The organism is Kribbella sp. NPDC054772, from assembly GCF_053611945.1.
In genome coordinates this window covers 72,343-115,845 of the sequence record NZ_JBSHBJ010000013.1, presented here as the reverse complement: position 1 = coordinate 115,845, position 43,503 = coordinate 72,343, and the positions used below count along the sequence as shown (strand labels likewise).

41 protein-coding genes and 1 riboswitch are annotated in these 43,503 nt (G+C 69.4%); of the genes, 24 read left to right on the top strand and 17 right to left on the bottom strand.

Annotation, left to right across the window (positions count from 1 at the left end):
- Positions 1 to 120: 120 nt before the first annotated feature.
- Positions 121 to 1,899: an ABC transporter ATP-binding protein gene (locus ACWGID_RS21600; protein WP_452199121.1), complete on the bottom strand. Its 1,779-nt coding sequence runs from the start codon at positions 1,897 to 1,899 to the stop codon at positions 121 to 123.
- Entirely contained in the window at positions 1,896 to 3,656 is a 1,761-nt protein-coding gene (locus ACWGID_RS21595) for an ABC transporter transmembrane domain-containing protein (protein WP_452199119.1), read from the bottom strand. Before ACWGID_RS21595 ends, ACWGID_RS21600 begins: the two co-directional genes overlap by 4 nt.
- A gap of 179 nt (positions 3,657 to 3,835) precedes the next feature.
- On the opposite strand from ACWGID_RS21595, the gene ACWGID_RS21590 reads away from it, so the two are divergent.
- Positions 3,836 to 5,266, top strand: coding sequence for an MFS transporter (locus tag ACWGID_RS21590; protein ID WP_452199117.1), 1,431 nt, complete (start codon positions 3,836 to 3,838; stop codon positions 5,264 to 5,266).
- Here the strand turns inward: ACWGID_RS21590 and ACWGID_RS21585 are convergent.
- Positions 5,250 to 6,266: a GTP pyrophosphokinase gene (locus tag ACWGID_RS21585; RefSeq protein WP_452199115.1), complete on the bottom strand. Its 1,017-nt coding sequence runs from the start codon at positions 6,264 to 6,266 to the stop codon at positions 5,250 to 5,252. The two genes, ACWGID_RS21590 and ACWGID_RS21585, sit on opposite strands and share 17 nt — an antisense overlap.
- 162 nt (positions 6,267 to 6,428) lie before the next feature.
- Between ACWGID_RS21585 and ACWGID_RS21580 the strand changes: the two genes are divergently transcribed.
- The 5 genes from ACWGID_RS21580 to ACWGID_RS21560 all read left to right on the top strand — a co-directional run bounded on the left by ACWGID_RS21580 (position 6,429) and on the right by ACWGID_RS21560 (position 11,616).
- Positions 6,429 to 7,622 carry an ATP-binding protein gene (locus tag ACWGID_RS21580; protein ID WP_452199113.1) on the top strand — a complete coding sequence of 398 codons (1,194 nt, stop codon included), beginning with the start codon at positions 6,429 to 6,431 and terminating at the stop codon, positions 7,620 to 7,622.
- Positions 7,623 to 7,737: 115 nt separating this feature from the next.
- Positions 7,738 to 8,610, top strand: a complete 873-nt coding sequence (locus ACWGID_RS21575; RefSeq protein WP_452199111.1) for a DUF3152 domain-containing protein — start codon at positions 7,738 to 7,740, stop codon at positions 8,608 to 8,610.
- A gap of 29 nt (positions 8,611 to 8,639) precedes the next feature.
- Positions 8,640 to 9,503 carry a hypothetical protein gene (locus ACWGID_RS21570; protein ID WP_452199110.1) on the top strand — a complete coding sequence of 288 codons (864 nt, stop codon included), beginning with the start codon at positions 8,640 to 8,642 and terminating at the stop codon, positions 9,501 to 9,503.
- Entirely contained in the window at positions 9,500 to 10,159 is a 660-nt protein-coding gene (locus ACWGID_RS21565) for an alpha/beta fold hydrolase (protein WP_452199108.1), read from the top strand. Before ACWGID_RS21570 ends, ACWGID_RS21565 begins: the two co-directional genes overlap by 4 nt.
- 19 nt (positions 10,160 to 10,178) lie before the next feature.
- Positions 10,179 to 10,295: riboswitch (TPP riboswitch) on the top strand.
- On the top strand, positions 10,291 to 11,616 hold the full coding sequence (locus ACWGID_RS21560) for a purine-cytosine permease family protein (RefSeq protein ID WP_452199106.1): 1,326 nt from the start codon (positions 10,291 to 10,293) through the stop codon (positions 11,614 to 11,616). It overlaps the preceding riboswitch by 5 nt.
- Here the strand turns inward: ACWGID_RS21560 and ACWGID_RS21555 are convergent.
- The 5 genes from ACWGID_RS21555 to ACWGID_RS21535 form a co-directional block, all read right to left on the bottom strand.
- Positions 11,555 to 12,736, bottom strand: coding sequence for a cation:proton antiporter (locus ACWGID_RS21555; protein WP_452199104.1), 1,182 nt, complete (start codon positions 12,734 to 12,736; stop codon positions 11,555 to 11,557). The genes ACWGID_RS21560 and ACWGID_RS21555 overlap by 62 nt on opposite strands.
- A 78-nt stretch (positions 12,737 to 12,814) precedes the next feature.
- A complete protein-coding gene (locus ACWGID_RS21550; protein ID WP_452199102.1) occupies positions 12,815 to 13,045 on the bottom strand; it encodes an anti-sigma factor family protein in 231 nt (76 codons plus the stop codon).
- A complete protein-coding gene (locus ACWGID_RS21545; RefSeq protein ID WP_452199100.1) occupies positions 13,042 to 13,674 on the bottom strand; it encodes an RNA polymerase sigma factor in 633 nt (210 codons plus the stop codon). Before ACWGID_RS21545 ends, ACWGID_RS21550 begins: the two co-directional genes overlap by 4 nt.
- Positions 13,675 to 13,697: 23 nt before the next feature.
- Positions 13,698 to 14,402, bottom strand: coding sequence for a flavodoxin family protein (locus ACWGID_RS21540; RefSeq protein ID WP_452199098.1), 705 nt, complete (start codon positions 14,400 to 14,402; stop codon positions 13,698 to 13,700).
- 9 nt (positions 14,403 to 14,411) lie between these two features.
- Positions 14,412 to 16,340 carry a thiamine pyrophosphate-binding protein gene (locus tag ACWGID_RS21535; protein WP_452199096.1) on the bottom strand — a complete coding sequence of 643 codons (1,929 nt, stop codon included), beginning with the start codon at positions 16,338 to 16,340 and terminating at the stop codon, positions 14,412 to 14,414.
- Positions 16,341 to 16,425: 85 nt separating this feature from the next.
- Here ACWGID_RS21535 and ACWGID_RS21530 point away from each other — a divergent pair, with 85 nt between their 5' ends.
- Positions 16,426 to 17,043 (top strand): hypothetical protein, encoded by a 618-nt coding sequence (locus ACWGID_RS21530; RefSeq protein ID WP_452199094.1) that lies wholly within the window; start codon positions 16,426 to 16,428, stop codon positions 17,041 to 17,043.
- A 26-nt stretch (positions 17,044 to 17,069) separates the two neighbouring features.
- The gene (locus ACWGID_RS21525) at positions 17,070 to 17,753 is read left to right on the top strand and encodes a class I SAM-dependent methyltransferase (protein ID WP_452199092.1); all 684 of its coding nucleotides are present in this window, start codon (positions 17,070 to 17,072) and stop codon (positions 17,751 to 17,753) included.
- 124 nt (positions 17,754 to 17,877) lie between these two features.
- Here ACWGID_RS21525 and ACWGID_RS21520 read toward each other — a convergent pair whose 3' ends face one another.
- Positions 17,878 to 18,444 carry a methylated-DNA--[protein]-cysteine S-methyltransferase gene (locus ACWGID_RS21520; protein ID WP_452199090.1) on the bottom strand — a complete coding sequence of 189 codons (567 nt, stop codon included), beginning with the start codon at positions 18,442 to 18,444 and terminating at the stop codon, positions 17,878 to 17,880.
- Entirely contained in the window at positions 18,437 to 18,949 is a 513-nt protein-coding gene (locus ACWGID_RS21515) for an RNA polymerase sigma factor (protein WP_452199252.1), read from the bottom strand. The genes ACWGID_RS21520 and ACWGID_RS21515 overlap by 8 nt, the downstream gene beginning before the upstream one ends.
- Positions 18,950 to 19,024: 75 nt before the next feature.
- Between ACWGID_RS21515 and ACWGID_RS21510 the strand changes: the two genes are divergently transcribed.
- From ACWGID_RS21510 to ACWGID_RS21485, 6 genes are all read left to right on the top strand, one after another.
- Positions 19,025 to 19,096 (top strand): putative leader peptide, encoded by a 72-nt coding sequence (locus tag ACWGID_RS21510; RefSeq protein WP_387771715.1) that lies wholly within the window; start codon positions 19,025 to 19,027, stop codon positions 19,094 to 19,096.
- Between the two features lie 116 nt (positions 19,097 to 19,212).
- Positions 19,213 to 19,767 (top strand): flavin reductase family protein, encoded by a 555-nt coding sequence (locus tag ACWGID_RS21505; protein WP_452199088.1) that lies wholly within the window; start codon positions 19,213 to 19,215, stop codon positions 19,765 to 19,767.
- Positions 19,760 to 20,830 carry an ABC transporter substrate-binding protein gene (locus tag ACWGID_RS21500; protein ID WP_452199086.1) on the top strand — a complete coding sequence of 357 codons (1,071 nt, stop codon included), beginning with the start codon at positions 19,760 to 19,762 and terminating at the stop codon, positions 20,828 to 20,830. The genes ACWGID_RS21505 and ACWGID_RS21500 overlap by 8 nt, the downstream gene beginning before the upstream one ends.
- Positions 20,827 to 21,663: an ABC transporter permease gene (locus tag ACWGID_RS21495; protein ID WP_452199084.1), complete on the top strand. Its 837-nt coding sequence runs from the start codon at positions 20,827 to 20,829 to the stop codon at positions 21,661 to 21,663. Before ACWGID_RS21500 ends, ACWGID_RS21495 begins: the two co-directional genes overlap by 4 nt.
- Positions 21,660 to 22,352 carry an ABC transporter ATP-binding protein gene (locus tag ACWGID_RS21490; protein ID WP_452199083.1) on the top strand — a complete coding sequence of 231 codons (693 nt, stop codon included), beginning with the start codon at positions 21,660 to 21,662 and terminating at the stop codon, positions 22,350 to 22,352. Before ACWGID_RS21495 ends, ACWGID_RS21490 begins: the two co-directional genes overlap by 4 nt.
- Entirely contained in the window at positions 22,349 to 23,686 is a 1,338-nt protein-coding gene (locus ACWGID_RS21485) for an LLM class flavin-dependent oxidoreductase (protein WP_452199081.1), read from the top strand. The genes ACWGID_RS21490 and ACWGID_RS21485 overlap by 4 nt, the downstream gene beginning before the upstream one ends.
- 17 nt (positions 23,687 to 23,703) lie before the next feature.
- Here ACWGID_RS21485 and ACWGID_RS21480 read toward each other — a convergent pair whose 3' ends face one another.
- Positions 23,704 to 24,693, bottom strand: a complete 990-nt coding sequence (locus ACWGID_RS21480; RefSeq protein ID WP_452199080.1) for a zinc-binding dehydrogenase — start codon at positions 24,691 to 24,693, stop codon at positions 23,704 to 23,706.
- 58 nt (positions 24,694 to 24,751) lie between these two features.
- Between ACWGID_RS21480 and ACWGID_RS21475 the strand changes: the two genes are divergently transcribed.
- The 3 genes from ACWGID_RS21475 to ACWGID_RS21465 all read left to right on the top strand — a co-directional run bounded on the left by ACWGID_RS21475 (position 24,752) and on the right by ACWGID_RS21465 (position 27,269).
- Positions 24,752 to 25,576, top strand: coding sequence for a glycerophosphodiester phosphodiesterase (locus ACWGID_RS21475; RefSeq protein ID WP_452199078.1), 825 nt, complete (start codon positions 24,752 to 24,754; stop codon positions 25,574 to 25,576).
- A gap of 241 nt (positions 25,577 to 25,817) precedes the next feature.
- Complete coding sequence (locus tag ACWGID_RS21470; protein WP_452199076.1) at positions 25,818 to 26,234, top strand: ATP-binding protein; 417 nt, start codon at positions 25,818 to 25,820, stop codon at positions 26,232 to 26,234.
- Between the two features lie 63 nt (positions 26,235 to 26,297).
- Positions 26,298 to 27,269, top strand: a complete 972-nt coding sequence (locus ACWGID_RS21465; protein WP_452199074.1) for a DUF5926 family protein — start codon at positions 26,298 to 26,300, stop codon at positions 27,267 to 27,269.
- Positions 27,270 to 27,484: 215 nt separating this feature from the next.
- Here ACWGID_RS21465 and ACWGID_RS21460 read toward each other — a convergent pair whose 3' ends face one another.
- Both ACWGID_RS21460 and ACWGID_RS21455 read right to left on the bottom strand, forming a co-directional pair.
- Complete coding sequence (locus ACWGID_RS21460; RefSeq protein WP_452199072.1) at positions 27,485 to 28,696, bottom strand: arginine deiminase; 1,212 nt, start codon at positions 28,694 to 28,696, stop codon at positions 27,485 to 27,487.
- A 95-nt stretch (positions 28,697 to 28,791) separates the two neighbouring features.
- Complete coding sequence (locus tag ACWGID_RS21455) at positions 28,792 to 29,382, bottom strand: dihydrofolate reductase family protein (protein ID WP_452199070.1); 591 nt, start codon at positions 29,380 to 29,382, stop codon at positions 28,792 to 28,794.
- 204 nt (positions 29,383 to 29,586) lie between these two features.
- Here ACWGID_RS21455 and ACWGID_RS21450 point away from each other — a divergent pair, with 204 nt between their 5' ends.
- Both ACWGID_RS21450 and ACWGID_RS21445 read left to right on the top strand, forming a co-directional pair.
- The gene (locus ACWGID_RS21450; RefSeq protein ID WP_452199068.1) at positions 29,587 to 30,378 is read left to right on the top strand and encodes a glycosyltransferase family 2 protein; all 792 of its coding nucleotides are present in this window, start codon (positions 29,587 to 29,589) and stop codon (positions 30,376 to 30,378) included.
- A complete protein-coding gene (locus ACWGID_RS21445) occupies positions 30,375 to 31,934 on the top strand; it encodes a DUF2029 domain-containing protein (RefSeq protein ID WP_452199066.1) in 1,560 nt (519 codons plus the stop codon). The genes ACWGID_RS21450 and ACWGID_RS21445 overlap by 4 nt, the downstream gene beginning before the upstream one ends.
- Here the strand turns inward: ACWGID_RS21445 and larC are convergent.
- Together larC and larB are read right to left on the bottom strand one after the other, a co-directional pair.
- On the bottom strand, positions 31,931 to 33,292 hold the full coding sequence (larC, locus tag ACWGID_RS21440; protein ID WP_452199064.1) for a nickel pincer cofactor biosynthesis protein LarC: 1,362 nt from the start codon (positions 33,290 to 33,292) through the stop codon (positions 31,931 to 31,933). The two genes, ACWGID_RS21445 and larC, sit on opposite strands and share 4 nt — an antisense overlap.
- The gene (gene larB, locus ACWGID_RS21435) at positions 33,292 to 34,008 is read right to left on the bottom strand and encodes a nickel pincer cofactor biosynthesis protein LarB (protein ID WP_452199062.1); all 717 of its coding nucleotides are present in this window, start codon (positions 34,006 to 34,008) and stop codon (positions 33,292 to 33,294) included. Before larB ends, larC begins: the two co-directional genes overlap by 1 nt.
- Before the next feature lie 112 nt (positions 34,009 to 34,120).
- Between larB and ACWGID_RS21430 the strand changes: the two genes are divergently transcribed.
- The gene (locus ACWGID_RS21430) at positions 34,121 to 34,606 is read left to right on the top strand and encodes a DUF4446 family protein (RefSeq protein WP_452199060.1); all 486 of its coding nucleotides are present in this window, start codon (positions 34,121 to 34,123) and stop codon (positions 34,604 to 34,606) included.
- Between the two features lie 137 nt (positions 34,607 to 34,743).
- Here ACWGID_RS21430 and ACWGID_RS21425 read toward each other — a convergent pair whose 3' ends face one another.
- The gene (locus ACWGID_RS21425) at positions 34,744 to 36,336 is read right to left on the bottom strand and encodes a diacylglycerol kinase family protein (protein WP_452199058.1); all 1,593 of its coding nucleotides are present in this window, start codon (positions 36,334 to 36,336) and stop codon (positions 34,744 to 34,746) included.
- A 94-nt stretch (positions 36,337 to 36,430) separates the two neighbouring features.
- On the opposite strand from ACWGID_RS21425, the gene serS reads away from it, so the two are divergent.
- Together serS and ACWGID_RS21415 are read left to right on the top strand one after the other, a co-directional pair.
- On the top strand, positions 36,431 to 37,705 hold the full coding sequence (serS, locus tag ACWGID_RS21420) for a serine--tRNA ligase (RefSeq protein WP_452199056.1): 1,275 nt from the start codon (positions 36,431 to 36,433) through the stop codon (positions 37,703 to 37,705).
- A gap of 278 nt (positions 37,706 to 37,983) precedes the next feature.
- Complete coding sequence (locus tag ACWGID_RS21415; RefSeq protein WP_452199054.1) at positions 37,984 to 38,982, top strand: LacI family DNA-binding transcriptional regulator; 999 nt, start codon at positions 37,984 to 37,986, stop codon at positions 38,980 to 38,982.
- 95 nt (positions 38,983 to 39,077) lie between these two features.
- Here ACWGID_RS21415 and ACWGID_RS21410 read toward each other — a convergent pair whose 3' ends face one another.
- Positions 39,078 to 39,713: a hypothetical protein gene (locus tag ACWGID_RS21410; protein WP_452199052.1), complete on the bottom strand. Its 636-nt coding sequence runs from the start codon at positions 39,711 to 39,713 to the stop codon at positions 39,078 to 39,080.
- Between the two features lie 100 nt (positions 39,714 to 39,813).
- Here ACWGID_RS21410 and ACWGID_RS21405 point away from each other — a divergent pair, with 100 nt between their 5' ends.
- Both ACWGID_RS21405 and ACWGID_RS21400 read left to right on the top strand, forming a co-directional pair.
- Complete coding sequence (locus tag ACWGID_RS21405; RefSeq protein ID WP_452199050.1) at positions 39,814 to 42,351, top strand: ATP-binding protein; 2,538 nt, start codon at positions 39,814 to 39,816, stop codon at positions 42,349 to 42,351.
- A gap of 164 nt (positions 42,352 to 42,515) precedes the next feature.
- Entirely contained in the window at positions 42,516 to 43,343 is an 828-nt protein-coding gene (locus ACWGID_RS21400; protein ID WP_452199048.1) for an ML domain-containing protein, read from the top strand.
- The last annotated feature ends 160 nt before the right edge of the window (positions 43,344 to 43,503 follow it).

Below are 43,503 nucleotides of genomic sequence, written 5' to 3'. Positions count from 1 at the left end.
CGCCCCCGGGGGCGCTGGGGGGGCCCCCCCCACCCCGGCGCCCCCCCCCCCCACTCTACCCCCCCCCGGGGGGGGGGGCGCCCGCCCCGCGCACCCCCCCCCCCGACGAGAGGCGGTGCGTCAGCGGTCGCCGTGCCAGGAGTGCCAGAGTGCGGCGTACGCACCCTCGGCACCGACCAGCTCGTCATGGCCGCCGAGCTCGACGATCTTGCCGTCCTCGACGACCGCGATCACGTCCGCGTCGTGTGCGGTGTGCAGCCGGTGGGCGATGGCCACCACGGTCCGGCCTTCCAGCACGGTCGCCAGCGACCGCTCCAGGTGCCGGGCCGCGCGCGGGTCCATCAACGAGGTCGCCTCGTCCAGGACCAGCGTGTGCGGGTCGGCGAGCACCAGCCGGGCCAGCGCGACCTGCTGCGCCTGGGCCGGCGTCAGCGAGACCCCACCGGAGCCCACCTCGGTGTCCAGACCGCCGTCGAAGCCGGCCACCCAACCGTCGGCGTCCACCGAGCGCAGCGCCGCCCAGAGGTCGGCGTCGGTCGCGTCTTGCCGGGCCAGCCGCAGGTTGTCGCGCACACTGCCCACGAACACGTGGTGCTCCTGGTTGACCAGGGCAACATGACTGCGCACCTGCTCGGCAGACATCCGGTCCAGCGCCGCGCCACCCAAGGTGATGTCGCCGACGCGTGGTGAGTAGATGCCGGCCAGCAGCCGGCCCAGCGTGGACTTCCCGGCACCGGACGGCCCGACCAGTGCCACCCGGGCACCCGGCTCGACCGTCAGCGTCACACCGTGCAGTACGTCGCGACCCTCCAAGTACCCGAACCGTACGTCGTCCGCGAGCACCGTCCGGCCGTCCGGCTCGGCGTCACTCGTCGTCTCCTCGGTCTCCACCTCACGGACGCCGACCAGGCGGGCCAGCGACACCTGCGCCACCTGAAGCTCGTCGTACCAGCGGATCATCATGTTGACCGGCTCGACGAGCATCTGGATGTACAGCGCACCCGTGGTTAGCGCACCGACCGTGAGCCAGCCCTGGATCGCGAAACCGCCACCGATGACCAGTACGGCGGCCAGCGCCACCGTGTGGGTCATGTTGATCACCGGGAACAGGATCATCCGCAGGTACAGCGTGTACCGCTCCCAGGCGACCCATTGACCGATGCGGGTGTCACCGAGACCGATCCGGCGGCCACCGAGCCGGTGCGACTCGACGGTCCGGCCGGCGTCGACCGTCTCGGCCAGCGCCGAGGCGACCGCGGCGTACCCGGCGGCTTCGGAGCGGTACCCCGATGGTGCGCGGCGGAAGTACCAGCGGCCACCGATGATCAGGATCGGTGCCGCGATCACCACGGCCACGGCCAGCGGCGGTGCGGTGACGACCAGGGCGCCGATCAGGAGTGACGCCCAGATGATCGCGATCGTCAGCTGCGGTACGGCGTCCCGCATGGCGTGCGAGAGCCGGTCGATGTCGGTGGTGATCCGGGACAGCAGGTCACCCGTCCCGGCGCGCTCCAGCACACCCGGCGGCAGTCCGACCGCGCGGACCAGGAAGTCCTCGCGGAGGTCGGCCAGCATCTCCTCACCGAGCACCGCACCGCGCAACCGCGTCATCCGCACGAACACGGTCTGCACCGCGAGCGCGATCACGAAACCGATGACGACGTACGGGAGCTTCACGTCGGTCTTGCCCTCGGACAGCTTCTGCACCACGTTGCCGAGCAGCCAGGGACCGACCATGCCGCTCAGCGCCGCCACCGCGTTCACCAGCGTCAGCCAGAGGAACGCACGGCGATGCCGGCGGAACAGCGTCTTCAGATAGGCACGAACGGTCGCGCCACTTGCCACCGGGAGCCGCACTACTTCCTGTGGGGCCGCCGGGTCGTACTCCGGGCGCTTCACACGGACTCCTCGAGAGTCGATTCGTCTTCACGGGTCACGACGGCGCGGTACCGCGGGTTGGTGTGCAGCAGCTCGTGGTGCGTGCCGACCGCTTCGACGCGGCCGTCCGGCACGAACACCACCCGCTCCGCGCGGTCCAGCATCAGTGGGCTGGACGTGAACACCACCGTGGTCCGGCCGGACCGCAGCAGCCGCAGACCGTCGGCGATCCGCGCTTCGGTGTGCGCGTCCACCGCACTGGTCGGCTCGTCCAGCACGAGCACCTGCGGGTCGACGTACAGCGAACGGGCCAGAGCGACCCGCTGCCGCTGACCGCCGGACAGGGATCGCCCGCGCTCGGTCAGCACCGCCTTCATCGCGTCGGACTCACCAGCGGGCAGCGTCTGCCGCAGTACGTCGAGAATGTCCTCGCACTGCGCCGCGTCCAGAGCCGTCTCCGGCGTGACCGCACCACTGGCCGGTACGTCGAACAGGTCGCGGACCGTCCCTGACAACAGCACGGGGTCCTTGTCCTGCACGAGCACGACCGTCCGCGCGGAGTCCAGCGGGAGGTCGTCCAGCGCGACGCCGTCGAGCAGCACCGACGCCTCGCCATCGGCGCTCGGGCTGTGACCACCGAGGCGGTCTGCCAGCAGACCACCGGCGTCCGGGTTGCCGGAGACCACCGCGGTGAAGCTCCCGGCCGGGACGTGCAGACCGGTGACCGGGTCGAGCAGGTCGCCTTCCGGCGCCTGCGCCTCCCCGGTGCCCTTGGTCTCGTCGGTCCGCTGCAGCGACAGCACGCGCGCGGCCCGGCGGGCCGACACCTTCGAGAAGATGAACGCGCTCGCCGTCTCCTCGAACGTGTGCAGCGGCACCAGCATGAACGTGATGAACCCGTACGTCGTGACGAGCTCGCCGACCGAGATCTTGCCGGACGTCACCAGGTGCACGCCGAGCCAGACCACGACCACCAGGAACACACCGAACAGCAGCACCTGCAGCGCCGCGATCAGCGCCCACATCCGGGCACTGCGGACCGCGCTGCTCCGGTACTGCTGGGAGGCCTCGCGGTAGCGGTCCAGGAACAGCTGCTCACCGCCGATGCCGCGCAGCACGCGCAGACCGGCGACGGTGTCGGCGGCCAGCTCGGTGGCCCGGCCGCCCTTGGCCCGCTGCTCGTCCGCGCGGCGCTCCGCGGGACCCATCAGCGGGACGATCGAGAACGCCAGCACCGGCACGGCGACCAGGACCACCAGGCCGAGCTCCGGTTCATAGAACATCAGGCCGACGACGACCGCGAAACAGGTCAGCAGGGCGGCGGCGAACCGGCCCAGGACCTCGACGAACCAGCCGATCTTCTCGACGTCGCCGCTGCTCACGGCGACCACCTCGCCGGCGGCGATCCGGCGGGTCAGCAGCGAGCCCAGCTCCGCTGCTTTGCGCATCAGCAGCTGCTGCAGGCGGGACGCCGTACTGATCCAGTTCGTCACCACGGCGCGGTGGAAGAACGAGTCGGCGCCGGCCTTGGCCGCACCGAAGACCAGCAGTAGCGCACCGGCCAGCATCAGCTTGGGCCAGGAAAGGTCGATCGCCGCCTGCACGGCGAGACCGACGGCGACCGGAGCGGCGGCGATGCCACCGAAGAAGACGAGCCCCCAGAAGACTGCGAGGACCTGCCCGCGCAGCTGCTGGTGCTCCAGCCAGAGGATGAGTCGGAGACCGGACCGGGTGTCGGGCACACCCGGATCGGCGAACGGAATGAGGCGCAACGACATGACGTCTCACAAAGAGGCATAGAGGGATGAGAAAGGGTGCCTGACCAGGCGAATGCATCAAGCGTAGGCGCCGCCGCCGACAGTCCGTCAAACCGTTTTCAGGTCCTGTGGCGAACCTCTCGGGAATCGTTTCCGGAACCGGGTAGTACAGTCTTCAACGGGCGATCGGAAGGAGCCGGGTGGAGGAGCTGACGCGCGGGCGGCGGCTGCTGGTTCTCGGCATCTGTTGCTCCAGCTTGTTCATCGTCGGGCTGGACTCGACGATCGTGAACCTGGCGCTGCCGGCCATCCGTTCGGAGCTCGGAGCGTCGGTCGAGAAGCTGCAGTGGACGATCGATGCCTACACCCTGGTGCTGGCGAGCCTGTTGATGGTGTCCGGGTCGACAGCCGACCGGATCGGGCGGCGACGGACCTTCCAGGCCGGGCTGGTGCTTTTCGGGATCGGGTCGCTGCTGTGCGGCGTCGCGCCGACCATCGACCTGCTGATCCTGTTCCGGGTGCTGCAGGCCGTCGGCGGGTCGATGCTGAACCCGGTGGCGATGTCGATCATCACCAACACGTTCACCAACCCGCGCGAGCGTGCGCAGGCGATCGGGGTCTGGGGCGGGGTGGTCGGGCTCAGCATGGCGGTCGGGCCGGTCGTCGGCGGCACGCTGGTCGACGGGCCGGGGTGGCGGTTCATCTTCTGGATCAACGTGCCGGTGGCGGTGCTCGCCGTCCTGATGACCAGGCTGTTCGTGCCGGAGTCGCGGGCCGCCGTACCGCGGCGGATCGACCCGGTCGGGCAGGTGCTCGTCGTACTACTACTCGGTGGGCTGACCTACGGAGTCATCGAGGGCCGGTCTGCAGGGTGGGGGTCGCCACTGATCCTCGGGTGCTTCGCGGTGGCCGCGGCGGCGCTGGTGACGCTCGTGTACTACGAGGGGCGTCGGAAGGAACCGCTGCTCGATCCACGGTTCTTTCGGAGCGCGCCGTTCTCGGGTGCCACTCTGATCGCGGTGTGCGGTTTCTCGGCGCTGTCCGGGTTCCTGTTCCTCAACTCGCTCTATCTGCAGTCGGTGCGTGGGTTCACCGCGCTGCATGCCGGCCTGCTGACGTTGCCGATGGCTGCCATGACTGTGGTGTTCGCGCCGGTGTCCGGCTGGCTGGTCGGTCACCGCGGTCCGCGGATACCGCTGGTGGTGGCCGGGACCATGCTGACTGCGGCAGGTCTGATCCTGTCCCGCTTGACGACCAGTACGCCGACTGTGCTGTTGCTGATCGGCTATCTGGTCTTCGGACTCGGTTTCGGCATGCTGAACGCGCCGATCACGAACGCGGCGGTCTCTGGGATGCCGCGGGCCCAGGCCGGTGTCGCTGCCGCGATCGCGTCAACCAGTCGTCAGGTCGGGGCCTCACTGGGTGTCGCCGTCGTCGGTACGGTGCTGACTGCGCGGTTGGTCGGCTCTTTCGAGACGGGGTTCGTCGACGCGGCTCAGCTCTGCTGGTTCATCATCGCGGGCTGCGGACTGCTGGTACTCGTGCTGGGGCTCATCACGACCACGCAGTGGGCCCGCCGTACCGCATCCGCTGTTGCCGACGAGCTGGCGGAGTCTAGGGCTGCTGGATGAGGCCGGCGCGGGTCAGGGCCTTCAGGCGGCCCTTGAGGATCTTCTGGCGGCGCTCCTCGCCGGGGAACAGTTCCAAGTAGTCCGGTCCCTTCGCGGCGAGCAGGTCGTCGTCGAGGCGGCGTACCGTGCCGGCCGGGGCGCGATGGGTCATGGCTGCCTGCACGGCTTGGCTGTCGATGCCGGTGAGCAGTTCGGTGAGCTGCTCCTCGGTGGTGACGCCGAGGCGGTGCAGGACACCGAGGATCCAGGTGTAGTGCGTCGTCTTCGCGTGCGGCGCGTCCGGGTACCGACGGGTCAGGTACGTCGTCAACGTGGCCGAGGTGAGATCCAGCGGGGCCTTGTCCGACGCGGTCGCGGCGAGCTCGCGGTACAGCCGGTCGATCTCGGTGAACTCGTTGTCGGCCAGCTCCATCAGCGCAGCGGCCAGCAGGAACCGCCGGTCGAACTCCGGCTTGCGGTCCGGCGGGATGTCGAGCTTGTACCGGATGTCGTGCTCGAACTCGGCCCACGCGTGCTGGACCGCCGTCCGGACCTGGATCTCCATCACCAGGTTCTTCAGTACGGCGTACTCCGGGAGCTCGCGACGGTGCTCGTTGAGCCGGACCAAGTAGTGCTTGCTCGCGTACCCGAAGACACCCTGCGCCCGGGTGTGCGCACCCATGTCGGTGTGCTCGACGATCTCGAACTCGGCCTCGATCACCTCACACACCCGGTCTACCGCCTCGACCAGGAACGTGATCACCCGGGCCGCGACCAGGTCCGTGATCTGGTTCAGCGGATCGTCGTACTTCGGCCGGTCGGGATCGTCCGGGTGCGGTTTCGAGGCCTTGGTGAGGAACGACTCCGGGTCCTTCGCGCGGGCCGTCGCGGTCAGGTAGTTGATGCCTTCCTCTTCACCGATCAGCTCGTTGATCAGCGCCTCGAGCTTGCGCGCGCCACCGACGTACTGCTGATGCACCCGTTCGTACAACGCCCCCGCTTGCGGAACCCACTCCACCATGGGCGGAACCCTAGTGGTCCCTGAAGTGGTCTTGGCGTCGCTCGCGGTGTCTATCGGTATCTAGTGAATTCGGTAGAAAGTCGTAGACAGTCCTCGCGACACGCTCTGGTCGTTGATTGGTCAATCTACGGAAAACGCTAGACGGCCTCATACAGTGAAAGCATGGATCCGATCCGGAATCCCTATGCGCCCGGCGCCGGTCAGCGGCCGCCTGAGCTGGCCGGACGTGACACCGAGGTGCGGCAGTTCGAGGTGGTGCTCGAGCGGGTCGCGGCGGGCCGGCCGGAACGGAGCCTGGTACTCAGCGGGCTCCGGGGCGTCGGTAAGACGGTGCTGCTCAACACGCTGCGATCGCAGGCGATCAAGCGCGCGTGGGGCACCGGGAAGATCGAGGCACGGCCGGACCAGAGTGTCCGGCTGCCGATCGCTCAGGCGCTGCACACCGCGATGCGGGAGCTGGGACACCGGCACCGCGACGACGAGCGGGTCGACCAGTTCAGCGCCGTACTGAAGGCCTTCGCGTTGCGGACCGCGGCGAACGACCGCAAAGGCATCCGCTGGCACCCGCCGGTCGACGTGGCGGCCGCCAAGGGGCGTGCGGACTCCGGTGACCTGGAGATGGATCTGATCGAGCTGTTCACCGATGCGGCGGACCTGGCCGGTGACCTGTCGGTCGGAGTCGGGCTGTTCATCGACGAGATGCAGGACATCAGCGCGGACGACCTGTCCGCGCTGTGCGCTGCCTGCCACGAGATCTCACAGCAGAGCGCGCCGCTGGTCGTCGTCGGCGCCGGTCTGCCGCATCTGCCCGCTGTGCTCTCCGCCAGCAAGTCGTACTCCGAGCGACTGTTCCGCTACATCCGCGTCGACCGGTTGGCCCGCGACGCGTGCGACCGGGCGCTGATGATCCCGGCGGAGAGCGAAGGCGTGCAGTACGACGAGGAGGCGCTGGACGAGCTGTACGCGCAGACCGACGGCTACCCGTACTTCGTGCAGGCCTTCGCGCACTCCACCTGGGACCACGCGCCCACCACGCCCATCACCATCAAGGACGTGGCTGTCGCGGCACCCGAGGCGTCGGCCGAGCTGACGGTCGGCTTCTTCGGTTCGCGGTACGAGCGAGCCACTCCCGCGGAACGCGAGTACATGCGCGCCATGGCCGAACTGGGCATCGGCGTCGACGACGGCGCCGTTCCGACGTCCGAGGTCGCCGGCACCCTCAAGCGCAAACCCCAGTCCCTCTCCCCCGCCCGCGACGGCCTGATCAAGAAAGGCCTCGTCTTCTCCGCCGAACGCGGCACCGTAGCCTTCACCGTCCCCCACTTCGGCAAATTCCTCCGCACCCGCACCGCCTGACCTCCTCGGGCGCTACCTCGCGGATGGTGTTGAGGCTGGGCTTGGATTTGTTGGTTGGGCTTGGTTTGAAACGGGGGTTTCGGGGTTCTGTGATGACTCTGTAGGGTGAAATGCCATGACCACCCGGCGGAGCGGCCAGCGGCCCGTGACGGCTGGGCGGAAGCGGGTGGGCGGGCGGCACAGCCGGCGGAAGTCCTACAAGGGGCAGTGGTTCACGGTGACCGCCCTGGCCGTGCTGGGGACCGTTGTGGTCGCGCATCCGGATGTGGCGCATCGGGCGAGTCTCGCGGCGGAAGTGGTTGCTGGGGCCAACAGCGCCGAGCAGCGGGAAGTGCCGGACAACATCGCGGTGCCCTCGCCCAGTGCGACGCCGATGGCGACGCCGACGCAGAAGTTCACGACACCGTTGCGGCCGGCACCGACTCTGACCCGCAAGCCCAAGAGTGCGAAGCCGAACGTGCTGGTGTCGACCGGCAAGCTGGCCGTGGTGCCGGGGTTCAACAAGGCGACCGGTGTGCGCGACAAGCTGACGTACCGCGTGGAGATCGAGCAGGGCGTAACGGTGAACGGCGCCGCCGTGGCCGCCGCGATCCACCAGACGCTGACCGACCCGCGGGGCTGGCAGGCGATCCATCCGGTGAACTTCGAGCGGACGGACAGCGTCGACGCCGATCTCCGGATCATCCTGGCGACGCCGACCCTGACCGACAAGCTGTGTCTGCCCCTCGACACCGGCGGTGAGGTGTCCTGCCGCGTCGAGGACCGGGTGGTACTCAACGCGAAGCGCTGGATCTACGCGATCCCGGCGTACAACGGGAACGTGGAGATGTACCGCAGCTACCTGGTGAACCACGAGGTCGGGCACGCGCTCGGCCACGGCCACTCGACCTGCACGAAGGTGAAGACCCCCGCACCGGTGATGATGCAGCAGACGAAGGGCCTGGCCGGCTGCCTGCCGAACGCCTGGCCCACCATCAAAGCCACCTGAGAGACTGGGTACGACGGGAGGGAGCAGGCATGTCGTCACAGGACTTCCCGACGTACGGCCGGGACGATGAGCCCGAGCAGCAGCCCAGTGCGGACCAGCACCACTACGCCCCGCCGACGCCGTACGGCGGTGGCACCTACGGGTCCGGTCAACAGCCACCGGAAGCACCGGAGTACTACGCCGAGCCGCAGCTCTACGGCACGCCCCCCGGCCAGTACGGCGTCCCTCCTCAACCACAGCCACAGCAACAGCCGCACGGCCAGGGACAGATCACCGCGCCACACGCGCAGCCGCCGACCTACCGGCCCGGCACCCCGTACGGCGCCTCCGCGAGCCCCGAGCCGCACGAGCTCCCGACGTACGGCCGTGACGAACCTGCCGCACCGCGTGACCCGCGCGCCGCTCGGGTCGTCGGCCTCGCGACGGCGATCGCCGCGATCTACGGCCTGCTCGTCATCTCCGTCCAGCGGGTCTCGCTCCGCGACATCTCGCAGGCGCCCGGCTCGCCGCTCAACCATCCGCTGCGCACCGACGTGATCGACGCGGTCGGTCAGCTGCTGCTGCTCGTGGTCGGCGTGGTCGCGCTGGCGATGTGGATCCGCGACCTGCGGGCCCGGAGCCGGGCCGGTCAGCAGCCCGAGCCGGGCGAGGTGGTCGGACTGATCCTGGTCGCGGTCTCCGCGGTGCTCATCCTGGTCTGGCTGTTCATGGTGCTGTCCACGGGCCTGGGCGCCAATGACGAGTCGGTGCACCGGCTGCCGACGGCGTACGGCTGGGGCGGTTTCGGGCTGCTGGTCCTCGCGGCCGGCCTGTTCCTCGGGCACCGCGAGCTGAAGCCCGAGGTGCCGAACCCGGTCGTGCAGGGTCCGCCGGCCAAGGCTCCCTGGGAGTGAGCGCTCCTGTCGTCCTGGTGCCCGGCCTGGGTCTCGGCCCGGAGTCGTACACCAGGACGGTCGAACACCTGATCACGCCGTACCACGTGGTCACGCTGCCCGGGTACGGCGAACCCGCCGGCGCCCGTGAGGACCTGCACCCCCGTGCGCTCGCGGTGGGGCTGGCCGAGAAGATCCGCGAGCGGTCGGTGCTCGTCGGCCACTCGGCGAGCTGCCAGATCGTCGTCGAGACCGCGATCCGGTACCCCGAGTTGGCGCACGCCGTCGTCCTCGTCGCGCCGTCCGGTGACGCCCGAATGTCGAGCGTGGACCGAGCGGTGCGCTGGCTCGGGTCCGCCGTGCCCGACTCACCGAAGCTCCTCCGGGTCGTCACCCCGCAGTACGCCCGGACGACGCTGCCGACCATCGCCCGCGCCGGCGAGGCCTCCCGGCAGCACGACCTGGCGGCGGTGATCGCGCAGGTCAAAGCGCCGGTCCAGATCGTCCGCGGCCGGCACGACCTGCTGTCGACCGCCGAGTGGGTCGAGCGGCTCGCGACGCTCAGCAACGGCGAGTCCCGCACGCTCGACACCGGGGCCCACATGCCGATCGTCACCAACGGCCCGGAAGTCGCCGCTCTCATAGAACGAGCAGCCACTCTTCCCGAAGGTAGCTGACGCGTTAGAGTTGTCCCCGTCAAACCTATGCGGGAGCTCGCACCGACGTGCGCGGGCTGAGAGGGCGACAGCTGGGTCGCCGACCGCCTGAACCTGACCGGGTAATGCCGGCGTAGGGAGTGGGGTCACTCATGACCAGTACTGCTGTCCGTTCTGCGAGCACCACCGAGGCGCCGCTCGTCCTCACCACCGACGCGCCGCGGACGCTCGGGTTCTTCGACCAGTTCACGCTGTGGGGGAACTTCGGCATCTCGCTGTTCGGGCCGGTCACCGGTGCGCTGGTCGCGGCGTACACGGGCTCGCTCTGGCAGGGCCTGCTCGCGGTCGTGGTCGGCTGCGGGATCGGTGCGCTCGTCCTCGGCGGCGCGGCCGTGTTCGGCTCCCAGACCGGGGCGCCGGCGATGGCTTGTCTGCGCGGGCTGTTCGGCCGCCGCGGCTCGATCGCGCCGACCGTGCTGAACATCGCGCAGAACGTCGGCTGGGCGACGATGGAGATCATCGTGATCTCGCAGGCCGCGGTCGCGGTGACGAGTGAGCGCTGGCGCTGGGTGTTCGTCGTCCTCGCGGGAATCATCGCGACGACGATGGCGGTCCGGCCGCTCGGCAGCGTGAAGATCCTGCGGAAGTTCATGGTCTGGATGGTCCTGGTCGCGTCGATCTACCTGTTCGTGCAGGTCCTCAGCAAGCCGGCGCATGCCTTGCCTCAGGACAACGTGTTCGGCTTCTGGCCGGCGGTCGACCTCGCTGCGGCCGGTGTCGTCTCGTTCGCCCCGCTAGCTGCCGACTACACGCGCCACTCGCGCACTAATAAGGCTGCGTTCGGCGGGTCCGCACTCGGCTACGGCCTGGCCGCGATCGGGTACTACGCCCTCGGTGTCGTCGCCGTCGCGACGCTGCAGACCAACAGCGAGGACGTGATCACCGCACTGGTCACCCTGCCGGCCGGCGCGATCGCACTGTTCGTCCTGCTGGTGGACGAGGTCGATGAGGCCTACGCGAACGTCTACTCGACCACGATGGCCGCCCACAACCTGATCGGCCACATCGACCGGCGGTGGATCTCGGTCGCGATCGGCATCATCGCCACCGGCATCGCACTGTTCATTGACCTGGGCAACTACACGCAGTTCCTTTACCTGATCGGCTCGGTCTTCATCCCGTTGTTCGCGGTCGCGATCGCGGACTTCTTCATCGTGAGCAAGATGAACTGGGACGTCTCCGATACGGCGAAGTTCCGCTGGCAACCGACCCTCGCGTGGCTGATCGGTTTCACGGCGTACCAGCTCGTCAACCCGGGCACCGTCGGCGGCTGGTCACCGTTCTGGACCGACCTTCAGCAAAGACTGTTCAACCACCAGCCGGTACCGACCTGGCTCGGCGCGACCTATACGTCGATCATCGTCTCGATGCTGGCCGCTGTACTTCTGGGCCGGATCGGTCGCCGACAGGCTGCCTGAGCAACACCAGCGCGACCGTTGGGAACACCAACACAGACAGCAACCCGGCGCAGACCAGGGCTGCGGCGGTGACCGGAGTCATCAGACCGGTGAGTACGCCGATCTGCGTCGCGGTGACGATGAACGGCAGCGATGTCGCCTGCAGCAAGGCCGTTGCGGCTGTCGCCCGGGATCCCAGCCTCCGGACCGCAAGGTACGCCGGTACTCCCCGGACCACGAGCAACGCGACCAGGAAGAGCGGGACGCGAACCAGCGCGGCCGGGTCGTCGAGCAGACCGCGAAGATCGAGACGCAGTCCGCTGGTCACGAAGAACACCGGAATCAGGAAGCCGTAGCCCAACGCCTCCAACTTGATCCGGAAACGTGGATGCGACTCGGCGTCGCGATCCACCAGACCGATCACCGCACCGGCCAGGAACGCGCCGAGGATCGTCTCCAGTCCGAACTGCTCGGCCAGCACCACGAAGGCGACCAGCAGCGCCACCGCGGCCCGGACCCGGATCTCCGCCGTCGTGTCCTGTAGTCGCAGCAACACTCCGCCGAGTCGCTGCGACCGTCCGGCGGTGGCGACGACCAGTCCGGTGACGACAACGAGCAATGCGAACAGTCCGACCATCACCAGCCGTTCGCCCGCGCTGCCGCCTTCGGTCGAGAACACCAGCGACAGCACCAGTACGGCGGCGAAGTCAGCAACTGACGCGGCGGCGATCGCGAACTGCCCGACGCTGCTCTCCGACTGGCCGGCATCCTTGAGCACCGGAACCACCAGCCCGAGCGAGGTCGCGGACAACGTCACTGCGAGCAGCAACGGGCTGTGCACCCACCCGGCCGCAGACAGGCCGACTCCGGCGAGTGAACCGAGCAGCAGAGTCACGACGTACCCGAGGACCGCCAGTCGCAGCACCTGGCCGCGGAGCCGGTGTACGTCGATCTCCAGGCCGGCCAGGAACAGCAGGAAGCCGAGGCCCAGCACGGCGACGATCTGAACGGGCAGGTCGACCGCGACCAGTCCCAGTCCGTACGGCCCGACGATGATCCCGGCCACGATCTCCAGCACAACGGCAGGCACGCGGAGTCGCGGTGCGAGCCCGAGCAGCAGCGGTGCGAGCAACGCGATCACCGTGACCGCGAACAGATTGGTGAACTCAACCGTGCGGCATACCGGATCAGTGCCGCCGCCGCGGCCGGGCGTTACGCCTCAGCGGCGAGGAAAGCCGCGGAACGCGTCCATCAGGCCGTCGCGGGTCTCCGCGGATAGGTGCTGTGGCTCGACCTGGCCGATCTCGGCGACGGTACGGCGGATCTGCTCGACGTAGATCTCGCAGCCGTCGCAGAGCTCGAGATGGTCGACGAATCGCTGCTCGGTCTCCGGGTCCAATGCATGGTCGAGATACGCGGTGACCAGTTCGACCAGTTCGGCGCACGTCATGAGCCGGCTCCTCCGAAATAGCGCTCGAGCCGGCCGCGGACGTTCGCCCGGGCGCGGTGCAGCAGGACCCGCTGATTGGCCATCGAGATCTCCAGCAGGGCACACACGTCCTCGGCATCGTGGCCGTCGATGTCCCGGAGCGTCAGGACGACCTGCTGCCGGACCGGCAGGCCGTCGATCGCCGCCGCCACCGCCGCCCGGACCTCGTGTGCAAGGACCTCGGTCTCGGTGGTCGGCCAGCGCTCCGGGAACGTGCGCCACCCGCCCGGGTACTGGTCGCCGGCGCCCCGGAACCGCTTCGGGTCCATCGTCGGCCCGTGATCCGGGGCCAGGCTGGTCCACGGTACGGTGCGCTGCTCGCGGACAGCCCGCTTCCGCGCGATGTTGACCAGGATCCGGTACACCCAGGTACGCAGCGTCGACCGGCCCTCGAAGCGCTCGATCCCTTCGAACACCGCCAGCCAGGTGTCCTGGACAACCTCTTCGGCGCTGGCCGTGGTCGACACGAACGACCGGGCCAGCCGCAGCATCGAGCCCGACCAGCCGTTCAGCAGGCACGCGAACGTGTCCTCGTCCCCGGTACGCAGACCGGCGACGAGTACGTCGTCCGTCGGCACCACCACCCCCACAGGCAGACGGTACAACAGCCGGGTCAGCGGTACTCCGGGTTCTCGAAGTCGAATCGGCAGCCGGCATCCCACTCCGACCGCTGGTTGCCGTACGCCGGGATGCCGCCGGAATCCTTCATCATCCGGGCGAGATGCAGCAGGTTCCAGGTCATGAAGGTGGTGTTCCGGTTGGTGAAGTCGTTCTCCGGCCCACCCGATCCGGCATCCAGGTACGACGGCCCGGGTCCGGCCGCGCCGATCCAGCCGGCATCGGCCTGGGGCGGGATCGCGTAGCCGAGGTGCTGCAGCGAGTAGAGGACGTTCATCGCGCAGTGCTTCACCCCGTCCTCGTTCCCGGTGATCAGGCAGCCGCCGACGCGTCCGTAGTACGCGTACTGGCCGTGCTCGTTGAGAACCGACGAGTTGCCGTACAAGCGCTCGATCACCCGCTTGGTCACCGAGCTGTTGTCGCCCAGCCAGATCGGCCCGGCGATCACCAGGATGTCGGCCGCGTGCACCTGCTCCTGGATCGCGGGCCACGCGTCGACCGCCCAGCCGTGCTCGGTCATGTCCGGCCAGACCCCGGTCGCGATGTCGTGATCGACGGCCCGGATCACGTCGACCTGGACACCCTGTTTCTCCAGGATCTTCCGGCTGATGTCGACCAGGCCCTCGGTGTTGCTGACGGCGGGCGAGCGTTTCAGCGTGCAGTTGACGAACAGTGCGCGAAGGTCGGCGTACTCGGTCATCGGTGGCTCCTAAAGCAGTTCCGCGTCCTGCTCGATGCAGAGCAGGGCTGGTCCGGTGGCGGCGAACAGTTCGGTCATCGCGGCGTCCAGGTCCGCGCGTCGGGTGACCCGCAGGCCGGTCGCGCCGCAGAGTTCGGCGTACGACGCCCAGTCCGGGTTGTGCAGGGTCGTGTGCCAGACCGGGTAGTCGGCGGCGAGTTGTTCCTTGCTGATCTTGCCGAGCGAGTGGTTGTCGAGCAGGACGTGCTTGATCCCGATGCCGTACTTGACCGCGGTGGTGAGTTCGGCGGCGTACTGCCCGAAGCCGCCGTCGCCGGTGACCGCGACGATCGGCCGGCCGGGTGCGGCGGCCCAGGCGCCGAGTGCCGCCGGGTACCCGAAGCCGATCGACCCGAGGTAGCCGGACATCAGCACCGGTTGGCCCTTCGACTCCAGGTACCGGCCGAGCGAGTACGCATGGTTGCCGACGTCAACGGTCACGACGGCGTCCGCGGGCAGGTGCCTGGACAGCGCGTCGAAGACCGCGGCCGCCGACACGCCCTTGCCGCGATCGTCGTCGACCCGGCGCTTCTTCTCCGCCCGCCAGATCGCCCAGCGTTCGGCGAGGTCCGGCCGCTGGTCCTCGGCCTTGGTGTCGGCGAGCATCCTGGTGAGCGTGGCCAGCGCCAGTTGGGAGTCGCCCAGCACGTCCACGGCGACCGGGTCGAAGCGGCCGATGGCGGCGTGGTCGTCGTCGATCTGGACGATCGGCTTGTACGCCGCGATGCCGGTGTGGTTCGAGAACGAAGCGCCGACCACGATCAGCAGATCCGACTCGTTCATCAGCCAGCTCGCCACCGGCGTACCGCTGCGGCCGAGTACTCCGGCGCCGAGCGGATGAGTGTCCGGCACCAGCCCTTTGGCCTTGAACGTGGTCAGCACGGGTGCGTTGAGACGCTCGGCCAGCTCGCGGACCTCGGTCTCGGCGCGGCGAGCACCGTGGCCGACGATCAGGACCGGTCGGCGGGCGTCGTGGATCATCGCGGCGGCCCGCGCCAGGGTGCCTTTGTCCGGCCGGATGAGACGCGGTGACAGCCGTCCACCCGGGCGCGTGGCCGGTGCGTCGGACGGCTGGACCTGGACCTCGTCGGGCAGCACCAGGTGCGCGACGCCACGGCCGTCGATCGCGTGCTTGACCGCGAGCGCGGCCAGCTCGGCATGATCACTGCCCGCGTGCACCGACGTACTCGAGACCGCGACGTCGCTGAAGACCGCGGTCAGATCGAGATCCTGGAACGCCCCGCGGCCGCGCCACTTCGACGGCACCTGTCCGGAGACCGCGATCACGGGCGAGCCGTCGAGCTTGGCGTCGTACAGTCCCGTCAGCAGGTTGGTCGACCCCGGGCCTGCGATCGCGAAGCACACGGCCGGCCGGCCCGTCAGCTTGCCGTAGGCGCTGGCCGCGAACGCTGCGGCGCCCTCGTGGCGGATCCCGATGTAGGTGAGTTCGCCGCGGTCCTCGGCGCGCCGCATCGCGTCGGCGAACCCGAGGTTCGAGTGCCCGACCATGCCGAAGACGTGCGTGATCCCGTGCGCCACCAACGTCTCGACCAGCACGTCCGCGACGGTCCGTACCTGCGTCGGCAGTTCCGGAAGCTGTACGTAGACACCGTCGGCGCGCTCGTCCACGTCGTACGACGGAACGCCGTCGGAGAACCCCTCCGGTGGCTGACCGGTGATCGGGTCGTAGTCGTACCCGTGCCACGGACAGCGCAGCAGCCCCTTCTCGATCGAGCCCTCACCGAGCGGACCGCCCTGATGCGGACACTTGTTCTCCAGTGCGCCGAGTCGCGCCCCACAACGCGCCATCGCGATACTCCGACCGTCCACAGCGACGCTGCGGACCCGCCCTTCCGCCGGTACGTCGATGTCGTTCACCCGATGCCAATTCGCTGACATGTAACGTCTCCCGCCCCTCGCGACACAGACCGTCCAACAGATCAGTGCCGGCCACCGATCAGGCGTTACAGGAAGAGGGGCCACCATGCACGCACGTTCGCTCGCCGTAACCCGCCGATCCCTGCACGGCGTCGCCGAACTGCTGCTGGCCGGACCCCAGCACCGTCAAGGCCGCGGTATCAGGTTGCGCGTCGTACCGGGCGGCTTCGGCACCCTGGACGGCACGCTGCGGGTCGCCGGCGACTCGTTGGTCTCGCCGACGGTCTCGGTGCGGCTGACCGGCACGTACGCCGAACTCGCCGCGGCCGTCGGTGTCGAGGCGAGCCGACTCGACGACGTGTACTCCGGTGGTCCGAAGATCGCGCCGGACGACCACCTGGAGATCGACCCGGCGGCCACCCGGCTGCTCGAGGATGCCTTCGCCCGCGGTGACGCCGCACTCCGGGACCTCGCGCCGGGTGAGACCCCGACGCTCTGGCCCGAGCACTTCGACGTCGGAGTCAGCATCGACAAGGTCAACTACGGCGTCTCACCAGGCGACGACGACCAGCCCGAGCCCTACGCGTACGTCGGGTTGCCGACGCCGCGGACCGGTGAATTCTGGAACGCCCCGTTCGGCGCCGTGCGGCCGCTGTCCGAACTGGCGCAGCTCTCCGGCATCCGTGAGTTCTTCGGCACCGCGAGATCCCTGCTGGACAACTGACCCGGGGGTACCGGAATACTGACAGCATGCTGAATTCCGCACTGCGTAGCCGGGCCGAATATGCGGAACTCGGGGCCGACGGCCTGGCCGCGCGTACGACGCCGGAGCGGGACGCGCTGATCGTCAAGGCCGTCGAGGAGCTGCTCGCCGACCGGGAGACGGTGCTCGACCTCTGCTGCGGGTACGGCCGGGTCGCGCTGCCGCTGCGGCGGGCGGGCAAGGTCGTCCGTGCGCTGGATATCTCGCCGAACCTGATCGAGGCCGGCCGCGCCCGGGCCGCGGAGGACGAGCTCGCGGTCGACTGGGCGATCGGTTCGATGACCGACCTGCCGTACAAGTGGGACTCGTTCGACGCGGTGATCTGCCTGTGGACGGCGTTCCACGAGCTGTTCGCCGAGGACGAGCAGATCTCCACGATCTGCGAGATCTCCCGGGTGCTGAAGCCGGGCGGGATCGCGATCATCGAGGGCCCGGCCTGGGGACCGGCGACGGCCGCCGAGATCGCCAACGGCCTGCGGCAGGGACCCGAGCACCGGATCGTCACCACCGAGCACGCCGACGACACCAGCAGCGTGCATTTCATCCACGACGAGATCAGCTACGGACGGCTCTGCGCGGCCGCCGGAATCGACGACTACAAGGTCTACAAACGGGATTGGGGCGGTCGCCGCCGGCTGATCCTGGAGATCCACCAACCGTCGAATGACTGACGCGTCAGGAAATTCCGTCGCCCGCGCCGCCTGACCGGAAACAAGAAGCAGATCCCCACTCCACATTGGGGATCTGCTCCTTTGTGTATTCAGTCTAAATCCATTCCGGACGATTCCGGAAAACTCAGCTTTTTGCTTCGAGATTCAGCAAGAAGCGTTTCGCGTCGAGCCCACCGGCGTACCCCGTGAGGGCGCCGCTCGCGCCGACCACCCGGTGGCACGGCAGCACGACGCACACCGGGTTCGCCCCGAGGGCCGTCCCGACCGCGCGGGACGCCTTGGGTTTCGCGATGTCGGAGGCGACCGCGCCGTACGTCGTCGTGGCGCCGTAGCTGGTGTGGCTCGGGAGATCGTTCAGGACCAACCGCTGGAACGGTGTCGCCAGCGCCAGGTCCACCTCGACGTCGAAGGCCTGACGCTCACCGGCCAGGTATTCGTCGAGCTGGCGGCGCAGGTCGTCCAGTGGGCGGGCCTGACGCAGTACTCGCGGGGAGATCGCGCGGGCGAGCCGATTGGTCATCGTCTCCTCGTCGCCGAAGGAGCTGGCCACCACCCGGCCGTGCGTGATCGCGAGCAGCAGGGTCCCGATCGGGGTGTCGTGCAGGGTGTAGGCGACGTCCGCCGCCGGGAGGATCGGTGGTTTCGGGTCGAGTGTGCTGAGCCGGGTCAGCCGGCTCTCGAGATCAGTCATCGTTTACTCCGAGTTTCGTGCGCAGGGTCGACAGCGCGTCGCTGACGAGCCGGCGCGACGCGGCGGGCGTGGTGTCCAGAGCGGCGGCCACGCCGTGGTGGTCCAGGTCGCCGACGTACTTGAGCGTGATCGCGAAGCGTTGCCGCTCCGGGAGCTGGTTGACCGCCTGCCACAGGTCGGGGTCGGGCCAGTCGGCGGCGTCCGGGCCTTCGACCGCGACCGGCGGCGCCTCGTCCAGTGGGCGTTGCGGTTTCCGCGCCCGGTGGACGTCGGTCGCGCACCGGGCAGTGATGGTGAGCAGCCAGCCGCGCAGGTTCTTCGCCGACGTCAGTGCCGGGTACGCCGCATACGCCTTCTCCCAGGCGCGTTGCGCGACGTCGTCGCCGTCCACCGGTCCGGCCAGCGCGCGCGCCAGCCGGCCCACGTCCCGCCAGTGCGCGTCGATCAGCGCCTGGAACGGCGGCAGTACGACCTTCTCCCGAGCCATCACGTAAGTAGAACGCATCACCGGTGGAGCGTGTGAGTCCGCATCACGAGATTGTCCACTTAGTCAGTAGACATTGATGCGAAGATATCTGACATGACGACGACCTTCCTCACCCGCCGTCGCGTCATCGATCTCCTGCGGACGGCGAGCGCCACCTGTCGGTGAGCCCTGTCCTCGTACTGCGCGAGGCTGTCCCGCTTCGCACTTCATGAGGCCTCTGCCTCTGTCTTCCGCCCGGTCACTGCTGCCGGTCGTCCCTGCCCCGATTCCGAGGGAGAGACATGTCTTTGCCTGCCCTGAACCGTCCTGCCCTGTCCGTCGTCCCCGACCATGCCCAGGAGCGGGTGGTGGACGCCGACGTCTACCGCACCGTCTTCCGTCGCCACGCCGCCGGTGTCGTGGTGATCACCGCGGACGCCGGTCACGGCCCGGTCGGATTCACCGCCACCTCACTCGTCTCGATCAGCCTGCTGCCGCCACTGGTCTCGTTCGCGATCGCGACCAGCGCCTCCAGCTGGCCGACCGTGAGTACGGCGTCCAGCGTGGTGATCAACTTCCTGTCCGCCGACCAGCACGGGATCGCCGGCCGGTTCGCGACCAGCGGGATCGATCGGTTCGCCGAGCCGACCCGATGGTCCCGACTCGACTCCGGCGAGCCCGTCCTCGACGACGCCCCGAGCTACCTGCGCGCGCACGTCGAGCACCGCTTCGCCGTCGGCGACCACTACCTGGTCGTCGCCCGCCTCGCCACCCATACCGAACGCCGTGAACACGAGCCGCTCCTCTACCACGACGGCCGTTACGCCACCGCCACCCCGAAAGCACACCATGCCTGAGATCCGTAAGTTCGCCGTCCTGACCGCTGCCCTCGCCGCCTTGTCCACAGTGGCCCTGCTGACCGGCTGCGGCGGTGATGCCAACGCCGGTGGCGACGCCGCCGCGAAGCTCTCGCTCGACGCGCCGCTGCCGACCACCGTCCCGGCCGGCGCCAAGATCGTGGTCGGTGACCCCGCCACCGAGGTCGCGCTGAAGCTCTCCGGTCAGTACGACGCGGTGTCGAAGTACGTCCAGTTCGCCAACCTGAGTGGCGGTCCGCAGACCACCGAGGCGTTCCGGGCGCATGCCCTCGACCTCGGTTCGGTCGCCGAGATCCCACCGATCAACGCGACCTGGACCGGGCTGCACGTGAAGATCGTCGCCTCCAAGTTCCGGCAGGACGCGATCAAGCACCCGATCTACAAGCTCGGGGTCGCGCCCGGGGTATCGGTGTCGACGCTCGGCGACCTGCGCGGCAAGAAGATCGCGTACAGCCCGGGTCAGGCGCAGGGCGCGCTGATCCTCAAGGTGCTGAAGAAGGCCGGGTTGACCAAGGAGGACGTGAAGCTGATCGAGCTGCCGAGCACCGGCGACGTGTACTCGAACGCGCTCTCCTCGAAGCAGGTCGACGTCGCCCCGATCGGCGGCGTCCAGATCAAGCGGTACCTGGCCAAGTACGGCAAGGACGGCGCGAGCGTGATCGACCACGGCCTGCGCGACGACGCCGGCCACCTCTACGGGCCGGTCGAGTCGCTGGAGGACCCGGGCAAGGCGGCCGCGATCCGCGCGTACGTCGCCGCCTGGGGGATCGCGCAGAACTGGATCGACAAGCACCCCAAGGAGTGGATCGCGGGGTACTACGTGAAGGACCAGGGCCTCAGCGAGGCGGATGGTCAGTGGCTGGTCGACAACGCCGGTCACCCGGACATCCCGGCGGACTGGAATGACGCGATCCAGCGGCAGCAGGAGACCATCGAGCTGCTCGCCAAGGAGACCGACAAGCCGGTGATCCAGGCCAAGGACCTCTACGACCTGCGGTTCCAGACCGTCGCCGCGGACGCGATCAAGGGCGGCGCCAAATGAGCGCGACCACCCTGCCCGGGTTACGGACCCGGACCACCGCGAAACCCGTCGTACGCCGCCGGCGGCTCGGGCCGGGGAAGCCGATCAGGTTCGGGGCCGCGATCGGTCCGGTGCTGCTGCTGGTGATCTGGAGCATCGGATCCGCGGCTGGTTGGATCGACCAACGAATCCTGTCCGCGCCGTGGACCGTGGTGAGCACGGCCGGCGACCTCATCGCGGACGGCCGGCTGCAGTCGAACCTGTGGACGTCGGCGCAGCGTGCACTGGTCGGACTCGCGCTCGGCATCGTGCTGGGCGTCGTACTCGCCCTGATCTCCGGCCTGTCCCGCCTCGGTGAGGCCGTCCTCGACGGACCGATCCAGATCAAGCGGGCGATCCCGTCGCTCGCCCTGCTGCCGCTGCTGATCCTCTGGCTCGGCATCGGCGAGTCGATGAAGGTCGTCACGATCTTGCTCGGCGTGTTCGTGCCGGTCTACATCCACACCCACAACGGCCTGCGCACCATCGACAGCCGGTACGTCGAACTCGCGCAGACGGTCGGTCTCTCGCAATGGCAGTTCATCCGCCGCGTCGTACTGCCGGGAGCCCTGCCCGGGTTCCTGCTCGGGCTGCGGTTCGCGGTGACCGGTGCGTGGCTATCGCTGGTCGTCGTCGAGCAGATCAACTCCACCAGCGGAATCGGCTACATGATGGAGCTGGCCCGCACGTACGGACAGACCGACATCATCATCGTCGGCCTGGTCGTGTACGGCGTCCTCGGCCTGCTCTCCGACGCGGTCGTCCGCCTGATCCAGAGGAGGGCCCTGTCATGGCGCCGAACGCTAGCCTCGTGAGGACGGTCCAGGTCCGCGACCTGGTCCGCCGGTACGACGAACGCGCCGTGCTCGACGGTGTGGACCTGGACATCGAACCAGGCGAGTTCGTCGCCCTGCTCGGCAAGAGCGGTTCCGGCAAGTCCACTTTGCTGCGGGCACTGGCCGGGCTGGACTTCGACGTCGAGGGATCCGGTGACGTGTCGGTCCCGGAGAACGTGTCAGTGGTCTTCCAGGACTCCCGGTTGTTGCCGTGGGCAAAAGTTCTCGACAACGTCGTGCTCGGGCTGCCCGACGCCGGCGAGCGTGGTCGGCAGAGTCTCGAGGAAGTCGGACTGGCCGGTCGGGAGAAGGCCTGGCCGAACGAGTTGTCCGGTGGCGAGCAGCAGCGGGTCGCGTTGGCCCGATCGCTGGTGCGCGAGCCGGAGTTGTTGCTCGCGGACGAGCCGTTCGGAGCGCTGGACGCGTTGACCCGGCTGAAGATGCATGTGTTGTTGCGGAAGTTGTGCGCCGCGCACCAACCCGCCGTACTGCTGGTCACGCACGATGTCGACGAGGCGATCGTGCTGGCCGATCGGGTGATCGTGCTCGACGCCGGCCGGATCGTCGCCGCGGAGACGATCGACCTGCCGGCGCCGCGGAGTGCGGCCGATCCAGGATTCGCCGCGGTCCGTGCGCGGCTTCTCGACGCCTTGGGAGTCTCGGTATGAGCAAGCAGTTGCACCTGAACGCGTTCCTGATGAGTACCGGGCACCACGAGGCGTCCTGGCGGCTGCCGGAGAGCGACCCGTTCGCGAACGTGAAGATCGAGCACTACCAGGAGCTGGCGCGGACCGCGGAGCGCGGGAAGTTCGACTCGATCTTCTTCGCCGATTCACCGGTGCTGATCGGGACCGTCGGCCGGCGTCCCGCGGGCGCGCTGGACCCGACGGTGCTGCTCGCGGCGCTGGCGGGCGTGACGTCTCGGATCGGACTGATCGCGACCGCGTCGACGACGTACAACGAGCCGTTCAACCTCGCGCGGCGGTTCGCCAGCATCGACCACGTCAGCGGTGGCCGGGCCGGGTGGAACGTGGTCACCACGGCCGGGCCGGAGGCGGCGCGGAACTTCAACCTCGCCGACCAGCCGGCGCACGCGGAGCGGTACGAGCGGGCGGCGGAGTTCCTCGAGGTCGCGTACAAGCTGTGGGACTCGTGGCAGGACGACGCGGCGGTCGCGGACAAGGCCGAGGGGGTGTGGGCGGTGCAGGAGCGGGTGCTGCCGATCGACCACGTCGGCCGGTACTTCCAGGTGCGCGGGCCGCTGAACCTGCCCCGGTCGCCGCAGGGACATCCGCTGATCGTGCAGGCCGGGTCGTCGGAGGACGGCAAGGGCCTGGCGGCGCGGTACGCCGAGGCGGTGTTCACCGCGCAGCAGACGCTGGAGGACGCGCAGGACTTCTACCGGGACCTGAAAGCGCGTGCGGTCGCGCTGGGACGGGATCCGTCCGAGGTGAAGATCCTGCCCGGGATCGTGCCGGTGATCGGGTCCACGGTCGAGGAGGCGGAACGGCTGGAGCATCAGCTGGACGCGCTGATCCGGCCCGAGTACGCACGGCTGCAGCTCGCGAAGACGCTACGGGTGACGCCCGAGGACCTCCCGTTCGACCAGCAGTTGCCGGCCGAGTTGCCCGACGAGGACGAGATCGAGGGCGCGAAGAGCCGCTACACGCTGATCGTGTCCCTGGCCCGGCGCGAGCAGCTGACCGTGCGGGAACTGATCGGCCGCCTCGGTGGCGGACGTGGTCACCGGACCTTCACCGGTACGCCGGAGCAGGTCGCGGACGCGATCCAGCACTGGTTCGAGGCGGGTGCCGCCGACGGCTTCAACATCATGCCGCCGGTGCTCCCGTCCGGGCTCACCACGTTCGTGGACGAGGTGATCCCGATCCTGCAGTCCCGCGGCCTGTTCCGCACCGAGTACTCCGGTACGACGTTGCGCGACCACTACGGCCTGCCCCGACCGACCGGGCGTACGGCGGAACTCCAGGAGGCGACCGCCTGAGAACGTTGGGGGTCCCGTCAGGTGGCGGGACCCCCGACCCGCACCACCAGCTTCCCGACCGCCGTACCGTCCTGCATGATCCGGTGCGCCTCGCCGATCTCGTCCATCGTGAACACCCGGTCGATCCGGATCGGCAGCTTGCCCGCGGCCACGAGGTCGACGTACCGCTGGAACGCGGCCGCCGGGAGGTCCGAGCTCTCGCCGCCGTACGCCGTCAGCCGGACGCCGTTCGGGAGGTAACCGATCGGGTAGAAGTCCGGGATCGTCCAGGAATCACTCAGCATTCCGGTGAAACACACCGTGCCGTGGATCGCGGTCGCCTGCAGGGTGTCCGGAAGGACATTGGTGCCGACCAATTCGAGCGCCGCGTGCACGCCTTGCGGGAGAATCTCCCGGACCTTCGCCGCGACGTTGCCGTCGTCAACGATCGGGTGATCGACACCGAGCTCACGCAGTACGTCGGCCCGCTGCGGATTCCGCGTCGTCGAGAACACGGTCAGCCCGGCCTCCTTCGCGAGGACTGCGGCCGCCACGCCGACGGACGACGTACCGCCGCGGACGAGGAGCGACTGGCCGGGCTCGATCGCCAGCCCGGTGTGGAGCGATCCGTGGGCGGTCTGCAGCATCTCCGGCAGCGCGCCGAGCGTCGCCCAGTCCAGGTCGGTCGTCACCGGGATCACCGAGGACACGGGAACGACGGCGTACTCGGCGTACCCGCCGTCGAACTCGCGGCCCATCCCGCCCATCATCGCGACGACCTGCTGGCCTTCGGCGAACTCATCACCGGGCGCCAGGTCGATCGTCCCGGCCGCCTCGATGCCCGGGATGACCGGGAAGCGCGCGTTCGTCGCGAGGCCGGCCCGGAGGTGGTACTCCGACCGGTTCAGCCCGAACGCTTCGACCTTGATCCGCACCCAGCCCGGGCCCGGTTCGGGGACGGGGACCCGTCGCACCCGCAGTTCCTCCGGCTGCACCGGCCCGTCCAGCACGATCGCGCGCATGTCCATGGCGTGAGGGTATGTCTCGTCCCCCGATCCACCGGCATCGTGTGAAAGAGTTTCCTGCATGCGGAAGCTCCCGCGCGTCGTTGCCCATCGCGGCGCCAGTGCAGTCGATCCTGAACACACGCTCGCGGCGTACCGGCGGGCGATCGACGTCGGTGCGGACGGACTCGAGTGCGACGTCCGGCTGACCAAGGACGGGCATCTGGTCTGCGTGCACGACCGCCGGATCGAGCGCACCTCGAACGGCCAGGGCGTGCTGTCCACGATGACCCTCGAAGAGCTCGAGACCTACGACTGGGGCTCGTGGAAACACCAGGGGGCCGACGTCGACGAGGAGACCGAGCTGCCCGACCTCGACAGCCGGAAGGTGCTGACGCTCGACACGCTGCTGGCGACCGTCCGGGACGCCGGCCGCCCGGTCGAGCTGGCGATCGAGACCAAGCACCCGACCCGGTATGCCGGGCGCGTCGAGCGCCGCCTGATCGAGACCCTGGACCGCTACGGCTGGGCGCACCCGAAGCTCGGGACGGAGTCGCCGGCCCGGGTGATGAGCTTCTCCTGGCTGTCGCTGCGCCGGATGCGGGCGGCCGCGCCCGGGCTGCGCACCGTCCTGCTGATGGACCGCATCCCGCTGCGCTTCCGCGACGGCTCGCTGCCGACCGGCGTCTCGTACGCCGGCCCGAGCCTGGAGATCGTCACCGCGCACCCGGAGTACGTCGAGCGCGCGCAGAAACACGGGCACCAGGTTCATGTCTGGACCGTGAACGCCGAGGAAGACGTCCGGCGCTGCCGCGAGCTCGGTGTCGACGCGGTCATCAGCGACCGGCCGGACGTCGCGCTGCGGGTGCTCGCAGAAGGGCCGGAAGATGTAGGACGCCGTACCTGACCTGCGGGTTTGTGACACTTCGGCACGGATTGTGTGGCTTGTGTCACGCTGGTATGGATACGTAGTGACGCGAATGCGGGCGGTTATTCTTAACGCTCAATCCGTCGATTTCATCACGGTTTCCCGGAGTTTAGGCGGGAACTCCGCGGTGGCTATGTAACGGAATACTTGCAGTGGTTTTCCGGGGCCGGATCGTGGGCAGATGTTCCTATGGCTGTTCCGATCATCGAGGAGACCCTGCTTGTCCTCAGCGACCTTGCCCGCCGACGTGAGCGTCGTGGACGTCGTACTCCCGCACGAAGTGTCCGCGGTAGCGGACGCACGACGCCGTCTGGCCACCTACCTGAAGCGGTACAGGGTGGCCGGAAATGCCTGTGAGGACGCCAAGCTCGTCCTCACGGAGCTGCTGTCGAACGCGATCCGGTACGCCCCGCCGCTGCCGTCGGGCGAGGTCCGTGCCGCTTGGTGGATCGACAAGGCCGGAATCCATGTCGAGGTCACCGACGGCCGTGGTGACACCGAACCGCAGCGCATCAGCGACACCCACCCGGAGTCGGTCGGCGGCCGCGGTCTGGCCATCGTCGAGATGCTCACCTCGGGCTGGGACGTCCGCACCGCCGCCCACCACCGCACGGTCCACGCTGTCATCCCGAACTGACCGGCGCCGGCAGCCCCGGGTGAGTTGGCTCCGGGGCGTGCTGGGCTGCAAGACTGCGTGGTTATGGGAAAGAAGTCGCGGCAGCGCGCGAAGAACACGACGACGACCGTCACGCTCGACCCCGCCGATCTGGTCGACGTCGGGCCGCGGGAACCCTGCCCGTGCGGTTCGGGCAAGCGGTTCAAGCAGTGCCACGGCAAGGACCGGGCGCAGGCGGCCGATGCGTTCGTGGTGCGGCCGTTCGAGGGGCTGCCGTCCGAGTGTGACCTGATCGCGTTCCGCGAGATCGTCCCGTCCGGCACCGTGCAGGTCGAGCTGGTCGGCGACAACGCCGGCAAGGTGGTCAACCTGGTCACGCTGCTGCCGATGGCGATGCCGGGTCTGGTGCGCGACGACGAGACGATCTGGATCGGCCTGCAGACGCACGCGTCGTCGGGTGACCCGAGCCGCGACCTCGGCCACGCGATCACCGCCGCGCTGCGGACCGAGCCCGGGAACCCGATCCAGCTCGGCGACCTGATGAAGGACGGACCGCGGCTGCAGGACCTGATCGACACCTCCAAGCCGCTGGAGATCAAGGTCCACGAGGGCTTCGACTACTGGGTCGGAGAGAACGTCGAGGACCCGACCGGTGAGGTCGCCGCCGGCCTGGAGCGCGCGAACGCCGCGGCCGCCCCGACCGTCCGGCTGGAGTCGGTGGACGCGGCGTACTGGACGCAGATCGGCGACCGCATCTACCTGCGCTGGGTGCTGCCGCACACCGAGGACACGGTGCTCGACGCGCTCGCCCGGCTGCACGCCGCCGGTTCGTCGGCGATCATCAACGGCAGCCGCCTGATCGGTTCCTTCCGCGCCCTCGGCGTACTGGCGCCGGTCTGGGAGCTCCCGGCCGGGACCGAGGCCACCGACGTCGAGAAGCCGGCCGCCGACTTCGCTGCCGCTCTGGAGAAGGCGCTCGCCACCGACGCGCCGCTCACCACCGACGAGCGCGCGGCCCGCGCCGGCCTGGCCAGCCGCCAGCTCACCATCCGCTGACCGCTTGAAACGACGAACGCCCACCCCTGGCTGCTGCCGGGGTGGGCGTTTCGTTCACCCACAGTGGTCTAGGCCAACTGGCTCGATCTCACCGTGGAACGTGGACGGCCCAAGTCCTGCTGACGGGGGAGCAACAGGGCCTGGGCCTAGGCATGAAGAGTACTCAGGATGATGCCGGGCCACAAGCCCCGATTTCACTCCGCGTGTCGTTGGGCTTACGCGCCCACCGGTGCCCGCAGTACCGGGCACGACATACAGCGCGGTCCGCCGCGGCCCGAGCCGAGCTCGGAGCCGGAGATCCGGATGACCTCGATCCCGGACTCCTCGAGTCGTGCGTTCGTCTCCACGGTCCGTTCGTACGCGATGCACACGCGCGGCGCGACCGCCAGGGTGTTGTTCCCGTCGTCCCACTGCTCCCGCTCGGCCGTTACCGGGTCCAGCCCGGTGTCGATCCGGCGCAGCGTGTCGATGCCGAGTGCCTTTGCCGCCGCGACCAGGAACGGCTCCGGCTCCGCCACATGCAGCTCGGCGCCGTCGGTGGTGACCGCCAGCGCCCGCATCTCCTCGGCCATGTTCGGATACATCAGTACGGCGTCGGTGTCGACCATCGTGCACACGGTGTCGAGATGCATCGTCGCCCGCTGCTGCGCGATCGGTACGGCGAGCACGGTGTGCGCCAGCCGTTTCTCGAACACCCGCTGCGCCAACCGCTCCACACCGGCCGGAGTCGTCCGTTCGCCCACACCGACCGCGAGAACGCCGGGACCGAGCGCCAGTACGTCCCCGCCCTCCACGTGCTCCAACTGGTGGTCGTACACCTTGTCGGCGCTCGCGAACCGCGGGTGGAACGTGTAGATCAGCTCGGTCAGCTGCGTCTCGCGCATCCGGGCCGGCATCGCCAGTGAGGTGACCGCGATCGAGTCCCGGATCCAGACGCTGGAGTCCCGGGTGAAGAGCAGGTTCGGCAGCGGGTCGATCAGGAAGTCCTCGTGCGCCAGCAGCGACGTCACCAGCCCGCCCACGCGCACCTCGTCGTTCCGTACGCCGGCCATCAACGCCTCGGCCAGCGCGGCCGGATCGAGCGCACCGAGAGACGCCCGCAGGTAGTCGCGCAGGGTGTCGCCGAGGCGGAGGTCCTCGATGGCGCCCGCGACAGCCCGCGCCCGGGCCTCGGGATCGTTGAGCGCCTCCGTCAGCAGGTCGCCGAGGTACAGCACCTCGACGTCACGGTCCCGGAGGGCCTGGGCGAACGCGTCGTGCTCGTCCTGCGCCCGACCGACCCAGGGGATGCCGTCGAACAGCAGTTTGTCGTTGTTCCGCGGGGTGAGCCGACGGAGCTCGTTGCCCGGCCGGTGCAGCATCACCGTGCGCAGCGGGCCGACCTCGCCGTCGACGCCGTACGCCTTGACTCCGCCCGTCTCGGTCATCCGCCCAGCCCTTCTTCCGGTCGTGGTCTTCCACGCTACGGCACAGTCCGCCCAATCTGTCTGATTGTCCGACAATATGCCCCGGAGTGCCAACTTCAGGAGCGCACGCGGTCGTAGAGCAGGCAGAGCGCGCCGGACTCGGTCGGCGTCGCGTCGGTCAGCTTCCACGACGTGGCCGGCAGCCCGTCCTCGAACAGCCGGGCGCCGCCGCCGACCAGCTCGGGGTCCAGGGTGATGCTCAGCCGGTCGACCTCGTCCGCGGCCAGCAGCGCGCGGATCACGCTGGAGCTGGCCAGCACGATGATGTCGCCGTCCTCCTGGCCGCGCAGCTCCTTGACCACGTCCGCGGGCTCGCCCTCGGCGATCCGGGAGTTCTGCCAGGGGGCGTCGGTCAGCGTCGTCGAGAAGACCACCTTGTCGGTCTCGTTCAGCCAGCGTGAGAAGGCCCGGTCCTGCGGTGCCGCGGTCTCGTCATCGGCCACCGCCGGCCAGAAGCCGCCGAAGCCCTGGTAGTTCTTCCGGCCGAGCAGCACGGTGGTGGCCGGCTCGGTCACCCGGAGCATGTGGTCGCGGGCACCCTCGGTGATCGCGTGCGGCACGATCCAGCCCATGTCGAAGTCCCCGCCCGGTCCGTTCACCCGGCCGTCGAGCGAGAGCGAGATGTTGGCGGTCACTGTGCGAGTCATTTCGGTACCCCTTCGGTTCGGGTCGGCCGCTGCATCGGCCTGACACCAGAAATCCTGCCGCCGCGGGCGGACCGGAACATCTGCCACCTGGCTGATATCCGCGACCCGCCTGGCTGACCGGGCCGTCGTACGAAAGGACGAATATCCACAGGTGGACGGTACGGACGAGGTCGATCGGCTGGAGAGGAACTAGGCTGCGGTGCTGTGCCCGGTGATGAATTGTCCTCCGAACCGTTCGAGCGTGCCGTCGCCTGCGTGATCCCGGCGAAGGACGAGGCCGAGCGGATCGCGGCGACCGTCGACGCGGTGCACAAGATCATCGGTGTCGACCTGGTCGTGGTCGTCGACGACGGCTCCAGCGACGGTACGGCGGAATCCGCCACGCGCGCCGGAGCCGTAGTGGTCCGGCACGAGCGCAACCGCGGGAAGGCCGCCGCGATGGAGACCGGCGCGGCCGCGGTCGCGGAGCGCGACGGAGCCCGGCCGCGGCACCTGCTGTTCCTCGACGCCGACCTCACCGACACGGCGACCGCGGCGGGCCCGCTGATCCAGCCCGTGCAGACCGGGCGCGCGGACATGACCATCGGGACGCTGCCGGCCCAGGTCCGCACCGACGGCTCGAAGGCCGGCGGTCACGGGTTCGTGGTGCGCCTCGCGCGGGCCGGGATCCAGGAGGCGACCGGCTGGGCGCCGGAGCAGCCGCTGTCCGGCCAGCGCTGTCTGACCCGGGCCGCGTTCGACTCCGCCGTACCGCTGGCCGCCGGGTTCGGGGTCGAGACCGCGCTGACGATCGACCTGGGGCGGAAGGGCTTCCGGATCGTCGAGGTGCCGATCGAGGTCCGGCACCGCGCGACCGGGACGGATCTGCGCGGCCAACTGCACCGCGCGAAGCAGTACCTGCACGTCCGTCGTGCGCTCGCCGCCCGCAGTGCGCTGCCCGCGGACGGTGGTGGGCCGTCGCTGCGCAGTCTGTTCCCGCGGAAGACCGCGCAATGAGCACTGCTGACGCGCCCGACGTCGAGCTCGGCCGGAAGTACGGTCGCCGCGCCGTCGCTCTCTACCTCGCGTGTACGGCGCTGATCGTCGCGGTCGGGCTGCTCGGTCCGTCCGTGGTCGTGCTGACGCTGACCGGTCGGCACTCGTGGCTCCCGTCGTACTGGTTCACCACCAAGCCGAACGACTGGCTCGTATCGGTGATGATCTACGTCGCGATCCTGCTCGGCGGGTACGGCGTCTATCTCGCCACCAAGGCCCTGAAACACGGCTGGGCCCCGCGCATCGACCGTTTGATTGCCCTGGGCATCGGTACGACGGCGGCCGTCACGTTGGTACCCCCGATGGCCTCGGGCGACGTCCTGATCTATGCGGCGTACGGGCGGATCATGTCGCTCGGCGGCGACCCGTACACGGCGTCGCCGGCGGACACCATCCGGCTCGGGTACGACCCGGTGATCGCCGCGACCGAGCGGCCGTGGCAGGGCGCGCGCAGCGTGTACGGGCCGATCGCGACGTGGATCCAGTGGCTCTCGTCGGTGATCGGTGGCAACTCCGCGCAGCTCACCGTCTGGATGCTGCAGCTGTCGGTCGCGATCAGCCTGGTCGTCACCGGGCTACTGCTGCTGAAGCTGGTCGGCAAGGACCTGCCGGCCCGTCGGCGAGTGATCATGCTCAGCCTGGCGAACCCGTTGCTGCTCTGGGCCGTTCTCGCGGGCGCGCACAACGACGCGATCGCGGTGATGTTCGCGGTGATCGCGCTGGTGCTGTTCCGGCGGCACGTGTTCCTGGCCGGGATCATGCTCGGCGTCGCGGGCTGCACGAAGCTGTCCATCGGCCTGGTCGGCGTCGCGATGCTGTGGGCGCTGCGGGCCGACCGCCGCAAGTGCATCTGGTTCTGCGGTGGTGGTGCGCTCGCGATGGGCGGGCTGTACGCGATCGTCGGTCTGCAGGCGTTCCAGCAGGCGCGGTCGCAGACGTCGTTCATCTCCACGGGCACGCCGCACAAGGTGCTGCTGAGCTTCTTCACGCTGTTCCTGCCGAACGGCCTGGTGCGGACCGTCCTGGCGATCCTCGCGTGGGTCGGGCTGATCGTGGTCGCGATCCTCCTCACCCAGGTGATGCCGAAGTCGTTGGTGCCCCAAACGCATCCCGACGACCCGACCCCGGCCGCGATCCGCTACACCGCGATCTACGCGATCGCCTGGGTCCTCACCGCGATGTACTCCCTGCCCTGGTACGACGTGATCGCCTGGGTCGCCCTCGCCGCGGTCGCCGCGTCCAAGGTCGACGGACTGATGGTCGTGCGTACGACGATGCTCGCGATCGCCTACGTCCCCGGCCGGGACCCGAACGCGCGACAGGTCGCGGCGAGCCTCTCGGACTCGCTGGAGTTCTTCAGCGCGCGCCTGCGGGACACGATCTGCCCGGCGATCGAGCTGGGCGTGCTGATCGCGTTGATCGTCTGGGCCCGCCGCAACGGCGCCCAGTGGTGGCCCTACGACTGGCCCCGGCGCAAACCGAAGCCAGTCCCACAGAAGGCCGCCGAGGCGCACTAGCTCCAGAGGGACTCGGCGGCGGCGATCGCGCGGGCCAGGACGAGTTTGACCGGTTGGCCGAGTTCGGTGGCGGCGGCGACCACGTCGTCGTACTCCGGTTGCACGTTGACCACCTGACCGTCGTACCTGGCGATCTTCACGCTGATCGAGGTGCCGTCGAGCTTGATCGTGGTGAACTCGCGGTCGGCGGCGTGCTTGCTGATCGGGTACTCGCGCAGGCCGATCGCGGTCGTCTCGGTGAGGATCACCCGACGTACCGCGGCCGCGTTCTTGCCCGTGACCAGGACCGACAGGGTGTGGGCCGGGCGGCCCTTCTTCATCAGGATCGGTGTCAGCCAGGCGTCGGCGGCACCGGCGGCCAGCAGCTTCGCGAGGATCTGCGGCCACAACCGCGGGTCGAGGTCGTCGACGTTCGTCTCGTAGACCAGCTCGGTCGCGGGGCGGTCGGTGGACTCGCCGACGATGACGCGGAGGATGTTCGGCACCTCCACCGGGTCCCGCCCGCCGGCGCCGACACCGGTCGTGCTGACGCGCATCGGCGGCATCATCCCGTACTCGTCAGCCAGCGTGGCGAGCAGCGCGGCCCCGGTCGGCGTGGTCATCTCGTACGGCGCCGTACCGCCGATCACCGGCGCTTCGGCCTCGGCCACCAGGTGCAGGACCGCGGGGCCGGGAATCGGGATGCCACCGTGCTGCCCGCGGACCTGCGTCCCACCGCCCAGCGCGATGGTCGACACCACGACCCGCTCCAGCCCGAGACTCACCGCGGCCGCCGCGACCCCGACGATGTCCGCGATCGCATCCAGCGCGCCGACCTCGTGGAAGTGCACCGTCTCCGGATCCACTCCGTGAGCAGCCGCCTCGGCCCGAGCCAATCGCCCGAACGTGTCGAGCGCGCGAGCCCGCACCGGCTCGTCCAGCGCCGCCTCCTCGAGCAACCGCCGAACCTCAGCCCAAGCCCGCGTCGGCCCCGAATGCGTGTGCTGCGAGGAAGACCCCTGCCCGTCGTGCCCGTGCCCGGCGCCTTCCGCGTCACTCGCGTGGCCGTGCCCGTGCCCGGCGTCCTGCTCGTCGCCCGCGTGGCCGTGCCCGTGCCCGTGACCTGCGGCGTCGTCGTGACCGTGACCATGCCCGGCGTCGGGGAAGTTCTCCGGGTGTGGCGTGCCGTTGACCTCGACCGATGCCTTGGTGGCGGCGATCTGGTGGCGGGCGGTTGGGGCGACTGCGACGGCGAGCGACGGGTCGACGGCGGCGACCGCCGCGTTCACGTAGGCGAGGTCGGCGCCGGCCGAGAGGAAGGCGCCGAGGAGCATGTCGCCGGAGGCGCCGGCGGAGCAGTCGAGCCACGCGGTGCGCATCAGGCGTCCTTCGTCTCGCGCGGCACCGAACGACGCGCCACCCGGGCCGCGAAGACCCCGGCACCGAACCCGTTGTCGATGTTCACGACCGAGACACCGGGCGCGCACGAGTTCAGCATCCCGAGCAGCGCGGCCAGCCCGCCGAACGAAGCGCCGTACCCGACCGAGGTCGGCACCGCGACCAGCGGTACGCCGACCAGCCCGCCGACGACGCTCGGGAGCGCGCCCTCCATCCCGGCGACCACGATCAGGCAGTCCGCCGCGTCCAGCCGCTCACGGACCCCGAGGATCCGGTGCAGCCCCGCGACGCCGACGTCCGTGATCATCTCGACCTCGGCCCCGAACACCCGGGCCGTCGTCGCCGCCTCGGCCGCCACCGGCGCATCCGACGTACCGGCCGCCACGACCGCGACCCGCCCGCGCAGGGAGCCCGGCTCGCCGAGGACCGCCGTACGCCCGACCGGGTCGACGACCGCCTCCGGAAGCGCCGCGGTCACCGCCTCCTGCGCCTCGTCGGTCAGCCGGGTCGCCAGTACGGCGTGATCCGGGTGCGTGGCGTGCAGTGTGCGGAGCAGTTCCACCACCTGAGACGGCGTCTTACCGGCGCCGTAGACGACTTCGGCGTCGCCGGTGCGCTCCAGCCGGTCGGTGTCGAGGCGGGCGTAGCCGAGGTCGTGGACGCCCGGTTGTGGACCCTGATCAGGCAAATGTGTCACGCCGCGAATCTACGTTGCCGCGGCCCGAGGTACCGCATCCGTCCCGTCGACCACACGCTGTGCAATCGCTTGAATACTCAGGTATAACACCACATGCCTTAGGCTCTCGTGCGTGTCTTCGACGTTAGCCGGTGCCTTCGGGGTCGCCGCCCTGTTCGTGGCGGTGCTTGCCCTGGTGTTCGCGATCCAGGCCCTCCGGGCCCGGACTGACACGTCGGACCAGGTCTCACCCGCCGCACTCCCGGATCCGGCCCCGCAGCCGGAGCAACCCGAGGCGAAACCCGGCACGGTGAAGTCCGAGCTGCGCAGACTCGGCAAGGAACTCGACGCCACCCGCGGCGAGCTGAAGGAAACGCTGCAGCACCTCGCCGTCGTCCGGTACGACGCGTTCGGCGACACCGGCGGCAAGCTCTCCTGGTCGATGGCGATCCTGGACAGCAACGGCGACGGCGTCGTCCTCACCTCCATCAACAGCCGCGCCGACGCCCGCACCTACGCGAAGGAAATCCGCTCCTTCACCAGCGAGTCCAAACTCTCCCCCGAAGAACAAGAAGCCATCGACACCCTCCACAAAGAGTCGGGCCCAACGGTCGACTGACCACCCCGCCCGGGCCTGCGCCGGAGGAAAAACGGCAGCTCGACAGGATGTGTGCTCGGGATCGGGCCTGATGCCTGCCGCCGTGAGCGTGGCGAGCGGGCGGGAAAGCCGACACCTCCTGTCGAGATGCCGATTGTTCAGCGGCGTTTGGGGACTCGGGCGGTGAGGGCGCCGGGTTCTATCTCGGAGACCAGGTAGCGGCCGGGGCCGATGGGGTCTCCGTCGAGTTGGCGTTGGACGTCGACGGCGGCGTGGATCTCGACCTTTCGGCCGGTGAAGCGTTCCAGGTACATGTCGGTGCGGTTGGTGCGGGTCATCAGGCGCCAGACGACGATCGGCCACTGGGTCACCCGGCGGGGCGCGATCACCACGACGTCCAGCAGGCCGTCGTCTGGGCGGGCATTCGGGAGCAGTGGGATGTTCGCCTGCAACATCCCGACGTTGCCGACCACGACGGTCCGGACCCGACGCTCGATCGGCTCCGCGTCGTCGATGGTGAGCTGGACCCGCACCGACGGGTGGTTGATGTTCTTCGCCGCCGACACCAGGTACGCCGTCCACCCGATCTGCTTCTTCAGGTGCGGCGGCGCGTCCGAGATGATCGCGGCGTCCAGCCCCAGCCCGGCCATCACCGCGAACCGGTCGGTGTCCAGCTCGTCGCCGTACACCCGGACCAGGTCGATCCGCCGGTCCCGCCCTTCCAGGATCCGCTCCAGCGCATCATCCAGGTCCAGAGGAATGTGCAGGTTCCGCGCGAGCAGGTTCCCCGTCCCGGCCGGAATCACGCCGACCGGGATCCCGGTGTGCGCGAGCGCCGAGCACACCACGCGGACCGTGCCGTCGCCGCCCGCGACCAGGACGAGATCCGATTCGTTCTCGATCGCCTGCTTCGCCATCGCGTTACCGGCGTCGTCCTCGCGGGTCTCGAGCCAGAGCGGATCGTCGTACCCGCGGACCGCGAGCGCCCGGGTCACCTTGCGGCGGAACGCGACCCCGTCGCCGACCTTGATCGGGTTCACGATCACCGCGGCCCGCGGCGGAGCCGTCGTACCGTCGCCGTCGGACGGGGTACGGCGGCGGCGCCGGCGCAGGCCCGCACGCAGCCCGAACCCGATCGAGGTCGCGGTCAGGATCGCCAGCCCGAGCGCCCAGCCGCCGAGCACGTCCGACACGTAGTGCACGTTCAGCGCGATCCGGTCCGCGGACGCGATCCAGACCACCAGGAGCACCGGCAGCAGCACCAGCAGCCGGAACCGCCGCCGCCAGCCCCGCACCGACGGCAGCACGACCCCCAGCGCGCCCGCCATCACGAACGCGGCCGTCGCGTGACCCGAGACATACGAGAAGCCGCTGGTCTCGACCAGCATCCCCGCCGGCCGATCGCGCTCGAAGATCGCCTTGACCACCTGGACCAGAACCAGCTCCGCGACCGCCGAGGTGAGCAGCCAGAACGTCAGCAACCGGGCCCGGCGCTGCCACAGGTACGCCGCCACGATCACGATCACCGCCCGCGACGTCCAGGGCAGGACGACGGCCCCGACGACCTGCCAGAAGTCGACGACGCTCTCGTGCGCGGCGCCGTACGACGCGGCGCGGGCGGCGACCGACTGGTCCCAGCGGGCCAGCGGTGACCAGTGCTCGAAGACCAGCAGGGTGATCACGGTGAACGGCAGCGCACCCAGAACGACCGTGAGCGCACGGCCGACCGGACTGGGTGGGTGGTGGTTCATCGCCCGCTCAGATCCCCCTCGACGATCGGCTGTTCACACCACATCATCCCGAATAGACTTCGCCGCCGCAGACACGCCCCGATACCCTCGTCGTGTGATTGACGCGAAACTGCTCCGTGAGAACCCCGACGTCGTCCGGGCTGCCCTGACCAAGCGCGGCGAAAGTACGGACCTGGTCGACCAGATCCTGGTGGCCGACGGGGAGCGTCGATCGTCCATCTCCGCCTTCGAGGCGCTCCGGGCCGAGCAGAAGACGCTCGGCAAGCAGGTCGCCCAGGCCAAGGGGGACGACCGGACCGCGCTGCTCGAGCGCACCAAGACGCTGGCTGCCGAGGTGAAGGCCAACGAGGCCGCCGCGAACGCGGCCGGGAACCGCTTCGACGAGCTGGCCCGCGCGCTGCCGAACCTGGTCTCCGACGAGGCCCCGGTCGGCGGCGAGGACGACTTCGTCGTGGTCGAGGAGGTTGGCAAGCCGCGCGACTTCGCCGCCGAAGGCTTCGAGCCCCGCGACCACCTCGCGCTTGGTGAGCTGCTCGGCGCGATCGACATGGAGCGCGGCGCGAAGATCTCGGGCTCGCGGTTCTACTTCCTCAAGGGCGTCGGCATGCTGCTCCAGCTCGGCATGCTGCAGCTGGCCGTCCAGCAGGCGGTCGAGAACGGCTTCACCCCGATGATCACCCCGACCCTGGTCAAGCCCGAGGTGATGGGCGGCACCGGCTACCTGTCGGCGCACGACGACGTCTACCGCCTCGAGGACCCCGAGCTCTACCTGACGGGTACGTCGGAGGTCGCGCTGGCCGGCTACCACATGGACGAGATCATCGACCTGTCCAACGGTCCGGTCCGGTACGCCGGGTGGTCGTCGTGCTACCGCAAGGAAGCCGGGTCGCACGGGAAGGACACCCGCGGGATCATCCGCGTCCACCAGTTCGACAAGGTCGAGATGTTCTCCTACTGCAGCCTCGAGGACGCGCCCGCCGAGCACCTGCGGCTGCTGGCCTGGGAGAAGGAGATGCTCGACAAGATGGAGCTGAGCTACCGGGTGATCGATACCGCCACGGGCGATCTCGGCATCTCGGCGTACCGGAAGTTCGACTGCGAGGCGTGGGTGCCGACGCAGGGCCGGTACCGGGAGCTGACCTCGACGTCTAACTGCACGGACTTCCAGGCCCGCCGGCTGAACATCCGGCACAAGGACGCCGAGGGCAAGACGCAGGCGGTCGCGACCCTGAACGGGACGCTGGCGACCACCCGCTGGCTCGTCGCGATCCTGGAGACGCACCAGCTGGCCGACGGCTCGGTCCGCGTGCCGACCGCCCTGCGGCCGTACGTCGGTGGCCGCGAGGTTCTCGAGCCGGTCGCCAAATGACGGCACTGATGCCACGACTCCGTCGTGGCGGGTCATGGGGCTGTAACTCCCGGCCTTCCCTCGTCGCTCCAGTCGCTGTGCTCGATGCCGCGCTGGCGCGCGGCAGGTCGCGGGGTCTGGTTCCCGGTCTTCCCTCGTCGCTCCAGTCGCTGCGCTCCCTGCGCTCCTCAGTCCAGACCGGGGACCCCGCGACCGCGCTCCCTGCGCTCCTCGGTCCAGGCCGGGAGGCCCCATGACCTAGCTGCTCGCGCTCTTCGGCCCATGACATGCTTACGCCCATGAGGCCTCGCTTGACCGATGTCGCGGAGGCGGCCGGGGTGTCGATGAAGACGGTGTCGAACGTCGTCAACGGGGCCGAGCACGTCCGCGAGGAGACCCGGCAGCGGGTGCTGGCCGCGATCGACAAGCTCGGCTACCGGCCGAACATCGCGGCCCGCAACCTGGCGCAGGGCCGCAGCGGTGTGATCGCGCTCGCCGTACCGCAGCTCGATCGGCCGTACTTCGCCTCGCTCGCGGCGCGGATGCTCGACGCGGCCGAGGCGTACGGGTGGATCGTGCAGTTCCACCAGACCGGCGGCCGCCGCGAGACCGAGCTGGCGCTGCTCACCGAGCGGCACCCGGCGCGGCTGGACGGAATCGTGATGAGTCCGCTCGGCCTGACCGCCGAGGACGTCTCGGGTCGCGATCCAGCGTTGCCGCTGGTGATGCTCGGTGAGAAGGCCGCGGCGCAGTTCGACGCCGATCACGTCGGGATCGACAACCGTGAGGCCGGTCGGGTCGCGACCGAGCACCTGCTGGCACTCGGCAGGCGGCAGGTGATGGCGCTGGCGCCCGGCCCCGGCATGGAGGACGAGCGGATCAACGGGTACCGCGACGCGATCGCCGACGCCGGGCTCCCGGTCGACGAGGACGTCGTACTGCCGACCGGCGGGCTCCGCGGTCAGGACGCGGAGCGCACGCTCGGCGAGTGGCTGGACTCGGGAAACCCCGCCCCGGACGCGATCTTCGCGGCCACCGACTGGCTGGCGATGGGTGCGATCCGGGCCTTGGTACTGCGTGGTTTGCGCGTACCGCAGGATGTCGCAGTGGTCGGTTTCGACGACATCCCGTACGACCTCGCCACGCTGCCGACTCTGACCACGGTCGCGCCGGACCGGGTCGCGATCGCCCGGCTGGCTCTGCAGGCGCTGCGCGACCAGCAACCGGGTGCGGAGCCGGTCCGTCTCCAGGCCCCGTTCAGCCTGGTCGTCCGCGAAAGCACAACCGGGATCAGCTAACTGCAAACGAATGATGCCGGTGGCTCGCGCCACCGGCATCATGCAGATCGGGATTTATCCTTGCGTACCGCAACGAACGCCCCCCAGCGTTCGAGTCAGCCCGCCAGTGCGAGCGAGACCGTCGCGTTGTTGATCACCGCGCCGAGCACCTTGCTCTGGGCCGGCGATCCGGCCACCGAGATCTCGACCTCGGCGTTGCTGCCGCCCTGCTGGCCGACGTACCGGGTCGCGACCCAGCGGGTGGTGTTACCGCTGCGGTAGGTGTAGACGACGGTGCTCACCTGCAGCCGGCCCTGGTTCCGGGTCGACCGCATCGCGACGGTCGACGTACCGACGATGTGCAGACCGCGGGTGCCCTTGAGCGCGGCGATCTTGCGGTTCAGCGCCGTGACGGTGCTGATGTTGTAGTTGTACGTGATGTCGAACCGGATCATCCGGTTGTTGGCGCTGTCGTCGAAGCGCGTCTGAAACTTCGCCAGCTGGACCTCGCGCCAGGTCTTCGGCAGCACCGCGCTGGCGTGCGCGCCCTCGCTGTACCGGTCGAAGTACCGCGTCGTGTAGGTCACCGCCGTGCTGTTGCTCGCGGCAACCGTCTTCACCTGCGCCGTGGCCGCGTTGCTCGGCAACGCCCCGCCGAGCAGCAGCGCCCCCGCGCCCGCCAGCGCCGCAACTCCGGAAACCGCCCCCGCCACAATCCCGAACCGCTTCATTCCTGCGAACCCCCTGCTCATCGGCGGCCTCCCTGGCCGCGCACCGCATCTGACTCCCGGTGGTCGGCAAAAGTTGCCGCCAGCTCTCGACGTTTTTTCGCCCGCCATCGAGACTGGCGGCATGGGTGGGGGAACGGTGGCGATGGTGTTCTCGGACATCGAGGGGTCGACGGTGCTGCTGCGCCGGTTGGGCGACCTGTACCTCGAGGCGCTGGAAGGGCACCGGCGGATCCTGCGCGCGGCCTGGGCGGCGTACGGCGGTACCGAGATGGGGACCGAGGGCGACAGTTTCTTCGTCGTTTTCCGGACTGCCGGTGATGCGGTGCGGGCGGCGGTCGACGGTCAGCGCCGGCTGGCGGACCACCGGTGGCCGGGTGGCGAGCAGTTGCGCGTCCGGATCGGGATCCACACCGGTACGCCGGGTGTCTACGCCGGCGACTACTGGGGCATGGACGTCCACCTCGCGGCCCGGATCGGAGCCGCTGCGCACGGTGGCCAGATCGTCGTCTCGGCGGTCACGAGCCGTCTCGCGGAGTTGCCGGACGGTGTCACGTTGCGAGACCTCGGAACGCATCATCTGAAGGACATTCCGGAGCCGGAACACCTGTTCCAGATCACGATCGAGGGCCTGCCGTCCGATTTTCCGCCGCCCCGGACCCTCGGTACGGCGACCAGCCTGCCGGCCCCGTCAACACCGTTGCTCGGCCGCGAGCAGGACCTCGACCGCATCACCGGTCTGCTCGCCGAGCCCGACGTACGGCTCGTCACGCTGACCGGTCCGGGAGGTTCCGGAAAGTCCCGGCTGGCGATCGGCGCCGCGTCCGCCATGACGGAAAAGTTTCCGAACGGCGTGTACTTCGTTCCGCTCGCCGCGGCGACGTCGGAACACGTGCTGTGGACCTCGATCGCCGAGGTGCTGGACATTCCGCCACGGGAACGCGGCCGGGTCGTCGCCTACCTGGCCCAGCGCAGTCTGTTGCTCGTCCTGGACAACCTCGAGCAACTGCCCGCCGCCGGCAAGGTCGCTGCCGAGATTCTGGCGGGCGCCGCGCACGTGAAGCTGGTCGCGACCTCCCGCCGCGCTCTCGGTCTGCTCGGCGAGTACCGGCACCCGGTGACGCCGCTCCAAGTCACCGACGCGGATTCGGCCGCCGTGCAACTGTTCGTGCAGCGTGCCCAGGCCGTCCAGCCCACCTTCACGTTGACCGCCGCCAACACCGCCGACGTGGTCGCGATCTGCCGCCGGCTCGACGGACTACCGCTCGCGATCGAGCTCTGCGCGCCGAGGATCCGGCTGCTCGGCGTCGCGGAGCTCCTGGCCCGACTCGATCGCTCGCTGGACGTCGCGTCCGCCAGTGGCGCGATGCCGGAACGCCAGCGCACGTTACGCGCGACGATCGACTGGTCGTACGAGCTGCTCAGTGCCGAGGACCGGCGCACCTTCCGTCGGCTTGCCGTCTTCTCCGGCGGTGCCGACCTGACCGCAGTCGAGAAAGTCGCCACCGGCACCGATCCGCTCGATGCCCTGGCCGAGTTGTCCGACGCCAACCTGCTCACGCTGACCGAGGGACCGGAAGGCCCGCGGGTCCGGTTCCTGGAGACCACTCGGCAGTTCGCAGCCGACGAGTTGCACGCCACGGACGAGGCGGCGACGACGCACGGCACCCACGCGACGTACTACGCGGACCTGGCCGATCAGCTCGAGGAGATCAAGAAGTCGACGGCGGAACCACCACTCGCGCAGGTCGAGGTCGATCTCGACAACTTCCGAGCAGCGCTGACGTGGGCGACCGCCAACGACGTACGGACCGGTCTCCGGCTGTGCGCGGCACTCGGCTGGGTCTGGGTCATCGGCGGATACCACGCCGAGAGCCGCCGGTCCCACGAGGACGTCATCGCGGCCGCGGGTACGACATCCTCACCCGAGCTGGCCGCCTGTCTCCGTGGATTGTGCAATCTGCTGCTGATCCAGGGGGACACGGATCAGGCGCTCGAGGTCGCGACCCGCAGCGTGGACATGGCCCGGCAGCTCGAGGACCCGGCAGCTGTCGCGTTCGGGATGACCGTGCTCGGGACCGTGCAACGCCAGCAGGGAGATCTCGACGCGGCGCGGACGACACTGGCCGCCGCGATCGAGCAGCTCCGTGTGCTCGACGACCCGTGGCGGCTCAGTCGGGTGCTCAGCCACCTCGCGGGTGTCGAGGAGGCGCTCGGGAATCTCCAGCGCGCCGAGATCCTGCTCCGCGAGTCGTTGACGATCATCGAATCGCTCGGGGACGCGTACGAGCTCGCCGTCCAAGGGCAGAACCTGGCGTTCTTGCTGGCACTCGCGGATCGCGTCGACGAGGCGACCGAGATCGCCCGGGACCTGACGCCGACGGTGCTGGCGCTCGGCAGCCCGAGTCTCACGATGGCGTTCTCGAACACCGCGATGAACATCCTGCTCCGCCAGGGCGATCCGGTCGGCGCCGCCGAGCTGTTCGGCGCCGAGGAAGCGATGGGCGAACGCCTCGAGATCCCGAATCCTTACCGAGACGAAGAGCTCGCGGAAGCACTCGAACTGGTCGGTGACGCGTTGTCCCGCGACGACTGGGATCGGCACCGGCAGGCCGGCCGCACCGAACGGGTCGAGGATCTCCTGCAACAAATGGCACTCTGAAGTCCGCACTTTCGTGCAATAGCGAACGGTTGACCACCGTTGGTGACCGCTACATACTGCTGGAACCGCCATCGGCGGTCTGTGGGGGCAGTTTTGTCTGGGGTTCTTTGGGGATATAGGGGGGCTGTATTTTGCATGCCTGGAAGTTACTTCGTGCTGCGCTGGTGACGGCCGTCGCCGGCGCGACTTTGGTAGCGGTGGGGACCAGCGCCGGAGCGGCTCCGCCGACCAGTTCGATCGAGGTCAACCCGGCCTCGGTCGAGCGGGGACAGACGTTCACGATCAAGCAGACCGTGTACAACGACCGCGACTTCACGATCACGGGCGGAAAGGCCGGCCTGTACGTCAAGGACGGGAACCTGCCGGCGATGGTCGACCTGCTGTCCTGCCCGGAGGCCACCGCGTGTGACACGCTCGGCACCAGCGTGCGTGGCGGTGTCGGCGACGTCGCGCCGGGCGAGTCCAGGACGGTGACCTTCACCTTCCGGGTCAAGGCCGACGCACCGCTCGGAACGTACACGGTGCAGCACCAGTTCATCGGGGAGAACTACGCGTTCGAAACCTTCGACGGACCGACGCTGACGATCGCCGACCCGCCGCCACCGGTGCCCGCCGACATCGCGGTGGGCATGACCGCCGCGGTCAAGATGGTCGGGACGGCGCGGATCACGTACACGATCACCGTGACGAACAACGGGCCGGCTCCGGCGACCGGGGTCCGGGTGGTCGGGACCTTCTCGCCGGCGACGTCGTACTCCGCCTCGACCTGTACCAGGGTCGGCACCACACGGTCGGTGAACTGCGACTTCGCCTCGCTGGCCAGTGGGGCGAGCGTGACCCGCACGGTGACCGTGAACACGTCGCTGTTCACGAGCGGCACGCTGACCGCGACGGCGCAGCGGACCGCGAGCTCGCCGGACGACCCGGCAGCGGCGAACGACAAGGCGACGAAGACGTGCACGGCCCGCACCGGGCTGATGGTGCGCTGCTGACGACTCGCTGAAGCTGCACGACCTGAAACTGCACGACGGCCGGGGGGGGGGGGGGGGGCTGGGCGGGGGGGGCCCGGGGGCGCCGCCCCCCCCCCAGGCCGCGCTGGCGAGGAACAGTCGCGCCGTACCGGCGGCGTACCGCAGGCCGTCCTCGGCGTAC

Coding starts and splice junctions, on each gene's coding strand:
- ACWGID_RS21550 (WP_452199102.1), bottom strand. CDS start 13,045: ATGACGTGCGCCGAACTGGTCGAACTGGTCACCGCGTATCTCGACCAT.
- ACWGID_RS21465 (WP_452199074.1), top strand. CDS start 26,298: ATGGGAAAGAAGTCGCGGCAGCGCGCGAAGAACACGACGACGACCGTC.
- ACWGID_RS21560 (WP_452199106.1), top strand. CDS start 10,291: ATGACCAGTACTGCTGTCCGTTCTGCGAGCACCACCGAGGCGCCGCTC.
- ACWGID_RS21530 (WP_452199094.1), top strand. CDS start 16,426: ATGCACGCACGTTCGCTCGCCGTAACCCGCCGATCCCTGCACGGCGTC.
- ACWGID_RS21425 (WP_452199058.1), bottom strand. CDS start 36,336: ATGAACCACCACCCACCCAGTCCGGTCGGCCGTGCGCTCACGGTCGTT.
- ACWGID_RS21480 (WP_452199080.1), bottom strand. CDS start 24,693: ATGGACATGCGCGCGATCGTGCTGGACGGGCCGGTGCAGCCGGAGGAA.
- larC (WP_452199064.1), bottom strand. CDS start 33,292: ATGCGCACCGCGTGGCTCGACTGCTCCGCCGGCGCCTCCGGCGACATG.
- ACWGID_RS21460 (WP_452199072.1), bottom strand. CDS start 28,696: ATGACCGAGACGGGCGGAGTCAAGGCGTACGGCGTCGACGGCGAGGTC.
- ACWGID_RS21520 (WP_452199090.1), bottom strand. CDS start 18,444: ATGACTGATCTCGAGAGCCGGCTGACCCGGCTCAGCACACTCGACCCG.
- ACWGID_RS21535 (WP_452199096.1), bottom strand. CDS start 16,340: ATGTCAGCGAATTGGCATCGGGTGAACGACATCGACGTACCGGCGGAA.
- ACWGID_RS21540 (WP_452199098.1), bottom strand. CDS start 14,402: ATGACCGAGTACGCCGACCTTCGCGCACTGTTCGTCAACTGCACGCTG.
- ACWGID_RS21410 (WP_452199052.1), bottom strand. CDS start 39,713: ATGAGCAGGGGGTTCGCAGGAATGAAGCGGTTCGGGATTGTGGCGGGG.
- ACWGID_RS21475 (WP_452199078.1), top strand. CDS start 24,752: ATGCGGAAGCTCCCGCGCGTCGTTGCCCATCGCGGCGCCAGTGCAGTC.
- ACWGID_RS21485 (WP_452199081.1), top strand. CDS start 22,349: ATGAGCAAGCAGTTGCACCTGAACGCGTTCCTGATGAGTACCGGGCAC.
- ACWGID_RS21575 (WP_452199111.1), top strand. CDS start 7,738: ATGACCACCCGGCGGAGCGGCCAGCGGCCCGTGACGGCTGGGCGGAAG.
- ACWGID_RS21515 (WP_452199252.1), bottom strand. CDS start 18,949: ATGCGTTCTACTTACGTGATGGCTCGGGAGAAGGTCGTACTGCCGCCG.
- ACWGID_RS21415 (WP_452199054.1), top strand. CDS start 37,984: ATGAGGCCTCGCTTGACCGATGTCGCGGAGGCGGCCGGGGTGTCGATG.
- ACWGID_RS21455 (WP_452199070.1), bottom strand. CDS start 29,382: ATGACTCGCACAGTGACCGCCAACATCTCGCTCTCGCTCGACGGCCGG.
- ACWGID_RS21525 (WP_452199092.1), top strand. CDS start 17,070: ATGCTGAATTCCGCACTGCGTAGCCGGGCCGAATATGCGGAACTCGGG.
- ACWGID_RS21495 (WP_452199084.1), top strand. CDS start 20,827: ATGAGCGCGACCACCCTGCCCGGGTTACGGACCCGGACCACCGCGAAA.
- ACWGID_RS21580 (WP_452199113.1), top strand. CDS start 6,429: ATGGATCCGATCCGGAATCCCTATGCGCCCGGCGCCGGTCAGCGGCCG.
- ACWGID_RS21405 (WP_452199050.1), top strand. CDS start 39,814: ATGGGTGGGGGAACGGTGGCGATGGTGTTCTCGGACATCGAGGGGTCG.
- ACWGID_RS21570 (WP_452199110.1), top strand. CDS start 8,640: ATGTCGTCACAGGACTTCCCGACGTACGGCCGGGACGATGAGCCCGAG.
- ACWGID_RS21505 (WP_452199088.1), top strand. CDS start 19,213: ATGTCTTTGCCTGCCCTGAACCGTCCTGCCCTGTCCGTCGTCCCCGAC.
- ACWGID_RS21585 (WP_452199115.1), bottom strand. CDS start 6,266: ATGGTGGAGTGGGTTCCGCAAGCGGGGGCGTTGTACGAACGGGTGCAT.
- ACWGID_RS21595 (WP_452199119.1), bottom strand. CDS start 3,656: ATGTCGTTGCGCCTCATTCCGTTCGCCGATCCGGGTGTGCCCGACACC.
- ACWGID_RS21445 (WP_452199066.1), top strand. CDS start 30,375: ATGAGCACTGCTGACGCGCCCGACGTCGAGCTCGGCCGGAAGTACGGT.
- ACWGID_RS21500 (WP_452199086.1), top strand. CDS start 19,760: ATGCCTGAGATCCGTAAGTTCGCCGTCCTGACCGCTGCCCTCGCCGCC.